The 57,671-nt window shown below is 62.9% G+C and carries 45 protein-coding genes, 1 tRNA gene and 1 pseudogene (2 of these 47 only partly in view); 32 read left to right on the forward strand and 15 right to left on the reverse strand.

The genetic code is table 11. The features are described 5' to 3' along the window. The 9 genes from P9230_RS08010 to P9230_RS08050 form a co-directional block, all read left to right on the forward strand. Positions 1-239 carry the 3' portion of an aminodeoxychorismate synthase component I gene (locus tag P9230_RS08010; RefSeq protein WP_095800471.1) on the forward strand. The gene continues 907 nt to the left of window position 1, outside the view, so only the last 239 of its 1,146 coding nucleotides appear in the window; its start codon lies off the left edge, out of view; it ends in the stop codon at positions 237-239. After that, positions 188-850 (forward strand): aminotransferase class IV family protein, encoded by a 663-nt coding sequence (locus tag P9230_RS08015; protein ID WP_278118238.1) that lies wholly within the window; start codon positions 188-190, stop codon positions 848-850. Before P9230_RS08010 ends, P9230_RS08015 begins: the two co-directional genes overlap by 52 nt. Positions 851-890: 40 nt before the next feature. After that, positions 891-1,826 (forward strand): DUF3445 domain-containing protein, encoded by a 936-nt coding sequence (locus P9230_RS08020; RefSeq protein WP_095823420.1) that lies wholly within the window; start codon positions 891-893, stop codon positions 1,824-1,826. Between the two features lie 125 nt (positions 1,827-1,951). After that, on the forward strand, positions 1,952-3,397 hold the full coding sequence (locus tag P9230_RS08025) for a homospermidine synthase (RefSeq protein WP_095823421.1): 1,446 nt from the start codon (positions 1,952-1,954) through the stop codon (positions 3,395-3,397). Between the two features lie 186 nt (positions 3,398-3,583). Further along, positions 3,584-3,955, forward strand: coding sequence for a hypothetical protein (locus P9230_RS08030; protein ID WP_278118240.1), 372 nt, complete (start codon positions 3,584-3,586; stop codon positions 3,953-3,955). Positions 3,956-4,144: 189 nt separating this feature from the next. Next, entirely contained in the window at positions 4,145-6,244 is a 2,100-nt protein-coding gene (locus P9230_RS08035; RefSeq protein ID WP_278118242.1) for a 5'-nucleotidase C-terminal domain-containing protein, read from the forward strand. Between the two features lie 147 nt (positions 6,245-6,391). After that, positions 6,392-7,456: a ferrochelatase gene (gene hemH, locus P9230_RS08040; protein WP_278118244.1), complete on the forward strand. Its 1,065-nt coding sequence runs from the start codon at positions 6,392-6,394 to the stop codon at positions 7,454-7,456. 134 nt (positions 7,457-7,590) lie between these two features. Further along, complete coding sequence (locus P9230_RS08045) at positions 7,591-8,541, forward strand: SPFH domain-containing protein (RefSeq protein ID WP_278118246.1); 951 nt, start codon at positions 7,591-7,593, stop codon at positions 8,539-8,541. A 28-nt stretch (positions 8,542-8,569) separates the two neighbouring features. Next, on the forward strand, positions 8,570-9,034 hold the full coding sequence (locus tag P9230_RS08050) for an NfeD family protein (RefSeq protein ID WP_067325928.1): 465 nt from the start codon (positions 8,570-8,572) through the stop codon (positions 9,032-9,034). A gap of 66 nt (positions 9,035-9,100) precedes the next feature. Here the strand turns inward: P9230_RS08050 and P9230_RS08055 are convergent, their stop codons facing one another. Next, positions 9,101-10,102 (reverse strand): KpsF/GutQ family sugar-phosphate isomerase, encoded by a 1,002-nt coding sequence (locus P9230_RS08055; RefSeq protein WP_278118361.1) that lies wholly within the window; start codon positions 10,100-10,102, stop codon positions 9,101-9,103. A gap of 161 nt (positions 10,103-10,263) precedes the next feature. Here P9230_RS08055 and P9230_RS08060 point away from each other — a divergent pair, with 161 nt between their 5' ends. Continuing rightward, entirely contained in the window at positions 10,264-12,048 is a 1,785-nt protein-coding gene (locus tag P9230_RS08060; RefSeq protein ID WP_278118363.1) for an outer membrane beta-barrel protein, read from the forward strand. Positions 12,049-12,117: 69 nt separating this feature from the next. Here the strand turns inward: P9230_RS08060 and galU are convergent, their stop codons facing one another. Beyond that, entirely contained in the window at positions 12,118-13,023 is a 906-nt protein-coding gene (galU, locus tag P9230_RS08065) for a UTP--glucose-1-phosphate uridylyltransferase GalU (protein WP_067325925.1), read from the reverse strand. Between the two features lie 225 nt (positions 13,024-13,248). On the opposite strand from galU, the gene P9230_RS08070 reads away from it, so the two are divergent. After that, on the forward strand, positions 13,249-14,469 hold the full coding sequence (locus P9230_RS08070) for a lytic murein transglycosylase (RefSeq protein ID WP_067325921.1): 1,221 nt from the start codon (positions 13,249-13,251) through the stop codon (positions 14,467-14,469). 115 nt (positions 14,470-14,584) lie between these two features. After that, the gene (locus P9230_RS08075; protein ID WP_278118249.1) at positions 14,585-15,799 is read left to right on the forward strand and encodes a DUF459 domain-containing protein; all 1,215 of its coding nucleotides are present in this window, start codon (positions 14,585-14,587) and stop codon (positions 15,797-15,799) included. Between the two features lie 38 nt (positions 15,800-15,837). On the opposite strand, the gene P9230_RS08080 is transcribed toward P9230_RS08075, so the two are convergent. Together P9230_RS08080 and gltB are read right to left on the reverse strand one after the other, a co-directional pair. Further along, entirely contained in the window at positions 15,838-17,292 is a 1,455-nt protein-coding gene (locus P9230_RS08080) for a glutamate synthase subunit beta (RefSeq protein WP_095826717.1), read from the reverse strand. Positions 17,293-17,442: 150 nt separating this feature from the next. Then, entirely contained in the window at positions 17,443-22,161 is a 4,719-nt protein-coding gene (gltB, locus tag P9230_RS08085) for a glutamate synthase large subunit (RefSeq protein WP_278118251.1), read from the reverse strand. Between the two features lie 489 nt (positions 22,162-22,650). Here gltB and P9230_RS08090 point away from each other — a divergent pair, with 489 nt between their 5' ends. Continuing rightward, positions 22,651-23,703 carry a low specificity L-threonine aldolase gene (locus P9230_RS08090; RefSeq protein WP_278118253.1) on the forward strand — a complete coding sequence of 351 codons (1,053 nt, stop codon included), beginning with the start codon at positions 22,651-22,653 and terminating at the stop codon, positions 23,701-23,703. Positions 23,704-23,883: 180 nt separating this feature from the next. Here P9230_RS08090 and P9230_RS08095 read toward each other — a convergent pair whose 3' ends face one another. Further along, the gene (locus P9230_RS08095; RefSeq protein ID WP_067002526.1) at positions 23,884-24,351 is read right to left on the reverse strand and encodes an Hsp20 family protein; all 468 of its coding nucleotides are present in this window, start codon (positions 24,349-24,351) and stop codon (positions 23,884-23,886) included. Positions 24,352-24,813: 462 nt separating this feature from the next. Between P9230_RS08095 and P9230_RS08100 the strand changes: the two genes are divergently transcribed. Continuing rightward, positions 24,814-25,770: an alpha/beta hydrolase gene (locus P9230_RS08100; protein WP_278087104.1), complete on the forward strand. Its 957-nt coding sequence runs from the start codon at positions 24,814-24,816 to the stop codon at positions 25,768-25,770. Between the two features lie 20 nt (positions 25,771-25,790). Here P9230_RS08100 and hisN read toward each other — a convergent pair whose 3' ends face one another. Together hisN and P9230_RS08110 are read right to left on the reverse strand one after the other, a co-directional pair. Then, positions 25,791-26,564 carry a histidinol-phosphatase gene (gene hisN / locus P9230_RS08105; RefSeq protein ID WP_278118256.1) on the reverse strand — a complete coding sequence of 258 codons (774 nt, stop codon included), beginning with the start codon at positions 26,562-26,564 and terminating at the stop codon, positions 25,791-25,793. Between the two features lie 304 nt (positions 26,565-26,868). Further along, positions 26,869-27,810, reverse strand: coding sequence for an N-formylglutamate amidohydrolase (locus P9230_RS08110; protein WP_067002532.1), 942 nt, complete (start codon positions 27,808-27,810; stop codon positions 26,869-26,871). A 165-nt stretch (positions 27,811-27,975) separates the two neighbouring features. Here P9230_RS08110 and P9230_RS08115 point away from each other — a divergent pair, with 165 nt between their 5' ends. The 3 genes from P9230_RS08115 to P9230_RS08125 all read left to right on the forward strand — a co-directional run bounded on the left by P9230_RS08115 (position 27,976) and on the right by P9230_RS08125 (position 30,307). After that, on the forward strand, positions 27,976-28,338 hold the full coding sequence (locus P9230_RS08115; RefSeq protein ID WP_006199474.1) for a response regulator: 363 nt from the start codon (positions 27,976-27,978) through the stop codon (positions 28,336-28,338). A gap of 215 nt (positions 28,339-28,553) precedes the next feature. Beyond that, positions 28,554-28,628: transfer RNA gene (locus tag P9230_RS08120), tRNA-Val, on the forward strand. Positions 28,629-28,693: 65 nt separating this feature from the next. Further along, positions 28,694-30,307, forward strand: coding sequence for a site-specific integrase (locus P9230_RS08125; RefSeq protein WP_278118258.1), 1,614 nt, complete (start codon positions 28,694-28,696; stop codon positions 30,305-30,307). Here P9230_RS08125 and P9230_RS08130 read toward each other — a convergent pair. Then, positions 30,304-30,540, reverse strand: a complete 237-nt coding sequence (locus P9230_RS08130) for a helix-turn-helix transcriptional regulator (RefSeq protein ID WP_278118261.1) — start codon at positions 30,538-30,540, stop codon at positions 30,304-30,306. The two genes, P9230_RS08125 and P9230_RS08130, sit on opposite strands and share 4 nt — an antisense overlap. Before the next feature lie 115 nt (positions 30,541-30,655). Here P9230_RS08130 and P9230_RS08135 point away from each other — a divergent pair, with 115 nt between their 5' ends. Then, the gene (locus P9230_RS08135; protein ID WP_278118264.1) at positions 30,656-31,567 is read left to right on the forward strand and encodes a hypothetical protein; all 912 of its coding nucleotides are present in this window, start codon (positions 30,656-30,658) and stop codon (positions 31,565-31,567) included. Here P9230_RS08135 and P9230_RS08140 read toward each other — a convergent pair. From P9230_RS08140 to P9230_RS08150, 3 genes are all read right to left on the reverse strand, one after another. Continuing rightward, positions 31,504-34,164 (reverse strand): hypothetical protein, encoded by a 2,661-nt coding sequence (locus P9230_RS08140; RefSeq protein ID WP_278118266.1) that lies wholly within the window; start codon positions 34,162-34,164, stop codon positions 31,504-31,506. The two genes, P9230_RS08135 and P9230_RS08140, sit on opposite strands and share 64 nt — an antisense overlap. Before the next feature lie 362 nt (positions 34,165-34,526). After that, positions 34,527-34,727 (reverse strand): hypothetical protein, encoded by a 201-nt coding sequence (locus P9230_RS08145; RefSeq protein WP_278118268.1) that lies wholly within the window; start codon positions 34,725-34,727, stop codon positions 34,527-34,529. Positions 34,728-35,732: 1,005 nt separating this feature from the next. Then, the gene (locus P9230_RS08150; protein ID WP_278118270.1) at positions 35,733-36,887 is read right to left on the reverse strand and encodes a dihydrodipicolinate synthase family protein; all 1,155 of its coding nucleotides are present in this window, start codon (positions 36,885-36,887) and stop codon (positions 35,733-35,735) included. Between the two features lie 230 nt (positions 36,888-37,117). On the opposite strand from P9230_RS08150, the gene P9230_RS08155 reads away from it, so the two are divergent. From P9230_RS08155 to P9230_RS08220, 14 genes and pseudogenes are all read left to right on the forward strand, one after another. Then, positions 37,118-38,170, forward strand: a complete 1,053-nt coding sequence (locus P9230_RS08155; protein ID WP_278118272.1) for a LacI family DNA-binding transcriptional regulator — start codon at positions 37,118-37,120, stop codon at positions 38,168-38,170. Then, positions 38,167-39,183 (forward strand): Gfo/Idh/MocA family oxidoreductase, encoded by a 1,017-nt coding sequence (locus P9230_RS08160; RefSeq protein WP_278118273.1) that lies wholly within the window; start codon positions 38,167-38,169, stop codon positions 39,181-39,183. Before P9230_RS08155 ends, P9230_RS08160 begins: the two co-directional genes overlap by 4 nt. Further along, positions 39,180-40,781, forward strand: a complete 1,602-nt coding sequence (locus P9230_RS08165) for an acyl CoA:acetate/3-ketoacid CoA transferase (protein WP_278118275.1) — start codon at positions 39,180-39,182, stop codon at positions 40,779-40,781. Before P9230_RS08160 ends, P9230_RS08165 begins: the two co-directional genes overlap by 4 nt. Next, positions 40,774-41,550, forward strand: coding sequence for an enoyl-CoA hydratase/isomerase family protein (locus P9230_RS08170; protein ID WP_278118277.1), 777 nt, complete (start codon positions 40,774-40,776; stop codon positions 41,548-41,550). Before P9230_RS08165 ends, P9230_RS08170 begins: the two co-directional genes overlap by 8 nt. 10 nt (positions 41,551-41,560) lie before the next feature. Continuing rightward, positions 41,561-43,072: an aldehyde dehydrogenase family protein gene (locus P9230_RS08175; RefSeq protein WP_278118279.1), complete on the forward strand. Its 1,512-nt coding sequence runs from the start codon at positions 41,561-41,563 to the stop codon at positions 43,070-43,072. Between the two features lie 59 nt (positions 43,073-43,131). Next, entirely contained in the window at positions 43,132-44,385 is a 1,254-nt protein-coding gene (locus tag P9230_RS08180) for an ABC transporter substrate-binding protein (protein WP_067002546.1), read from the forward strand. A 185-nt stretch (positions 44,386-44,570) separates the two neighbouring features. Next, positions 44,571-45,530, forward strand: a complete 960-nt coding sequence (locus P9230_RS08185; protein ID WP_067002547.1) for a sugar ABC transporter permease — start codon at positions 44,571-44,573, stop codon at positions 45,528-45,530. Further along, positions 45,527-46,471, forward strand: coding sequence for a carbohydrate ABC transporter permease (locus P9230_RS08190; RefSeq protein WP_095800490.1), 945 nt, complete (start codon positions 45,527-45,529; stop codon positions 46,469-46,471). Before P9230_RS08185 ends, P9230_RS08190 begins: the two co-directional genes overlap by 4 nt. Before the next feature lie 23 nt (positions 46,472-46,494). Next, complete coding sequence (locus P9230_RS08195) at positions 46,495-47,610, forward strand: ABC transporter ATP-binding protein (RefSeq protein WP_278118282.1); 1,116 nt, start codon at positions 46,495-46,497, stop codon at positions 47,608-47,610. A gap of 107 nt (positions 47,611-47,717) precedes the next feature. Further along, positions 47,718-49,220: a GMC family oxidoreductase gene (locus tag P9230_RS08200; RefSeq protein WP_278118284.1), complete on the forward strand. Its 1,503-nt coding sequence runs from the start codon at positions 47,718-47,720 to the stop codon at positions 49,218-49,220. Next, on the forward strand, positions 49,217-49,978 hold the full coding sequence (locus tag P9230_RS08205) for a 3-ketoacyl-ACP reductase (RefSeq protein WP_278118286.1): 762 nt from the start codon (positions 49,217-49,219) through the stop codon (positions 49,976-49,978). Before P9230_RS08200 ends, P9230_RS08205 begins: the two co-directional genes overlap by 4 nt. Positions 49,979-49,990: 12 nt before the next feature. Further along, positions 49,991-51,619 (forward strand): GMC family oxidoreductase N-terminal domain-containing protein, encoded by a 1,629-nt coding sequence (locus P9230_RS08210; RefSeq protein WP_278118288.1) that lies wholly within the window; start codon positions 49,991-49,993, stop codon positions 51,617-51,619. Positions 51,620-51,629: 10 nt separating this feature from the next. Continuing rightward, a pseudogene (locus tag P9230_RS08215) lies at positions 51,630-51,946 on the forward strand (Dabb family protein). Positions 51,947-52,020: 74 nt separating this feature from the next. Further along, the gene (locus P9230_RS08220; RefSeq protein WP_082953939.1) at positions 52,021-53,274 is read left to right on the forward strand and encodes an MFS transporter; all 1,254 of its coding nucleotides are present in this window, start codon (positions 52,021-52,023) and stop codon (positions 53,272-53,274) included. On the opposite strand, the gene P9230_RS08225 is transcribed toward P9230_RS08220, so the two are convergent. The 4 genes from P9230_RS08225 to P9230_RS08240 form a co-directional block, all read right to left on the reverse strand. Beyond that, positions 53,261-54,106: an EamA family transporter gene (locus P9230_RS08225; protein ID WP_067002559.1), complete on the reverse strand. Its 846-nt coding sequence runs from the start codon at positions 54,104-54,106 to the stop codon at positions 53,261-53,263. The genes P9230_RS08220 and P9230_RS08225 overlap by 14 nt on opposite strands. 7 nt (positions 54,107-54,113) lie before the next feature. Then, complete coding sequence (locus P9230_RS08230) at positions 54,114-55,031, reverse strand: endonuclease/exonuclease/phosphatase family protein (RefSeq protein WP_095823435.1); 918 nt, start codon at positions 55,029-55,031, stop codon at positions 54,114-54,116. 112 nt (positions 55,032-55,143) lie between these two features. After that, entirely contained in the window at positions 55,144-56,694 is a 1,551-nt protein-coding gene (locus P9230_RS08235) for a sodium:proton antiporter (protein WP_067002561.1), read from the reverse strand. A gap of 151 nt (positions 56,695-56,845) precedes the next feature. Beyond that, a protein-coding gene (locus tag P9230_RS08240) for an ABC transporter ATP-binding protein (RefSeq protein WP_095778821.1) crosses the window boundary here: on the reverse strand, positions 56,846-57,671 show its 3' portion. It continues 239 nt past the right edge of the window; only the last 826 of its 1,065 coding nucleotides appear in the window; its start codon lies beyond the right edge, outside the window — the gene reads right to left on this strand; its stop codon occupies positions 56,846-56,848.

Genomic DNA, 57,671 nt, shown 5'->3' on the forward strand with positions numbered 1-57,671 from the left:
TACTGCACGATCTGGAGGGCGTGCCGCGCGACGTCTATTGCGGCGCCATCGGCTGGGTCGCGCCCGGCGGCACGATGCGGTTCTCGGTGGCGATCCGCACCATCTCGCTCTTTGCCGACGGCGAGGCTGTCTACAATGTCGGCGGCGGCGTGGTCTTCGATTCCACCGCCGAGGAGGAGTACCGGGAGTGTCTTCTGAAAGCGCGCTTCGCGACGGGAACCGTCCCGACTTCGAGCTGATCGAGACCATGCGTTGGGAGCCGGGGTCCGGCTTCCTGCGCTTCGAGCGCCACCTTGCGCGGCTTTATGCCTCGGCCGCGGAGCTCGGCTTTGCCTGCGATCCGCATCGGATCGGCGAAGTGCTGACGAGCGCGGTCGGGGGACAGCAGGGCATCCTGCGTACCCGCCTCGCCCTGCAGCGCAATGGCGAGGCGACCGCATCCGTGCAGCCCTATGAGCCGCTCGTCGCCGACAAGGTCTGGCGGCTGCAAATGGCCCGGGTCAGGCTTGATTCCGCCGACATGCTGCTGCGCCACAAGACCAGCCGGCGACATCTGTACACGCGTGCCCGCGCCGAATATCTCGTCACCCAGGCCGACGAGGTGCTGCTGGCCAATGAGCGCGGAGAAATCTGCGAAGGCACGATCACCAATCTGTTCGCCGATTTCGGCGGCGGGGTGCTGGTGACGCCCCGGCTTGATTGCGGCCTGCTGCCTGGAGTATTGCGCGGCGAGCTTCTGGACGAAGGCCGCGCCGCGGAAGCGATCTACACCTTCGACGATCTGAAGTCGGCGCAGGCGATCTTCGTCGGCAACTCACTGCGCGGATTGATCCCGGCGCAACTCGGCTGATTGAGGCTGGGAGACATCAACTGGATAGCACCAGGCACGCATGACCATTCGCCAACCGACCCATACGCCCTATGACGGGTCCTCAAAGCTCTTCACCATCGGCCTGAAGCCGCTCGAGCTCAACCGCTGGATCGAGGTCGATCATTTCCTTCTGCCCCATCTCGCCGAGAAGCGGCGGCTTTACGCGGAGATCCCGGAAAAGATTTTTGTCGAGGAGGAAGAGACTCGCGATGCACAGCAAGAAGTGTTCGACCTTCTCGCCGGCTATCTTCCGGCAAAACATCCCGAGACCCACCGAGGTGCCGGCTCGGATGTCGAGGTCGTGGGCCTCGAAAGCGCGAGCAACGCGCTGCCGCCCGAATTGAACAAGGCGCCTCTCGCCCACGCGTCCCTGCTGGTGCAGGAAGACCTGATTATCATGCGCCGCGGCGATAACGGCTGGCGGCTCGCCGCCGGCTCGCTCTGCTTTCCGTCATCCTGGTCGCTCCAGGAGAAATTCGGCAAGCCGCTGCAACAGATCCACGCGCCCGTGCCCGGCTTCGGCCCCGGCACGCGGCCTGCCGACCTCATCAACCGCATGTTCGACGGCCTGCAGGGCCAAGCGGTCGAGCGCTTCAACTGGTCGATCCAGGCGGGCGACGCGCTCTATCATCCGCTTTCCAACGGGGAGCGCATCGACCGTGCCACGAACCGTCCGACGCGTTTTTCGGATGGTGACATCAACGCCCATGCCTTCATTCGCGTCGAGCGTCAGACCTTGCGCAAGCTGCCGGTGTCGCGCGACATCCTTTTCACCATTCGCATCCATCTCGACCCGCTGGCGGTGCTTGCCCGTCACCCCGACAAGGTCGCGCTTGCGGCCTCCTTCGCCGACCAGCTGAATGCTCTCGATCAGGCGCAGCTCGACTACAAGGGTTTGAGCGCGGACCGCGACCGGCTGGTTTCGTACCTCGCCGGCATGGCCATGGTGGCTTAACCAAACCGCCAGGCCGGTTTGGCCGTCGGTTGGCGGTTTTCGCTGGTTTGTGGCAATGATCTGTGATGTAGGGCTACCGGCGAAAAATGCCGGACTTTCCCATGTTTGAAGGAGTATACGAAAAAATGGCGAATGAGAACTGGCCCGTTTACGGTGAAATCACCGGCCCTGTCGTGATGATCGGCTTCGGCTCGATCGGGCGGGGAACGCTGCCGCTGATCGAACGCCATTTCAAGTTCGACAAGTCGCGCATGGTGGTCATCGACCCGCGCGACAGCGACCGCATGCTGCTCGACGAGCGCGGCATCGCCTTCGTTCAGGACGCGGTGACCAGGAAGAACTACAAGAAGCTTCTGACCCCGCTTCTCACCAATGGCAGCGGTCAGGGCATGTGCGTCAACCTGTCGGTCGACACCTCCTCGCTCGAGTTGATGAAGCTCTGCCGCAAGCTCGGCGTGCTCTATATCGATACGGTGGTCGAGCCGTGGCTCGGCTTCTATTTCGACGACAAGGCCGACAATGCCTCGCGCACCAATTACGCGCTGCGCGAGAGCGTGCGCCAGGAGAAGGAGAAGGCTCCCGGCGGCACTACGGCGATCTCCTGCTGCGGCGCCAATCCTGGCATGGTCTCCTGGTTCGTCAAGCAGGCACTGGTCAACCTCGCCAACGATCTCGGGCTCGAGTTTGTGGTCCCGCCGGAGCACGACCGCGAGGGCTGGGCGAAGCTGATGAAGAAGGCCGGAGTCAAGGGCATCCACATCGCCGAGCGCGATACCCAGCGCACCAAGAAGCCGAAGCCGATGGACGTATTCTGGAACACCTGGTCGGTCGAGGGCTTCATCTCGGAAGGCCTGCAGCCGGCCGAGCTCGGCTGGGGCACGCATGAGACCTGGACGCCGAAGAACGGCAAGAAGCACAAGCACGGCTCGCAAGCGGCGATCTATCTGGAGCAGGCGGGCGCCAACACGCGCGTGCGCTCCTGGTGCCCGACGCCCGGCCCGCAATATGGCTTCCTGGTGACCCACAACGAGGCGATCTCGATCGCCGACTTCTTCACCGTGCGCGGCAAGAAGGGCAAGGTTCAGTATCGCCCGACCTGCCATTATGCCTATCACCCCTGCAACGATGCCGTGCTGTCGCTGCACGAGATGTTCGGCGCCGCCGGCAAGGCGCAACCGGTGCATCACGTGCTCGACGAGAACGAGCTGGTCGACGGCGTCGACGAGCTCGGCGTGCTGCTCTACGGCCATGCCAAGAACGCCTATTGGTACGGCTCACAGCTGTCGCTGGCCGAGGCGCGCAAGCTGGCGCCTTACCAGAACGCCACCGGCCTGCAGGTCACCTCGGCGGTGCTCGCCGGCATGGTCTGGGCGTTGGAAAATCCGATGGCCGGCATCGTGGAGGCCGACGAGATGGACTACCGGCGCTGCCTGGAAGTGCAGCTTCCCTATCTCGGGCCGGTCAGGGGCTACTACACCGACTGGACGCCGCTTGATAATCGCCCGGGGCTTTTCCCCGAGGATCTGGACAAGGACGATCCGTGGCAGTTCCGCAACATCCTGGTGCGATAGCAGCCAAGCCTACCCGCGTCTCCACCTTGCAATCGCCCGGAAATCGGGCGATTGAAGACGGGCGGCCTAGAGAAACGGGCGTTCCTTCGGACGCACAAAGTACTCTAGCACTTTGAATGCACGCATCGTGCTTTTCCGAAGATCGGAGATCGGTTTTCGGGCCGACGCGAGAGGAGAGGATTCTAAATGACCATTGCGCGCAAATTGCTTTCGGCAGGCGCCGCGGCAAGCCTTCTGGCCGCGGCCGCCTGCACCACCACCGGCCCTTCGGAGCCGATCGCAGCGGCGCCCAAGGGCGTCGAGGGCAACTGGATCGACGCCAAGGGCACCGGCCTCTCGACTTTCGCGGCCGGCAGCTTCACCACCGTCGCGACCGATACCGGCCAGAAGCTGTCCGAGGGCAGCTACATCATGACCGGCGCGACCTCGGTCGAGATCCACGGCACCTCGCTGATCCGCCAGACGCCGGTTAGCTTCAACTGCCTGATGGTCTCTACCAGCCAGCTCAACTGCACCAGCTCCAGTGGTCAGAATTTCGTGCTGACGCGCCGGGCCTGAGCTCAGGCAGAGATCGACTTTGTTGAGGATGGCGGCGCGAGCCGCCGTCCTTTTTTGTGCCGGCAAACCTCCTCCCGATTCCGCTTGCATCGGCCAAAACGCGATGTGAACATGACCCGAAGCTGACTGTTACCTTCCAGCTAAGCGAGGGCTTTAAGCACTTCAAGTCAGCTCATCCGGGAGACGAGAATGAAGAAATTTGCCGCCATTGCCGCCCTTTCCGCATCAGCACTTGGCCTCTCGGCCGGAGCGTCTTTTGCCGACTACACGCTGAACATCCTGCATTTCAACGATTGGCATAGCCGCATCGAAGGCAACAACAAATACGAGTCGACATGTTCCGCGGAGGAGGAGACCAAAGGCGAGTGCATTGGCGGCGCTGGCCGGCTGGTCACTGCGATCGCGCAGGAGCGCAAGAAGCTCGAAGGTCAGAACGTGCTGCTGCTCAATGCAGGCGACAGCTTCCAGGGATCGCTGTTCTACATCACCTACAAGGGAGCAGCGGAGGAGGAATTCCTCAATCAGCTCAAGCCCGACGCGGTGACGCTGGGCAATCATGAGTTCGACGACGGCGAAAGCGCGCTTGTGCCTTATCTCGACAAGGCGAAGTTCCCGGTGGTCAGCGCCAACGTCGTGCCCAACGACAAGTCCGGCGCCCACGGCAAGATCAAGCCGTCCATCGTGGTCGAGGTCGGCGGCCAGAAGATCGGCATCGTCGGCGCCGTCACCAACGACACGCCGGAACTGGCCTCGCCCGGCCCCAACATTGCCATCGCGGACGACGTCAAGTCGATCACCGCCGAGGTCGAGAAACTGAAGGCGCAGGGCATCAACAAGATCATCGCCGTCACCCATATCGGCTACAACCGCGAGCGCGACGTCATCGCGAAAATCCCCGGCGTCGACGTGGTGGTCGGCGGCCACAGCCACACGCTTTTGTCGAACACCGATCCGAAGGCGGCAGGCCCCTACCCGACGATGGTCGACAACCCCGACGGCTACAAGGTGCCGGTGGTGCAGGCGGCGTCCTATTCGAAATATCTCGGTGAATTCAAGGTCGTGTTCGACGACAACGGCGTCGTCAAGTCGGCCAGCGGCGACCCGATCTTTCTCGACAAGTCGATCACGCCCGATCCGGCGGTGCTCGCCCGCATCAAGGAGCTTGGCGCGCCCATCGAGGCGCTGAAGAACAAGGAAGTGGCGGAGACCACCAAGCCGATCGATGGCAGTCGTGAAAGCTGCCGCACCCGCGAATGCGAAATGGGCAATCTCGTCTCCGACGCCGTCCTCGATCGGGTCAAGGGCCAGGGCGTCGAGATCGTAATCTCGAATGGCGGCGGACTGCGGGCCTCGATCGACCAGGGCACCGTGACCATGGGCGTAGTGCTGACGGTGCTGCCTTTCCAGAACACGCTGGCGACCTTCAAGATCTCCGGCAAGGATCTGGTCGCCGGTCTCGAAAGCGGCGTCAGCCAGGTCGAGGACGGCGCCGGCCGCTTCCCGCAGGTGGCCGGCTTGAAATATGCCTTCGACAAGTCGGTCGCGCCCAATGCCGGCCGCGTCAAATCGGTCGAGGTGATGGAGAACGGCGCCTGGGTGCCGATCAATCCGGACAAGCAGTATCTCGTCGCCACCAACAACTACGTCCGCCAGGGCGGCGACGGCTACAAGGTCTTCGCCGAAAAGGCTACGGACGCCTATGACTACGGCCCGGGCCTGGAGCAGGTGGTGGCCGACTATCTCGGCGCGCACCGCCCCTATACACCGAAGCTCGACGGCCGCATCACCGAGATCGGCGCCATGACAGCGGCCGCGGAGCCGGCAAAACCTGCCGAGACCGCCACGACGCCGCCTGCCGCCCAACCCGCGAAACCGGCCGAGACGGCGCCGGCGGCCACCGAGCCTGCCATGCCGGCTTTGCCGTCCAGTTCCGGCGACATCTCCGGGACGCCGCCGGCCGTTCCGGCCGAGACGGCACCGGCAACGTCGGAGACAGCAAAACCTGCCGAGACTGCGCCGGCGACCGCCGCCCCTGCGACCGAATCCGCCAAGCCGGCCGAAACAGCGCCCGCCGAGGCCAAGCCGGCCGCGACCGGCCCGGAGGCCAGCCCGGAGGCCAGCCCGGAGACCAGCCATGTGATCGCCGCGGGCGACACGTATTGGGATCTGGCCAAGAAAAACTATGGCGACGGCAGCAAATGGAAGCTGATCTCCGAGGCAAACAAGGACTACAGGCCGCGCCGTCTGCCGCTCGGAGCAACGCTGACAATTCCGCCGGCCGCAAAGTAACCTTTCGCCGGAAATTCATGGCACCCGTCCGGAAGACCGGACGGGTGTTCCGGTTTCAGACGCAAACGCGGTAAGGTGCGTCCAGACGCAGCATTCCAAAACCGGCATGGCATCGCTAGTTTCCGCGCCGACAACAGGAGACCGTCGATGACGCTTGCCAATCCTGCCGATGCGAACGCCGCCAAGACCGCCGGTCCGGCGCCGGCGGGTGCCGCGCCGGCGAAGGCGGGCAAGATCGGCATCATGCTGATCAATCTCGGCACGCCCGACGGCACCGATTTCAAGCCGATGTGGCGCTATCTCAGAGAATTTCTCTCCGATCCGCGCGTCATCGAGCTCAACAAGGCGATCTGGTATCCGATCCTCTACGGGCTGGTTCTCACAGCGCGGCCGACAAAGTCCGGCGCCAACTACGCCAGGATCTGGAACCGGGAGAAGAACGAGTCGCCGCTGCGCACCTTCACCCGCTCGCAGGCGGAGAAGCTCGCCATTGCGCTTGCTGATCTGCCAACCGTCGTGGTCGACTGGGCCATGCGCTACGGCAATCCCTCGACCGGCAGCGTCGTCCGCCGGCTGGTCGAGCAGGGCTGCGAGCGCATCCTCACTTTTCCGCTCTATCCGCAATATTCGGCGACGACCACGGCGACGGCGAACGACCAGCTGTTCCGGGCGCTGATGAAGATCAGGCGAGCGCCGGCGATCCGCAGCGTGCCGCCCTATTATGACGAGCCGGTCTATATCGACGCCCTCGCCCGCTCGATCGAGCAAAACCTGGCGACGCTCGATTTCGTGCCGGAGGTGGTGATCACCTCCTACCACGGCATCCCAAAACCCTATTCCGACAAGGGTGATCCTTACCAGGCGCATTGCCTCGAGACGACGCGGCTGCTCAGGGCAAGGCTCGGCTGGGACGAGAAGAAGCTCATCACCACCTTCCAGTCGCGCTTCGGCGCCCAGGAATGGCTGCAGCCCTACACCGACGTCACTGTCGAGAAGCTGGCGAAGGACGGCGTCAAATCGATCGCGGTCGTCAATCCGGGTTTTTCCGTCGACTGTATCGAGACGCTGGACGAGATCGGCCGCGAGGCCGCCGAGACATTCCACCATGCCGGCGGCAAGAACTTCGCCCACATCCCCTGCCTCAACGACAGCGCCGAGGGCATGGCGGTGATCGAGGCGCTGGTGCGGCGGGAACTGTCAGGCTGGGTCTGACGTCCAATAATAGGCGTCGAAACCGGTTCGCAACAGCCTTCGCTAACCAATATTCGCGATCACCTAATTGTAACGCTTCGGAAACACACTTAAGTGATTCCGCGAGGTCGCCGCCTTTTTGAGGGAGAAACGAAATGGGGTTTAGCGGTTTCGATATTGCCATCATTGTTCTTGTATTCCTCGTCATCATCCTTCTTTTCAAAGGCATCAGAACGGTGCCGCAGGGCTACAACTACACGGTGGAGCGTTTCGGCCGCTACACCAAGACGCTGACGCCCGGCCTGAACATCATCAACCCGATCTTCGAGCGCGTAGGCGCCAAGATGAACATGATGGAGCAGGTGCTCGATGTCCCGACGCAGGAGATCATCACCCGCGACAATGCAATCGTCGGCGTCGACGGCGTCGCCTTCTACCAGGTGCTGAATGCCCCGCAGGCCGCCTATCAGGTCTCCGGGCTGCAGAACGCCATCCTCAACCTCACCATGACCAACATCCGTACCGTCATGGGCTCGATGGATCTCGACGAACTGCTGTCCAACCGCGATGCGATCAACGAACGGCTGCTGCGCGTCGTCGATGAGGCCGCGCACCCGTGGGGCATCAAGATCACCCGCGTCGAGATCAAGGACATCAACCCGCCGGCCAATCTGGTGGATTCGATGAGCCGCCAGATGATCGCCGAGCGCGACAAGCGCGCCCAGATCCTGGCCGCCGAAGGCATGAAGCAGTCGCAGATCCTCGAGGCCGAAGGCCGCAGGGAAGCCGCTTTCCGCGATGCCGAGGCGCGCGAGCGTTCCGCCGAGGCGGAGGCCAAGGCGACCCATGTGGTGTCGGAAGCCATCGCCAAGGGCGACGTGCAGGCGATCAACTACTTCATCGCGCAGAAATACACCGAGGCGCTGGCCAGGATCGGCTCGTCCAGCAACAACAAGATCGTGCTCATGCCGTTCGAAGCCTCATCGCTGATCGGTTCGCTCGGCGGCATCGGCGAGATCGCCCGCGAAGTGTTCAAGGCCGACGGCCCTTCCGGCCCGCAACGTCAGGGGGCGCGCACGCCGCTCGTGCGACCGTCGGACAATTGAGTCACGCCATCTGGGTGGGAGAACGTCAATGATCGATCGCATCGTCTCGGAACTCGGGCCGTGGAACTGGATGGTCCTCGGCTTCGTGCTGCTGGTGATGGAAATCGTGGCGCCCGGCGTGTTCATGCTGTGGATCGGCATCGCCGCGCTGATCATCGGCGCGGTATCGCTGCTGATTTGGGACGCTGCCTTCTGGACCTGGCAGCTCCAGGTGCTCGCCTTCCTCGTGCTCTCTCTGGTCTCAGCCTTCGTCGGCAAGAAGCTGGTGGGCGATCGTGCCGTCAATGCGGACCAGCCGCTGCTCAACCGCCGCGGCGCTCAGATGGTCGGCCGCACGGCGACATTGGCCGAGCCCATCAAGAATGGCCGCGGCCGCATCCGCCTCGGCGACACGCTGTGGCGTGTCTCCGGCCCGGACCTGCCCGTCGGCACCCAGGTGCGTGTGACCGGCGCCGCCGACACCGATCTGGAGCTGACGGTGGAGGCCGTCTGAGTTTGCGGGTTTCCTATTCTGAAGCCGTTTGGGAATCAGGCCTGCGTGTCCTGAGTCTCGCCCATCTCAGGCGGCGCCGATGCGCAGCAGATCGTGCAGATGCACCAGCCCCACGGGGCGATCGGCCTCGACCACCATCAGGCTGGTGATGGCCGACGTATTGATCGTCTGCAGCGCCGTCGCCACCAGCGTGTCGGGGGCAGCCGTCTTCGGCTTCTTTGTCATCACCTCATCGACGTTCATCGACAGAAGATCATCGGCAATGTGGCGGCGGATGTCGCCATCGGTGATGATGCCGATCAGCGCACCGTCGGCGCCGGTGATCGCCACGCAGCCAAAACCCTTGCGCGACAGTTCGACGATCGCTTCGCGCATTCCCGTGCCCGACGGCACCAGCGGCAGCCGCTCGCCGACATGCATGATCTCGCGCAGTTGCATCAGATTGGCGCCGAGCTGACCGCCGGGATGGAAGGTGCGGAAATGGTCCGGCGTGAAGCCGCGCGCCTCGAGCAGCGCGATCGCCAGCGCGTCGCCCATGACCAGCTGCAGCAGCGCCGATGTCGTCGGCGCCAGCCCGTGGGGACAGGCCTCCGGCGCGGCCGGCAGCAACAGCACGACGTCGGCGGCGCGCGCCAGCGCCGAATTCTCGCCCGAGCTGATGGCGATCAGTGGGATCGAAAAGCGTCTGGAATAGGCGACGATGCCCATCAGTTCCTTGCTCTCGCCCGACCAAGACATGGCGATGATGGCGTCGTCCCCGGCGATCATGCCGAGATCCCCGTGATTGGCCTCGGCCGGATGGACGAAGAAGGCAGGCGTGCCGGTCGAGGCGAGCGTCGCCGCGATCTTTGAGCCGATATGCCCGCTCTTGCCGACGCCGGTGACGATGACGCGGCCCTCGATACGCGCGATGGCATCCACTGCGGCAGCGAACGGTTCGGACAAGCCGTTGCCGAGAGCGGCTGCAAGCGCGGCCATGCCGGCCTGCTCCGTCGCCACCGTTCTCAGCGCCGATTCAATCGCTGCCTGCCTGTCCGGCTGCTTTCTTTCTGAGGACCCCGCGTGCATGGCAGATGCCATTAGCGCCATGTCGCCCGCCTGTCCAACGGAATTCCCGTCTCGCGTGCGTCGCGGACAAGGGCCCTTGGCCTGTTTCAACCCTCCGTTAACCATCCGCATTTACGGTCCGGTAAGTATGGCGCGCCTGCGCCGCGCAAGCAGTGGTGATGATGTTCGGGGGCGAGCCAGATACGAAAAAGGGCCGGAAGTGCATTGCCGTTGCAGCGCTTTTGCTGACGGCAAGCATTGTCGCCTTGCTGCGCACCGTGCCGGCATTTTCGCAAGAAACCGAGTTGCGCGGCGAGGTCTCCGAATCGGCAATCCTGGCCGACCAGCAACGCAAGGCCGGACAATTGCGCCCGCAGGGATCGCTGGATCAAGCGGTTCCGGCGACCCAGATGGCTGAGGACCAGACGCCCGCCAACCCTTATGAGCCGGCAAGCCCAGGCGCGGTGCCCGACGACGACCAGACCGGGGGCGCGGAGGGCAGCATCTTCAACCAGCCGCGAGCCACCGACGACCCCTTCGCCGACAATCAAACAATGGCCGCGCCACGCCGGCCTTCGACTGCCAGGCAGGGCGCGGCGGGTGCCAAGGGGAAAAGCGATGCCAAGGCGGCTGACAAGAAAAACGCCAAGAAGAAGCCTGGCCAGACGACCGACAGCACGGCCAAGGCCGCCACCCGCGATCAGGCCGAAACGGCGGCCACCGAGGATGACGGCGCGAACCGCCGCGCCGTCACTATCGACAGCGTCGACCGGCTCGATCCCGGCACGGAGCGCACAGGATCGATCGAGGGCCAGAAAGTGAAGCTGGAGGACGATGCCTTCGCCGCCCCCGGCATCAAGGTCGGGACCTTTGTCTTCCGTCCGACACTCGAGCAAGGCCTCACCGCGACTTCCAATGCCGATGCCAGCGCCGGCGGCAGGTCGGCTGTGCTGTCCGAAACCGCGCTGCGTTTCTCCGCCACCTCCGACTGGCGCGAGAATTCGGCCGTCGTCGACGGCTACGGCCTTTTTCGCAACACGCTTTCGGGCCAGAAGATCAACGATGCGCAGGGCCGGATCGAAGGCCAGCTCACTGTCGACCTCGACAATGAACTGCGTGCCATCGCCAAGCTCGGGTATGAAGCGGTGCCGGAATCGGCGTCCTCGCCGGATGCGATTGCCGGCGTCACCTCACAGCCGCGGCGGCAGACGGTCGACGGCAGCCTCGGCATCGAGAAGGATGTCGGCAAGATGCGCTACGCGCTGACCGGCGCGGTCTCGCATGACTTCTACGGCGACGCCAAGCTCTCGGACGGCACCGTCTTGTCGCTGAAGGATCGCGACTCGACACTGTACTCTGCGACCTTGCGTACCGGCTATCAGGTCTCACCGGCCATGACGCCATTCGTTGAAGTGGAAGCCGGCCGGCGGATCTACGATCTGCGCCTCGACAGCAACGGTTTCGAGCGCTCCTCGACGCGGCTCAGCGCGCGCGCCGGCGTCGAGCTCGACATGCGCGAGAAGCTCTCCGGCGAGTTCTCCGTCGGATGGCTGCGCGAAGGCATCGACGACGACCGTCTGCCGGCGATTGCGGGGCCCTACGTCAACGCCGACCTCAGATGGTCGCCCGAGCGCGGCACCATCATCGGGCTGACCGGAAGAACCACGGTCGAGACCACGACCATCGCTAACGAGAGCGGCGACCTCCTCTATTCGGGCCGGCTCACCGGCGAGCGGCAGGTCCGCGCCAACCTGACGGCGAATACAGCGCTCGGGCTCGACTGGCGCGACTACACCGGCTCCGATGGCCACGATCTGGTCCTGAGCGCCGAGGCCGGCCTGACCTGGTGGCTGAACCGCTATGCCGGCCTCACCACAAGAATCAGGACGGAGAAGCTCACCAGCAACCTTCCCGGTCGCGATTATGTCGCCAACAGCGTCTATCTCGGCCTGAAGGTGCAGCGCTGACGCTTCGTCATCCTCGCGCCAGCGACGCGGACGCGGAGATCCGAAGGATCAACGCCGCTTAGCCAGCACCTAGGAAGCGGCGCCGACCCGCTCCGCCGGCCGCACCTCATCCAGCAGCGTGCGGATGACCCCAGCCATGCTCGCATTCATGTCGCTGCGCCAGAGCGCGAAGGCGACATTGGCCTCGACGAAGCCTTCCGGCGAGCCGCAGTCGAAGGTGCGCCCCTTATAGTGATAGCCGTAGAAGGGCTGCTGCTTCTCCAGCTTCAGCATCGCATCCGTCAGCTGGATCTCGTTGCCGGCGCCGCGCTCCTGGCTTTCGAGGATGCCGAAAATCTCCGGTTGCAGGATGTAGCGCCCGTTGATGAAGAGATTGGAGGGCGCCGTGCCAGCCTTCGGCTTCTCCACCATGCCGGTGATGCGGAAACCGTGATGGGTGTCCTCGCCACGGCCGACGATGCCGTATTTATGGGCCTCGGCCGGGTCGCATTCCTGTACGGCGATGATGTTGTTCCCGGTCTCGGCATAGAGTTCGACCATATCCTTCATGCAGCTTTTTTCCGACTGCATGATCATGTCGGGCAAAAGCAGCGCGAACGGTTCGTCACCGACCAGTTCACGCGCGCACCAGACGGCATGGCCAAGGCCCATCGGCACCTGCTGGCGGGTGAAGCTGGTCTGGCCAGGCGCTGGCTGCAGCCGCTGCAGGCGGGCGAGCTGGTCGTCCTTGCCGCGCTGGGCGAGCGTATCGTAGAGCTCGAACTGGACGTCGAAGTGATCCTCGATGACCGCCTTGTTGCGCCCGGTCACGAAAATGAAATGCTCGATGCCGGCGTCGCGCGCCTCGTCGACCACATATTGAATGACCGGCCGGTCGACGACCGTCAGCATCTCCTTCGGGATGGCCTTGGTGGCCGGAAGAAACCGTGTGCCGAGACCGGCGACCGGGAAAACTGCCTTGCGAACTCGCTTCATGCTCCACCCATACGTTTAAGCCCATTATCTGCGCGGCCATCCGCTCTGCAATCCCCCCGAACATTTTCGCGCCGGAATGTTGAATTACCCGAGCGGCTGGCCTGAAAATCGAAAATTAAAGCACCGACCTCTCTTTTCGTTCCTAATGGCCACCTATGGTAAACTAAATACTAACCGGCTTCGGCGTTGAATGATCCTTCCTAATTTTGATGAAGGAGGAAAAGGATGTCCGTTCGCAACAGCGCAAGGCGCCTGACGGCATTTGTGACGGCCGCGGGCCTCACGCTTGCCTTGCTGATGCCCGCCGGACCCGCTTTCGCCGATGCGGGTTTCCGCCAGTGGGTCGCGGACTTCCGTGCCACCGCGGTTTCGGGCGGCGTTTCCGGCGCAGTCTACGACAAGGCCATGAGGGGCATCGAGCCCGACCCGGTCGTGCTGGAAAAGGCCCGCACCCAGCCGGAATTCACCGCCCCCGCCTGGGATTATTTCGACAACCGCGTGCATGACCAGTCGGTGACCAACGGTCAGGCAATGGCGCGCAAATGGAAGCCATGGCTGGATCGGATCGAGGCGCGGTTCGGCGTCGATCGCCATATCCTTCTCGCCATCTGGTCGATGGAATCGAACTATGGCGAGATCCTCAAGCGCGACGACATCATGCGCAATGTCATCCGTTCGCTGGCGACCCTAGCCTATGGCGACCCGAAGCGGTCGAAATATGCCCGAACCCAGCTGATCGCGGCGCTGAAGATCCTGCAGACCGGCGACATCGACGAAAGCCATCTCATGGGTTCCTGGGCGGGCGCGATGGGTCAGACGCAGTTCATCCCGACCAGCTATCAGCACTACGCGGTGGACATGGACGGCAATGGCCGGCGCGACATCTGGAATTCGATACCCGACGCGTTGGCGACTGCCGCCAACCTGCTCAGGAAGAACGGCTGGCAGGCCGGCAAGACCTGGGGCTATGAAGTGACCTTGCCGCCGGGCAAGCTGCCCGCCGGATCGAAGACGCTGGCGCAGTGGCAGGCTCTCGGGGTCGCCAGGGCCAACGGCAAGCCGTTCAGGAACCTGAGCGACAAGGCGACGCTCAAGGTGCCGGACGGCAGGGGCGGACCGGCCTTCCTGATGATCAGGAATTTCTCGGTCATCAAGGCTTACAACAATGCCGACAAATATGCTTTGGCCGTCGGCCTGCTCGCCGACGAAATCGCCGGTGGCACCGGGCTTGTGCAGGACTGGCAGCGGCCTTTCACCAAGCTCAGCTTTGAGCAACGGCAGGAACTGCAGAAGCGGCTTTCCGAGCACGGTTATTATGACGGCAAGTTCGACGGCAAGATCGGCGAGGGGTCGAAAGCCGCCATCATGGCCTACCAGGCGAAGGTAGGCTTGAGCCAGGATGGCTATCCGAGCCTGGAAGTGCTGAAATGGCTCCGGAAGCAATAGAGCCGCCCATGGCGTCAAGCATCCTTTCAAAAGCGGAAAGGATGCTGTAGCGCTGCGGCCTGCGCATGACTTGCCGGCTTTTTACGTTGTCATGCGCCAAGGATGGAGACTTTCATTGGTTACGGTCGCGCGTGTCTGGCTGATCGTTCGCCGCCTGCCGATTCTCGTCCTGGCCATCGCTGTGCTTGCCGTCGCCGGCTCGAGCGCCTTTCATTCCCCGGCTTTCGCGCAGGAAGACGGAAACCGCGGCTGGTCGCTGCGCGATCTTCTTTTCCCGCGCCGCAGCGAGCGCATTGAACCCCCTGCCAATGTCCAGCCGGTGAGGCCGAAGCCGAAGGCCAGAAAACCCAAGCCGCGCCCGCCGGCCGAGCCGGAGGCGCCGGTCGTCGAAAAGGCGCCGGATGCGCGCGTCGTGCTGGTGGTCGGCGATTTCCTGGCGGGCGGGCTCGCCGAGGGTCTGGACGTCGCCTTTGCCGACAATCCGGCGGTCAGGATCGTTTCGCGCAGCAACGGCTCGTCGGGCTTCGTGCGTGACGATTTCTACAATTGGCCGGTCGAGATCAAGTCTCTGATCGAGACGGAGAAGCCGTCCGTGGTGGTGGTCATGCTTGGCTCCAACGACCGCCAACAGATGCGCGTCGGCGACGTCCGCGAGCAGCCGCGCTCCGAGAACTGGACCAAGGAATACGAGCACCGCACCGATGCGCTGGGCAAGGCCATTCAGGATGCAAAGGTGCCGTTCCTGTGGGTCGGCATGCCGGCGTTCGGGGCGGCAAAAATGACCTCGGACATGCTCGCCTTCAACGACATCTATCATTCAGCCGCACAGACCCATGGCGGCGAGTTCGTCGATGTCTGGGACGGCTTCGTCGACGAGAACGGCGCCTTCGTCACCTCCGGTCCGGACATCAACGGCCAGCCGGTGCGCCTGCGCTCCGACGACGGCATCAACGTGACCAAGGCCGGCAAGCGCAAGCTTGCCTTCTACACCGAAAAGCCGCTGGCCAAGATCCTCGGGCTGGCGGCACCCGGAAGCGTCACCACGGTTTCCGCGCCGGCGGGCGCTCCGGTCGAGGCGTCGAAGCCTGCCGCGGCCCCTGTCATCGTCGACCGCACCGCGCCGATGCTGCTCAGCGACCCCGCGCTCGACGGCGGGACCGAGCTGCTGGGTGCCGCACCGCCAGCCAAGGCCGATCCGAATCTTCCAGCCGAAAAGCTGACCGTCGAGGGCAAGGCGCCCGTCGCCTCGCCCGGCCGAGCCGACGATTTTTCCTGGCCGCCGAAGACGCCGACCGCTTCATCGGAGACCTCGACAGCGGTGCGTCGGTAGGGCCGCAACGGAAGAGCACATCGTGGCTGCAGGTAGACTCAGCGGGGGAGTACGCTAGACCCCATCAGCGCCTCGTCGATCGCGCGCGCTGCCTGGCGGCCTTCGCGGATCGCCCACACCACCAGCGACTGGCCGCGACGGACGTCGCCCGCGGCATAGAGCCTGTCTATGCTGGTTCTGTAGTCGCGGTCGTCGGCCTCGACGTTCCGCGAGCGGCGGCTGTCGGTGACCACCTTTATCTCGCCGTCCAGCTCCTTCATGACCCCATCATTCGCCGGACCGGCAAAGCCGATGGCGATGAAGGCGAGATCGGCGCGGATGACGAACTCGGTGCCGGCGATCGGCTTGCGCTTCTCATCGACCTCGCAGCAGCGGACGCCGGTCAGCTGTCCGTCCTCGCCGATGAATTCGAGGGTCGCCACCTGGAATTCGCGCTCCGCGCCCTCGGCCTGCGAGGAAGACGTGCGCATCTTCGTCGCCCAGTAAGGCCAAACGGCGAGCTTGTCTTCCTTCTCCGGCGGCTGCGGACGGATGTCGAGCTGCGTCACGCGCACCGCGCCTTGCCGGAAGGCGGTGCCGATGCAGTCGGACGCGGTGTCGCCGCCGCCGACGACGACGACATGCTGGCCGCCGGCGATGATCGGATGTGACGGCCAGGCCACCGATTGGATCGGCTCGCCGCCGACGCGGCGGTTCTGCTGCACGAGATACGGCATGGCATCATAGACACCGCTGAGATCGTCGCCCGGAATGTTGGCCGGGCGCGGCGTTTCCGAGCCGCCGCAATAGAGCACGGCGTCGTGCTCGGCGAGGAGCTCGGCAACCGGCTTGTCGACGCCGACATTGACGCCGCAATGGAAACTCACGCCCTCGCCCTGCATCTGCTCGATGCGGCGATCGATGTAATGCTTCTCGATCTTGAAGTCGGGAATGCCGTAGCGCATCAGCCCGCCCGGCCGGCTCTCGCGCTCATAGACATGCACATCGTGGCCGGCGCGGCCGAGCTGCTGGGCGGCGGCCATGCCGGCCGGCCCGGAGCCGATGACGGCAACCCGCTTGCCGGTCTTCTTTTCCGGCGGGTAGGGCCGGATGTGGCCGGTTTCATAGGCCTTGTCGGCGATCGCCTGCTCGACCGTCTTGATGGCGACCGGAATGTCCTCGAGGTTCAGCGTGCAGGCTTCCTCGCAAGGCGCCGGGCAGATGCGGCCGGTAAACTCCGGGAAATTGTTGGTCGAATGCAGGTTGCGGATCGCGCTGTCCCAGTCGCCATTGTAGACGAGGTCGTTCCAGTCCGGGATCTGGTTGTGGATCGGGCAGCCGGTCGGCCCATGGCAAAACGGGATGCCGCAATCCATGCAGCGCGCGGCCTGTTTCTCGACCTCCTTGTCCGACATCGGCAGCGTGAATTCGCGGAAATGCCGGATGCGATCCGAGGCAGGCTGGTACTTCTGCACCTGCCGGTCGATTTCGAGAAACCCTGTTACCTTGCCCATAGTCCAGTCCCTGCTGTCCGAAGGCGCGCTCGCAAGTCTAGCTTGTCGGCGCACCCGTTAACCTCATAAGGACGCCGTGGCAACCTTGGTCCGAGGTCAGGATTGTTGGTGAGGATGCCGGCCGGGCGTCTCCTCGGCCGTGCCCAAAGCCTATTCCGCCGCCACGCTCATGCGCATGCGCTCCATCTCGATCAGCGCGCGGCGATACTCGACCGGCATGATTTTCCGGAATTTCGGCCGGAAGCTTGCCCAATTGTCGAGGATCTCGCGGCCGCGCACCGAGCCCGTGTAATGGACGTGGTTCGAGATCAGCTGATAGAGCCGCTCCTCGTCATGGCTTGTCATGTCTCCGGAGACGTCGACGCGTCCCTTATGGTCGAGGTCGCCGCCATGATGGAGCAGCTTCTCCATCAGGTCGTCCTCTTCCGGAACGGGCTCCAGCTCGACCATCGCCATGTTGCAGCGTTCGGCGAAATCGCCCTTCTCGTCGAGCACATAGGCGACGCCGCCCGACATGCCGGCGGCGAAGTTGCGGCCCGTTTTGCCGATGACCACGACGATGCCGCCGGTCATGTATTCGCAGCCATGGTCGCCGACGCCTTCGACGACGGCAACGACGCCGGAATTGCGCACCGCGAAGCGCTCGCCGGCGACCCCGGCGAAATAGGCCTCGCCCTCGGTCGCGCCGTAGAGCACCGTGTTGCCGACGATGATCGAGTCGGCCGCGACGATCTTGGCCTCTTCCGGCGGCCGGATGACGATGCGGCCGCCCGACAGGCCTTTGCCGACATAATCGTTGCCGGCGCCGACCAGCTCGAAGGAAACGCCGCGCGCGAGAAACGCACCGAAAGACTGGCCGGCCGTGCCGGTGAGCTTGACCTGGATCGTGTCCTCGCGCAGGCCTTTGTGCTTGAAGCGCTTGGCGACTTCGCCCGACAGCATCGCGCCGGCAGAGCGGTCGACATTGCGGATTGGTAGCTCGATGCTGACCGGCTGCTTGGCTTCCAGCGCCGGCTTTGCCAGCTCGATCAGCTTGCGGTCGAGCACGTCGTCGATCGGATGCTTCTGCCGCTCGGTCCAGTGCAGCGCCTCAGGCGGCGCCTCCGGCTTGAAGAACATCTTCGAGAAGTCGAGCCCGCGCGCCTTCCAGTGCTGGATCACGTCGCGCTTCTCCAGAAGGTCGGTGTCGCCGATGATCTGGTCGAGATGGGTGAAGCCCATTTCCGCAAGCAGCGCGCGCACCTCCTCCGCCACGTAGAAGAAGAAGTTGATGACATGCTCCGGCGTGCCCTTGAAGCGCTTGCGCAGCACCGGGTCCTGCGTCGCCACCCCGACCGGGCAGGTGTTCAGGTGGCACTTGCGCATCATGATGCAGCCGGCCGCAATCAGCGGCGCGGTCGAGAAGCCGAACTCGTCGGCGCCGAGCAGCGCGCCGATGATGACGTCACGGCCGGTGCGCAACCCGCCGTCGACCTGCAGCGCCACGCGGGAGCGCAGGCCGTTGAGCACCAGGGTCTGATGCGTCTCGGCGAGGCCCATTTCCCACGGGCTGCCGGCATGCTTGAGTGAGGTCAGCGGCGAAGCGCCGGTGCCGCCGTCGTAGCCGGAGATGGTGATGTGATCGGCGCGCGCCTTGGCGACGCCCGCCGCAACCGTGCCGACGCCGACCTCCGAGACCAGCTTGACCGACACATCGGCCGCCGGGTTGACGTTCTTCAGGTCGTAGATCAGCTGCGCCAGATCCTCGATCGAATAGATGTCGTGATGCGGCGGCGGCGAGATCAGGCCGACGCCGGGGGTCGAATGCCTGACCTTGGCGATGGTGGCGTCGACCTTGTGTCCGGGCAACTGACCGCCCTCGCCGGGCTTGGCGCCTTGGGCCACCTTGATCTGCATGACATCGGAATTGACCAGATATTCCGCCGTCACGCCGAACCGCCCCGACGCGACCTGCTTGATCGCCGAGCGTTCCGGATTCTTGCCGCCGCCGGGCAGCGGCAGATAGCGGTCGGCCTCTTCGCCGCCCTCGCCGGTGTTCGACTTGCCGCCGATGGCGTTCATCGCGCGCGCCAGCGTGGTGTGCGCTTCCCGGGAGATCGAACCGAAGGACATCGCCCCGGTCGAGAAGCGCTTGACGATCTCGGCCGCCGGCATGACGTCTTCGATCGCGACCTTCTTGCGGCCGGTCTCTTCCGCCAGCTTGATCTCGAACAGGCCGCGGATGGTCTGCGCTCTAGCTGTCGCGCTGTCGATCTGCGCCGAATACTCCTTGAACGTGTCCCAGGAGCCCTGGCGCACGGCATGCTGCAGGCTGGCGACCGCATCCGGCGACCACATATGCGCCTCGCCGCGCATGCGGAACATGTATTCGCCGCCGACCTCGAGATTGCTGCGCAGCACCGGGTCGTTGCCGAAGGCATCGGTATGGCGGCTGAGAGTCTCGGTCGCGATCTCGTCCAGCCCGACGCCTTCGATCAGCGTCGCGGTGCCGGTGAAATACTTCTCGACGAAGTCCGACTTGAGCCCGATGGCGTCGAAGATCTGCGCACCGCAATAGGACTGGTAAGTCGAGATGCCCATCTTGGACATCACTTTGAGGATGCCCTTGCCGATCGACTTGATGTAGCGGGAGACGACCTCGTATGCGTCGACCTCCTCCGGCAGTTCGCCGCGCCTGTGCATGTCGAGCAGCGTGTCGAAGGCGAGATAGGGGTTGATCGCCTCGGCGCCATAGCCGGCCAGGCAGCAGAAATGATGCACCTCGCGGGGCTCGCCGGATTCGACGACCAGTCCGACCGCGGTGCGCAGGCCCTTGCGGATCAGGTGATGGTGCACCGCCGCCGTCGCCAGCAAAACCGGAATGGCGATGCGGTCCGGCCCGACCTGGCGGTCGGACAGGATGATGATGTTGTAGCCGCCCGCGACCGCCGCCTCGGCGCGCTCGCAGAGCCGGTCGATGGCGCCTTGCATGCCGGCAGCGCCCTCGTTCGAACCGTAGGTGATGTCGATCGTCTTGGTGTCGAAGCGGTCCTCGGTGTGTCCGATGGAGCGGATCTTCTCGAGATCGCCGTTGGTGAGAATCGGCTGGCGCACTTCAAGCCGCTTGCGGCGCGATGTGCCGATCAGGTCGAAGATGTTCGGCCGCGGCCCGATGAAGGACACCAGGCTCATCACCAGTTCCTCACGGATCGGGTCGATCGGCGGATTGGTGACCTGAGCGAAGTTCTGCTTGAAATAGGTGTAGAGCAGCTTCGACTTGTCCGACATCGCCGAGATCGGCGTGTCGGTGCCCATCGAGCCGACCGCTTCCTGGCCGGTAGTGGCCATCGGTGCCATTAGAAGCTTCGTGTCTTCCTGTGTGTAGCCGAAGGCCTGCTGGCGATCGAGCAGGCTGACATCCTTGCGCAGCGCCCGCGGCTCGACCGGCTTCAGCTCTTCAAGAATCAACTGCGTGTTGGCGAGCCAGGTCTTGTAAGGGTGCCTGGTCGCGATCTCCGACTTGATCTCCTCGTCGGAGATGATGCGGCCCTTGGCCAGATCGATCAAAAGCATGCGGCCGGGCTGCAGCCGCCACTTCTGCACGATCTTTTCCTCCGGCACCGGCAGCACGCCGGCTTCCGAAGCCATGATGACGAGGTCGTCGTCGGTGACGATGTAGCGAGCCGGACGCAGGCCGTTGCGATCGAGCGTCGCGCCGATCTGCCGCCCGTCGGTGAAGACGACCGCCGCCGGCCCGTCCCACGGCTCCATCAGCGCGGCGTGGTATTCGTAAAACGCCTTGCGGTCGGAATCCATGAGCTTGTTGCCGGCCCAGGCTTCCGGGATCAGCATCATCATGGCGTGGCTTAAGCTATAGCCGCCCTGAAACAGGAATTCGAGCGCATTGTCGAAGCACGCCGTGTCGGACTGGCCTTCATAGGATATCGGCCACAGCTTCGAGATGTTGTTGCCGAACAGCTCGGAATCGACCGAGGCCTGACGCGCCGCCATCCAGTTGTTGTTGCCGCGCACCGTGTTGATCTCGCCGTTATGCGCGACCATGCGATAGGGATGCGCCAGCTTCCATGACGGGAAGGTGTTGGTCGAGAAGCGCTGGTGGACGAGGATCAGCGCCGTGTCGAAGCGCGGATCCTTGAGGTCCTTGTAATAGGCGCCGACTTGGTAGGCGAGGAACATGCCCTTGTAGACGATGGTGCGCGCCGACAGCGACACGCAATAGGCGCCGACATCCTTGTTGTCGTTCTCGGCATAGATGCGGCCCGAGATCACCTTGCGCAGCAGGTAGAGCCTCGCCTCGTATTCCTCGTCGTCCGGAATCTCGGCCGTGCGGCCGATGAACACCTGGCGATGGAACGGCTCCGAGGCGACAATCTCCGGCGCCTTCGACAGCGACGAATTATCGACCGGCACGTCGCGGAAGCCGATCAGCGGCAGCCCTTCGGACTGGGCCGATTCGGCGATGATGTCCTCTATATGGGCGCGAAGTGCTGCGTCCTGCGGCATGAACCAGTGGCCGACGCCATATTGGCCGGCCGGCGGCAGTTCGACGCCGTTTGCGGCCATCTCATCGCGGAAGAACCGATCCGGAATCTGCACCAGCACGCCGGCGCCGTCGCCGACCAGCGGATCGGCGCCGACAGCGCCGCGATGGGTGAGGTTTTCCAGCATCGCCAGACCGTCCTCGACGATCTGGTGCGACTTTACGCCCTTCATGTTGGCGATGAAGCCGACGCCGCAGGCGTCATGCTCGTTGCGCGGATCGTAGAGGCCCTGCGCGATCAAACCATTGGCGGTGGCACCAGTTTTGACGGCTGCCGCTTTCGTCTGCGCGGCCTGGCCGTTGATCGCAGATGGCGTCAGTTCCGTCATGTCCTGTCCTCCGTTCCGCACCCTTGGCGGTGATTTCCCTCGGGGCGCTGGTTTGCCTTGGGAAGCACGATGCTTCCCTTCGTCCTTGCTGCACGTCTCGCGAAATTCTTGCCGAACCATGCGGCCATACGCCCGGTTCGCATCCGGTATCGTACAGGCCAGAGCGGAGCCGTCTACCCGCCGCTCGCGACAATGGCCGGAATGGCAGCGATGATATGCCAGTCCAGCCTGTTTTGTGCGACAAAATAAGACAGCACTACTGTCCTAAATTTTTTATGGCAGAAATCCCGCACCTGCACAAGACCGATTCACAAAATTCTCGGGCGTGCCGCGACACAAAATTTCGCGAAGGGATCAAAAAACGCAACCTCTAGTCAGTCGTTACGGCCCGGCTGGCTTCACCGTTTTGCGAAAGATTGGCCCTTGCGCTTCGCGCGCCAAAGCAGTCAAGTCGCGCCGCTTTCTGCCAATCACAATACGGACCTCTCGATGTTCTTTGCATCCGACAACTGGGCGGGCGTTCATCCCGACATTTCGGCGAACCTCTCCCGCCACGCGGCCGGCATCGCGACCGCGTATGGCGACGGCGACTTGGACCGCACCGTCTACCATCGCTTCAGCGAGATCTTCGAGCGCGATGTTCAAGTGTTCTTCGTCGCCACCGGCACCGCGGCCAACGCCCTTTCGATGGCGGCGTTGAACCGTATCGGCGGCATCGCCCTTTGTCATTCCGAAGCGCATATGAATGTCGACGAGTTCGGAGCGATGGGCTTCTACACCGGCGGCGCTCGTACGACGCCGGTTGCGGGTCCCCTGGGGCGCCTCAACCCGCAGGCTCTCGACGACGCCATCAGGCGTTATTCACAGGATCTTGCGCCGGCCGGCCAGCCGATGGCCGTGACGATCACCCAGGCGACCGAGGTGGGCACCGTCTACACCGTCGACGACGTCAAGGCGATCGCCGAGGTCAGCCGCAGGCACAAGCTGCCACTGCATATGGATGGCGCGCGCTTTGCCAATGCGATTGCCGCGACCGACGTCACGCCGGCGGAAATGACCTGGAGGAGCGGCGTCGACCTGATCTCCTTCGGCGGCACCAAGAACGGTTGCTGGATGGCCGACGCGGTGGTGATCTTCAACCCGGAAGTCGGCCGGGATCTGCGCCTGCTTCGCCAGCGCGCCGGACAGACCTTTTCCAAGGCGCGCTTCATCTCGGCGCAATTCGAAGCCTATTTCACCGACGACCTTTGGCTGAGGATGGCGCGGCATGCCAATGCGATGGCGGCACATCTCGCCGAGACGATCGAGGACGCGCCGGCGGGCAGGCTCGCCTGGCTGCCGCAGGCCAACGAAGTGTTCGCAATCTTCGACCGCGCTCTTGCCGAAAAGCTGCAGACCGCCGGCGCCAAATTCTATGAATGGGGCGTGCCGCAGGGTTTCGAAGGCCATCTCGGCGACAAGGAAGCAATCTACCGTTTCGTCGCCAGCTTCGCCACCACCACGCAAGAGATCGACCGTCTCGGCCAACTCCTCTCGCAATGATCAGGCGAGCAAAGGCCCCAGCGACAGTTCGAGGCCAAGCAGGATCAAAAACGCCAGAAAACATCGGCGAAATGTCGCCGCGTTGATTTTCTGGCGCAGGATTAATGTCACAAACAAGCGGCGCCCTTCGGCGCCGCTTTCGTCTCGGGAGGGAGACGTTTCTTACATGGAGCCCGCGGCTTACGCGGCGGCCTTGGCCTCGATCTGCTTGGCCTTGTCCGAAGACGAGGTGATCGCGATCTTGCGCGGCTTCAGCTCTTCCGGAATGTTGCGCTTGAGGTCGACGAAGAGCAGGCCGTTCTTCAGCGTGGCGCCCTCGACCTCAACGTGGTCGGCGAGCTGGAAGCGACGCTCGAAGGCGCGCGAAGCGATGCCGCGATAGAGCAGCTCCGAACCCTCGCCATTGTTCTCTTCCTTGCGCTCACCCTTGACGGTGAGCACATTGCGGTGCGCCTCGATCGAGATCTCGTCTTCCGAGAAGCCGGCAACCGCCATCGAGATGCGATAGGCGTTCTCGCCGGTGCGCTCGATGTTATAGGGCGGATAGGTCTGCGCGCTCTCGGGCTGGCCGAGCGTATCGAGCATGGTGAACAGCCGGTCGAAACCGACGGTCGAACGATAAAGCGGGGAAAAATCAACGTGACGCATGATGTGTTCTCCTGTTGAGCAACATGGTTTGCGTTTGACCCGGTACGAAACCCTCGAAAGGCGCTCCGGATAGGCCAGCAGCCCCGACATCGGCGGCCGCAACCTCCATTTGGGAAGCGGAAAAGCCCATTTCAAGAACTTCGCGCACCAACTTTCACTTCGATTTTTTCGCTCGATGAACGCCAGATGAACCGAGGCTTCGGCATCCGTTCAGCCGGGGCTCGCTAGGCTGCAGTCAACAATACGGACATGCGGCGCCTCGATCGGTGCGCCGCGACGAGGCCGACCGGGTGTAACGTCCCTTCCTCCCGGATCGACAGAGGCCGGAAGCGCGCCGCAGGTGCTTCCGGCCTTCCCGTTCAGGAAAGCGCGTATCCCGGACCTTTGCTTTTGGCGCATGGGCGTCTATCACCGTGGCGACGCCAGGCCCGCTCGGGCAAGAAGCAATCAACGAAGCGCCGAATGACGGACCTTTTCTATCTGACTGAGGGCAATCCGCCGCCGCAGAACGCTGCCGGCGGCTTCTTCACCACCCGCGACGGCAGGAAGATCCGCTACGGCGTTTTCGCCGCCGTCGCCCGCCCGCTCCAGGGCACGGTGGTGCTGCTGACCGGCCGCAACGAGTGCATCGAGAAATATTTCGAGACCATCCGCGATCTCGCCGACCGCGGATTCGGCGTCGCCACCCTCGACTGGCGCGGCCAGGGCGATTCCAGCCGCCTGCTGCGCGACCGGCAGCGCGGCTATGTCCGCAGCTTCCGTGACTACACCCGTGATCTCGAGCAGTTCTTCGAGGAGATCGTGCTGCCCGATTGCCGCGGTCCCTATTACATCCTCGCCCATTCGACGGGAGCAGTGATCGCGCTGCTTGCCTCGCCGTCGATGGTCAACCGGGTGCGGCGCATGGTGCTGATCGCGCCTTTCCTGGCCGTGCCCGACTTGCGGGTTTCGATCGCCACCATAAGGCGCGTCTGCGCGGTGTTCTGCGCGCTGGGCCTCGGCCGCCTCTATGCCGCCTGGGGGCCGCGCCCGAAATTGCCGACGCCCTTCGAAATGAACAAGGTGACGTCCGACCCGGAGCGCTACCGGCGCAATACCGACATTTACAGGGCCTGGCCCCACCTTGGACTCGGTGGTCCGACCATCCGCTGGCTGAAGGCCGCAGCCGCAGCCGCGGAAGCGGTCAGCGACCCCGATTTCATGGCAAGGATACAGGTACCGACGCTGATCGTCGCCGCCGGCGCCGATCAGGTGGTCTCTACCAAGGCGGTCGAATCCTATGCCAGACGGCTTCGCGTCGGCTCTTTGTTGATGATCGACGGCGCGCATCATGAGATCCTGCAAGAGAGGGATCTCTTTCGCGAGCAGCTCCTGGCGGCCTTCGATGCTTTTGTTCCGGGAACCGGCGACGCTGCCTGATCACGGAACGACGCCGCGGATCAGCCGCGCAGCGCCGCCATTGCCGCGGCGTGCAATTCCGGCGTCGCCGCCGCCAATATGTCGCCGCCGTTTTCCGCCGGCCCGCCTTCGAAGGTGGTGACGACGCCGCCCGCCTTCTCGATGATCGGGATCAGCGCCACGATGTCGTAGGGTTTCAAACCCGGATCGGCGACGATATCGACGCTGCCCGCCGCCACCATGGCGAAGGCGTAGCAGTCGGTGCCGTAGCGGGCGAGCTGCACCTGTTTCTCGAACGCGTCATAGCGGTTGCGCGCCGCGCCCTTGAACAGCGCCGGCGTGGTGGTGAACAGGGTCGCTTGCGAAAGCTGCGTCGTCTTGCGCGTCGCGAGCTTGCGCGGGCCACCCGGGCCTTCGTAATGCGAGCCGGAGGCATTGGCATAGAACAGCTCGCCGGTGAAGGGCTGCGACATCAGGCCGGCGACGGCATCGCCGTCGATCGTCAGTCCGACCAGCGTTCCCCAGACCGGCAGGCCGGAAATGAAGGCGCGTGTGCCGTCGATCGGGTCGATGACCCAGACATGCCGGCTCGAAATGTTCTCGCTGCCATGCTCTTCGCCGAGGATGCCGTGATCGGGATACTCCGCCGAGATAAGCGCCCGGATCGCCCGCTCGGCCTCGCGATCGGCTTCCGTCACCGGATCGAAGCTCTCCGCCAGCTTGGTGGCGACTGCGGCCTGGCTGCGGAAGCGAGGCAAGGTCTCGGCGGCGGCGGCACGCGCGATGCGCCGCATGAAGTCGATGCTGATATCCAACCCACTCTCCCCGTTGCGGCAACCATCCGGCAGCTGCTGTCTTCTTGTCGGACCGGAGCGTGCAACCGGGTCAGGCGCCCTCGCCTGTTGCCTCAAAGTCACATGTCAGGCGCCGAAACCGGATTTGCACATCATATTGAATTAAAAAAGCCTGAAGTCGATTGACATTTGTGCATCGCACAATACTTTTGTTCTCGGACAGCTTATCCTGTCCATGCCCTCCTTGGGCGTTTCCTCCCTAGACTTCGACCGTGTCGTGAAAACGATGCGGTCTTTTTTTGAGCCGCGGATCGCAGCGCTGCCGTCATTCGGCGGCGAGCGGCAGGTCGAGGAAATGATGGCCGGGCATCGAAATCAGTTCGGCCGAAAACCGCGTCAGGTCGTCGGCTAAAGCGTCGAAGCCGGCCGATTTCTGGAATGTCCGCTCGTTCATGTAGAGCCCGCGATTGACCTCGATCTGCAGCGCATGGAGATGACGCGCCGGCCGCCCGTAATGCTCGGTTATGAAGCCGCCGGCATAAGGCTTGTTATGCGCGACAGCGTAGCCCATTCCGGTGAGCAGGCCGATCGCCCTCTCGGTTAGAGCCGCGCTGGCGGAAATGCCGAAACGATCGCCGATGATGAAGTCCGGCCGCGCGCCATTGTCGCCGACCCGGACGCTGGCCGGCATCGAATGGCAGTCGATCAGCACGGCATAGCCGAACCTGGCGTGGGTCCTGGTCAATAGCCGCTTCAGCGTCTCGTGGTAGGGCTTGTAGACGGCCTCTATGCGTCCCACGGCCTCGGAGAGCGGCAGACGCCCGGGATAGATATCGAGCCCTTCCCCCACCAGCTTCGGCACGGTGCCCAGCCCGCCCGCCACGCGGGCAGAGCGGATGTTGCAGAAGGACGGCACCGGCTCCGCGAACATGCGCGGATCGAGTTCCCACGGTTCGCGATTGACGTCGAGATAGGCGCGCGGGAAATTTGCCGCCAGCATGGGCGCGCCGAGCGCGACGGCGCCGCCGAACAGCTCATCGACATAGCAATCCTCCGACCGGCGTATGGCGTTGCGGTCGAGCCGCACCATGGCCAGGAAGCGCTCGGGATAATGGCGGCCGCTATGCGGCGAGTTGAACAGGAAAGCTACGCGTTGCTCGGCGCCCGACCGGATTTCGAAGGGTGGTGTGACCGAAAAATCCTCGGCTGCCGTCTTCAATTTGAACGAACCAGGACGAAGCACTGCATCATGATGCGAAACTGCCATCTTGCGCCCGGTATGTCCAGCATTTCAGCCCCGCGAAACGCACAGTCGAAGTGGTCGCGACAAGGCCAACGTTCACTTGATGTTTACCGTCTCCTCCTCATATACAGGATGGTTAACGGGCTTGCCCGGCGGCAGGCTTGGGGCGGGTGATTCGGACGGGATACGATGGCACGCATTCTTCTGGCGGAAGACGACGACGATATGCGCCGGTTCCTCGTCAAGGCGCTGGAACGCGCCGGCTACCAGGTGAGCGATTTCGACAACGGCGCCAGCGCCTATGAGCGGCTGCGCGAGGAGCCTTTTTCGCTGCTTCTGACCGACATCGTCATGCCGGAGATGGACGGCATCGAGCTTGCCCGCCGCGCCACTGAGATCGATCCGGATCTCAAGGTCATGTTCATCACCGGCTTCGCTGCCGTCGCGCTCAATCCGGATTCCAAGGCGCCCAAGGACGCCAAGGTGCTGTCGAAGCCGTTCCATCTGCGCGATCTCGTCAACGAGGTCGAGAAGATGCTTCAGGCCGCCTAAAGGGTTTTTCCGGCCGGCGCATGTCGTCCAAAACGGCGCAGCGGCTGGGAAAACGACATCCACAAAACAAAGATCTAAGCGCGTCACTCGAACCCGTTTCGACGCGACGCGCTTTAGGCATCGGCGCTTCCGCCGCTGCGGCGAAACCGAGCTTTCTTTTCTCGTTCCTGCTATTGACGCGCCGGACCAAAAATGGTGTATGCGCGGCTTCGGATGGGCGTGTAGCTCAGCGGGAGAGCACTGCATTGACATTGCAGGGGTCACAAGTTCAATCCTTGTCACGCCCACCATCCTCTTGAAAATCAATGGGTTAAGCTGAGAATTCGCTGGTGAGGCATCCAGGGGATGCACCAGAATGCGCAATCCGACCTATCTCGAAATTTCCCGTCACCGGGTTTTCTATTTCCGCTGGCCCCTAATCAAGCCCTGTGCTGCCGGCAGCGGAACGGCAACAAGCCTTAAAATTTCGCTGGGTACGAGGGTAGGCTCGGAAGCCTTGTCTCTGGCTCGACACCTAAGCTATGTCGGTCAAGCCCTCATGAAACAGTGGTCAGCATCCGGCATGCGCTATGACGAAATACGTGCATCTCTTAGGAAGCACTTCCAAGAGTTGTTAGCCCGCCGCAAAAGCGAGATGGCTGCGCAAGGGCGACTCTCAGTCATGCACGTAGGCGCCCTGCAGAACGGGGTTGGGTTTGCGGAAGAAGCCATCGCAACCGGCGCTGATATCTTGCCGCACATTAGCGATGACGCGCTAGCCATCGAATTTGCCGAAAAGTACTGCCTGCCTCTAGCTCCAGGCTCGAATGCTTTCGAGACATTCAAAGTGGAAATGCGAAAGGCATACAGGGCTTTCTGTGCAGAGGTTTTGGCTCACGACCAGTCCTTTGAGAGCTACGATTTCGACGAAACCGCCATTCCGTCCGCCTCAACGTTTGCAAAACCCGCATCAGGGCCTAGGCACACCCTTGCCGATGCCGCAGCCGAGTTCATGGCGGAGCTGCACAGAAGTGACGCCTGGGTCAAGCGAACTGAGGATCAGAAGCGACAACACCTCGAACTCTTGAGTGAGATTCTCCCAGGGATCCATATTGATCAGGTGACATCTGTGGATCTTCAGCGCGTAAAACAGGTTCTCCTAAACTATCCTCGTAATAGGAATAAGGTTGAAGCTACCAAAAACTTGTCCATCGACGAACTGTTGCAGCTACACGGGCACGATAAGCTGAGTGTTCGTACTATAAACTCGTATCTCCAAACCTATGCCGGGCTGTTCTCGTGGGCCAAGAGAAACAGATATGTCTCTGAAAATCTGTTTGACGGCGCGAGCGTCAAAGAGAGCAAGAAGCAAGCGGAAGCGGCACAGAGAGAAGCGTTTTCGCAGACTCAGACAGATCTGATCTTAAGCGAGCTACTGAACAATCACAGGGGTTTGATCAACAAGGACTATCAGAAATGGGGACCTTTGATCGGACTGTACACAGGTGCAAGGCTTAACGAGATTTGCCAGATTGAACTCTCAGATATCAAGGAGGATGCAGGAATCTGGTATTTCGATATCAATGACGAGGGCGACAAAAAGCACCTAAAGAACACAGCGTCCCGCAGGATCGTACCCATTCACGACCAGCTCCTTGCACTCGGATTTTTGGAATACGCGGAAGGGCTGAGAGCGCGTGGTCAGAAGCGACTGTTTCCTGAATTTTCGCTGAGTGCAAAAGAAGGCTACGGACGGGCACTCGGACGATGGTTCAATGATCGCTTTCTCGTTCAGCTCGGCATCAAATCAAAGGAGCTGGTGTTCCACAGTTTCAGGCACGGGATGGTGACGAGACTGATCCAGGCTGGCGTCGAAGAAAACTTGGTCAAGGCCATTGTCGGCCACACGAGACAGGGTGTCACGCAACAGCACTATTTCAAGGAAGGCTATACGCTCGAACAGATGCAGAAAGCACTGCGCGAGTTCTAGCTATCCATCACCTGTTTGACGAGCGCTAGAACGTCCAGATCGATGATCTCGGCCAGTTCTAGAAGCTCCACAAGGTCAACCCTGCGTTGGCCGCTCTCAATGTTGGCTATAAAAGGCTGATGTCGTCCAAAAGCCTTGGCGACTTGTGCCTGAGACAGGCCCTTAGAGCGACGCTGCTCAGCCAGTGCCGCCGCTATCATCAGATGACGTTTTGAGTGCAGCGACTTCGGCATAGCCCGTTGACGACAAGTTCAACAGGCGGGTAATCCGAAATTCAGATTATCCAAAAATTGGATATTTGGGTCAAATAAGTGCTGCGATTTTAGGGAAACTGACAGGGGGTTACGGATGGAAATTTTGCTGGTGCTGATCGTGCTCGGAGCAGCAGTGTTATATTTCTTCAGAGGCAATGCCCGGAGAGGTGCCGAGACCGTAAGAGCGTCGATATTCCTGACTGGCTTGGAGACTGGGAGCTCGGTCGCGGAGGCCAACACGGTGGCAAGTTTGGATGCGGAAAACCTGCCAGCCTCCGCAATACGTGACGCGATAGAACGAGTGCGGCTAAGATACGGCGGCAAGCAATTGCCAATGATTGCGCAGGCGTATCGCAAGGGTATGAAGCCCAAGCTCGCCTTCTGGAATCAGATTTTAATAGACATTTTTTATTCAACCGTTCCAGAGCGCATCGTCGCGCAAGCCGCCCCACTGACCATTGATGACGTGATAGACCGTGGTCGTTTATATCGATCATTAAACAAACACATGGAAACATTGGAGGTTGAAACTGACACGCCTCTTGGGTTTCGTATGTCCAAATTCTTATCGTTTGGTGCAGATATGGCCAGACAGGCCGCCGATATTCCTACGTCTACTGATGAAATGGACCCAGGACCTGAAAGCGCTGCTACTGTTTTGGTTGTACAGCAGGGCATCCATACTCTCATGACGCTGGAAATGGGGTCAGACGCCGTTAAAACATCAAGTTACAAGGCTGAATGGGCAAAGGTATTTGAATTCACGATGTGGCAGACCTTTCGTTACGACGGCCGAGACCCAAAAGACGAGCGAGGTCGACAAATTCTTGAGTTAGGTCGTCGCATGACAAAGATAGCACAGTCAGAGAATGCAGTCCTACTCCAACATATTTTCGACGCTTGGGATTCTAGCCTCAGTGATCTCTCAGACGAATCCATAGATCAGATGGGTAGTGCTATGCGGGAAGCGGTCGACTGGTGCCAGCACCGGCTTAGACGTCCATAGTGCGGCGAGAACAATGGGCCATTTGACGCTGCCGGTTTGAACCGATGAGCCCTTAAGGCGATGGGTAAGCTGGCCGCGTGGCCGCCTACGAACTGAAAGGCACCGTTGCATCGTTGATACTCGCTACAGAATATGATGTTGGTGTCGCCTCCTGACAACAGCGGATAGTCCCCGCTCGTACGTGCCAACCGTGCCGCTGTCTCCGCGCGGCCGCTTGCCTTGGTGTAGTCGACGAACAGCGGATCCCCCGCATCTGCCAATGCTCTGATCATCCGTGCACGATCAGCTGCGCGCGGTGCCAGTGCGATATCCCTCTGCCGTGCAGCAAACCACTCCACTTGCTGCAGCTTCATCCGGTCCCAAGGTGGATTACCGACTATCGCATCGAAGCCACCCGTAAGCCCATCCTGTTCCCAGTTCGACCACACACCGGGGAATGCGACCTGCCAGTGCAGAAATCTTTCCTCAGCAATAAGCGTACGCGCTTCACGTAACAGGATTTGGAATGCATCCGTATCTCTACCAGATTTCGGTTCTTCTTTGCCCAAGAGGATGCCAACGGGGTCACCGAACTGCCCATCGAAGAAGTTCTGGATCAGGCGCTTTCGCTCTTTGCCCCGCATGTCGATCCAGTCGAGAGCATGGATAAATGACAACAGAGCATTCAAGGGTGCGGTCATCTCCCTGATCTGATCGAAGATGTCTTGTGAGCGGTGTGCCTCTGCTATTTCCGCGTCTGTAAGACCTTCAACAATCTGCATTTGCGACGCTGACTGCAAAGCCGCCCTGATGGGTTCGTGCAGAACCAACGGCGAGCCGTAGGCGGTCGCCTTCTCAATCCCGGCTTTGATCCATGACCCAAACAGACTGTCCCCGGCTCGTAGATGATGGTCGAGAAAGCTCAGTGGCGCGCCAACAGTGAACGTATGTAGCCAAAGCGCGACCTTGGCCAGTTCCACCGCCATAGGGTTCTTGTCCACCCCGTAGACGCACCGCTTCAGCACCATGCGCCGAATTATGTGCCTGTCATCGAGCTGATCCTCGTTAACGGTCCAGCCGCCGCGCTCGGCGTTGTCCAGGATCACATTCCGTACGGCTTCGATACGATCGGCCAACGGCGAATGATAGTCTCCCCAAACAACTACCGCTTCAGCTTCCGCCATGGCTTCGATAACGTGATCGGCCAGCTTGTCGACTAGACTTACGAGAAAGTGGCCCGAGCCCATGGCCGGGTCGCACACCTTCAATTCCAACAGCTTCAAAGCGGGGTCTAGACGGGTCAGAGAGCCACGCCGGTTCGACGCCGCTGGTTGGCTACCCAACTCGTCGGCCTGCGCTCTGAAGGCCTCTGTGTGCCGCGAGACGAGGGGGCGAAGGGTTTCTTCAAGGATCAGCCCTACAAGATCATCAGGGGTGTAATAGCTCCCGGACCCCTTCCGCGCGAAAATATTGGGCCGAACCTGAACCTCGCCGTCCTGCCGTACGACTTCATGTTCCAACAGCCGTTCATAGATCGAACCAAGTTGCTGCACACTTAGGTCGCGGTAGTTGATGTAGTGCCGCTGACCATCAGACTGAATGAACGACAGGACGTCGATGACATTCGCGATCATCGCATCGCCCAACCTGATACTGGCTAGCAGCGGAGTTCGATCACGGTTGAACAGACCACCATTGTACGGTGGAAGCCCGATCGAAGCGTCCCCGGAATCGATGGCTCTGCACAGATCGTCAAGCGTCGTCCAGTACCGGGCTGCAGTTGCGGAGAACACATCACCCGAATCCTTGCGCCGCTTCACATCTAGACGAACCTTCTCGCGCAAGCTGTAGTCATCGTACCGAGCCTCCCGCACAGGCAGCAAGTCACGGTCTTCAGCGTACAGAATGAACAGAAGGCGGTAGAGCAGGATCAGTGCCGCTTCACGGACTTCTTGAAGGTCGGCAGTTGGGGCAGCTTCGGCAATGCCTTTGGCCAGCGTCGGGAAAACGAAGCCAAACACAAGATCGGAGAGGTCCTTCGCAACGCGCTCTTCATAGAATTTGCCTTCGGCAAGCGCACGATCATGGAACGATCGTTGATCGCTACCGACAATGAATGCCTGCCTGCGGAACGCGAGCACGAACACTTTGAACCAGTGATCCTGCTCAGCGGTCGTTAAGGCGAGCAGACCCCCATCGAAGCCGGGTAGGCCGAGTATGGACCCTAGGTCGATTTCAAAGAAATCTTCGGCTATGGATTGCGCCCCCGAATAGTACAGTCGCCAGCGCAGACCATTGGTCAGTATGCCCCAGCGAAGGATGCCATTAGTCAGGTCATCTACCCGGCGCAGATAGCGCAGCATCTGGGTTGATGGAGCTGTAACTTCGTCTCGCTTTTCGGAACGCCGATCGAGCGGTCGAAGCCAGCGCTTGCTTTCGACCAGTGCAGCTCCGAACTCATAACGCCGCCATTCCTCCGGGTGGGCATTGGCCCTGGTTTTGGCAGCAGCGTCGACGAAAAGCACAGCGTCTGGCACATCCTGCCGACCGCCTGCGGTGAGGTTCTGCTGGGTCAGAAACTGATCCCAACCAAGCGCCCTGAGAATGGGCCAAATCAAGTCATTTTCGGTCGTGGCTTCGTTCGGAGTCTGGCTCGTGGGAACCGTGCATACAGCCCAATGATCGAAGTGCGGAGTGACCTTAGTTCTTGGTCAGTGAGCGCCTGCCAGTCGTGCAGATCAGCTATCGAGCTTTCTACAAAGTCATTCGTGAATAGGCTTCCATGATAGGCACTGGACACCAAACCGCATTCCCCCGACAAGCCACCGGTCTGACCTGTGATAGATCACAGCGCGCTGGGTTCAAAGGGAAACTTCGCTCTCTCGCCCAGCGTCCACCTAAGATGACAATGTGCATGACGCGGACGTCATTGCCTATTGCATCCGGGAGGCGCTTCTGGCCTCTGGGTTGCGGGCCGGCATCAGTCGGTTTCGTTCATTACTGCCTTCATGTAGGCCCTCGGATCATCGCCAATACCTACGCCCTTATCGACAGCCGCTACTACGTGCGCGATGTCCCCAACTGCCTCTGTTTTGGTCCGCTCACCTGCCTTATAGCGGTCGAGCACCAAGCCAATGAACTTATCCAGAAGGGCATAGTCTCGGCTCGTCAGCTGCGGCATATCGATCCATTCTCCTGATGCTACCGCTCGCATATAGGCGAGACCGCCTATGTGGGCAATCGTATAGCCTTAACGGGAATTCCAAAACTGAGACCATACCCGCGATTGCCATAAAGCGGCTGTCCTAGTATGCAGTGAGACATTGAAGGGAGGCATTTCGCCTCCCGGCTTTGCCAGAATGCCCGGCAGCATTGGGCTTCAAGGCGATGGTGGACAGCCTTGTCACGCCCACCATCCTTTCAATAACTTAGCTAACCCAATGTGCCGATTGGCACAGAAACTCCGGGTCGAAGATTTCCAACCGCGACCCCGGAACCAAATCGGACGCGTTCCGTTGCACGCCAAATGGGGACGGCTGCAATGGCCGAAGACGAGTTGGAAGGTTTATATAGATCCCATCAAATTGCGCGCCGAGCGGTATCGGCTTCGAGCCGAAGTCGACGCCGAACGGCAACAAGCGCGACGGATCCGCAGCGAACTGCAGTCGGCCCGAGAGCGAGCCTGGATATTCCGGCAAGGCCCAGAAGATCTCTAACGCACCGTGCAACTGATCTGACGCCCGCAAGTTAACCTTCATGGTCGGCAACTAGCAAAGGACGCCGGCGGCTGAGAGACAGCGACCGCGTTCCCGTCTGAACCAAGACCCGAGACGCGTCGTGCGAGACCGAATTCCCGACAATCCACGCCCGCGCCCTCTTCAAGCCGAGAGCGACAGGAAGCTCCTCGCCCAAACGAGAGATGTGATCAATCGTTCGAGGCAGAAGCTCATCGACAGAACCGCAGATCGATCCGCACCGGTTGAAGCGGATTTCTCGCAAAGTCACTGGGATCTAGACTAGACCTCGGCCTGCGGGAACATGCGCTGCTGCCGATCGGTCGGCCTAATGATGGTCGACGACGGCGGTGCCAACCCCTTCCAGCTGAATTTCGGCTGCTGCCGGTCCAAGCCCGATATCCAGGTTACGCTTTTCGCCAGCGGCAGGGGAAGCGAGAGGCATATCCCTCTCAGACGCCCGAGACGGCGCAAAGTGCTTTCATCCTGGCGACGGCGAGGTGAGGATCGGCCAGCAATCCCGCCTGATCGGCGAGGCGGAAAACATCGGCGTAGTGGCAGACGCCGCGTGCCGACTGCATGCCGCCGACCATGGTGAAATGATCCTGGTGGCCATTCAGCCAGGCCATGAAGACGATGCCTGCCTTGTAATATTCCGTCGGGGCTTCAAAGATCTTGCGCGACAGCGGCACGGTCGGCGCCATCAGCGCGTCATAGCCGGCCCGGTCGCCCTCGGCGAGCCTGGCCAACGCGGGGTTGGCCACCGGGGCGATGGCATCGAAGATGCCGAGCAGCGCATGCGAGTGCCTCTTGCCGTCGCCCGCGATCAGCTCCGGATAGTTGAAATCGTCACCCGTGAACATCACCACGCCTTCAGGCAGGCGGTCGCGCAGCAGCACCTCCTTGCCTGCGTCGAGCAGCGATATCTTTATGCCTTCGACCTTGTCTGCGTGCCGCTCGATGATGGCGACCACGGTGTCCAGGGCGGTATCGAAATCATTGCTGCCCCAATAGCCCTTGAGCGCAGGATCGAACATGTCGCCCAGCCAGTGCAGGATCACCTTGCCGGAGGCTTGGCTGAGGATGTGGTCGTAGACGCGGGCATAGTCGTCCGGGCCTTTGGCCACGGCCGCCAGCGCGCGGCTTGCCATCATGATCGCCTTGCCGCCCTCGCCTTCGATGAAGGCGAACTGCTCCTCATAGGCTCGGATCACATCGTCCAGCGACTTTGCCGCGGCCGGCGCCAGATGGTCGGTGCCGGCGCCGGAAGCGAGATCGGCGCCTTTCACCGTGCGCGCCTCGGCGATCGAGCGCCGGATCAGTTCTTTCGCGCTCGCCCAGTCGAAACCCATGCCGCGCTGCGAGGTGTCCATCGCCTCGGCGATGCGGAAGCCGAGCCGCCACAGATGATGACGGAATGCCATGGTCTTGTCCCAGTCGACCGCCGGCCGCGACCAGGGATCGGTCATGGCGAAGGGGTTGGCGACGACATGGGCGGCGGCATAGGCGAGGCGCGGGAAATCCGCGCCGATGTTGGGCTGCGCCGGTTGGCCGACCAGCCGGTAGCCGACACGATCGCCATTCTTCGCAGGCAGGATGATGTCCATCGAAATCTCCCTTTGTGGCAGCCTATAGATGGAACGTTCCAATAAATCAAGAACCTTTATGATCCCTGCGACTGAAGCGATCCGACGCAGCGCTGCGGCCCTAAGCCCATACATTTTCTGGCCATCGATCAATTTTTCGAAATCGACATGATTCCCAGTTGACTCTGGTTTGACGCAATGTTTAGAACGTTCCAATAAATTTTAGCGCCGGACGCGGAGGAAGCACGGATATGGCCAGCCGGGCCAAGGCGACGATTCTGGACATCGCCCGCGAGGCCGGCGTGTCCAAATCGACGGTATCGCTCGTGCTGCAAGGCAGCGGGCTGATCCGGCCTGAGACCGCGCTCAAGGTCCGCAAGGCGATCGAGGATGTCGGCTATGTCTACAACCGCGGCGCCGCCAACCTGCGCAAGGCGCATTCCAACGTCATCGGCATGGTGATCAACGATCTCACCAACCCCTTCTTCGCCGAGCTGGCGGTTGGCATGGAGCGCGTCTTTCAGGCCGCAGGCATCGTGCCCTTCATCGCCAACACCGCGGAAAATCCGGTCCGCCAGGAAGAAGTGCTGAAGTCGCTGCTGGAACAGGGCGTCGCCGGTCTGATCGTCTCGCCGGCGCGCGGCACCACGCCCGGCGCCTTCCGCCGCATCGAGGCTGCCGGCGTGCCGGTCGTCTTCGCCATGCGCCGCCTGCCCGAGAGCCGCATCCCGGCAATCGCGCCCGACAACCATCGCGGCGCCTATCTCGCCACCCAGCATCTGATCGGCAAAGGCCACCGCCGGCTGGCTTTCTTCGGCGGTTCGTCCGACCTCGTTGTCTATCACGACAGGCTCGGCGGCTTCATCGAGGCCTGCGAGGCGCTTGGCATCCCGGCCGCCAACCGAACGATCGTCGAAGGCGAGACCAGCCGCAGAGCCGGCATGGCCTGCCTGGAGACCGCGCTTGCGGCAGCCGAGCCGCCGACAGCCGCGCTTTGCTTCAACGACGCCGTCGCTTTCGGCGTCATGCTCGCGCTGCGCAAGCGCGGCCTGGAGGCCGGGGCCGACTTCGCCGTGGTCGGTTTCGACGACGTGGCCGAAGCCGAGCACTACATGCCGGCGCTGACCAGCGTCGCCGTCGACACCCCAGGCCTCGGCGAGCGCGCCGCGCACGTCATGCTGAAGATGATCCAGTCGCGCACGACGCGCGCCGAGGACCATATCGGCGCGGTCAGCCTCGTCGTCAGGGAAAGCTGCGGCCCGAGCCGCAGCGCGCACGGCACTGGAATGGGAGACGCGGCATGAGCGTGAGATGGGGCCTGATCGGCGCGAGCACAATCGCCAGGCAGTTCATGATCAACGCCATTCGCGCGCAGGCCGACGGCGAGGTTGCCGCCGTGATGAGCTCCAGCGCAGAGCGGGCTCAAGGCTACGCCAAGGAAAGCGGCATTCCTAAAGCCGTCTCGACGCTCGATGCGCTGCTTGGCTCGGACATTGATGCCGTCTACATCTCGACCACCAATGAGCTGCATCTCGAACAGGGGCTGGCCGCCATCAAGGCCGGCAAGCATGTGCTCTGCGAAAAGCCGCTGGCGCTGACCAGCGCCGATGCGCGCAAGATGGTGGCGGTGGCCAGGAAAGCCGGCATCGTGTTCGGCACCAACCATCATCTGCGCAATGCCGGCGCGCACCGCGCGATGCGCGAGGCAATCGCAACCGGCCGTATCGGCAAACCGATCGCCGCGCGTGTCTTCCATTCCGTCTATCTGCCTGAAAGCCTGCAGGGCTGGCGCATCACCAGGCCTGAAGCCGGGGGCGGCGTGGTGCTCGACATCACGGTGCATGATGCAGACACGCTGCGCTTCGTGCTCGGCGACGATCCGGTCGAGATCTCGGCCTTCACACAGTCGGCCGGCATGGCCGGCGGCGGGCTGGAGGACGGCGCGATGTGCATCTGGCGCTTCAAGTCCGGCGTCATTGCGCAATCGCATGAAGGCTTCACGACCAAGTTCGCCGGCATCGGTTTCGAAGCGCATGGGTCGGAGGGCTCGCTGATCGCCACCGATGTGATGACGCAGAAGCCGGTCGGCTCGGTGCTGCTGCGCACTGCAAATGGCGAGGAAGAGCTGAGCTTCGATCGCGAGGACCTCTACACCCGCTCGCTGCGCCAGTTCCATGCCGCGATCCGCGGCGAAGGCCAGCCTTCGGCCACCGGCGAGGACGGCATTTGGTCGCTGGCATCCGCCGAAGCAGCACTGCAATCATCGAAGACCGGCAAGGCCGTGATCATCGATCCGCAACTCGGGAGCATCGCGTGAGCAAGCTCGTCACGGCAGCGCATGCCGCCAGCCTGATCAAGGACGGCATGGTTGTCTCGGTGTCGTCCTCGAGCGGCCTCGGCTGCCCCGACGCCGTGCTCGCCGCGATCGGCGAGCGCTTCGATGCGGAAGGGCATCCGAGAGCGATCACCACGCTGCACCCGATCGCCGCTGGCGACATGTACGGCATCAAGGGCATCGACCATCTCGCCAAGCCTGGCCTGCTCAAACGCACGCTCTGCGGCTCGTATCCGTCAGGCCCCTCCTCCGCCGAGCCGCCGCGGATCTGGCAGATGATCGGCGACGACTCGGTCGCGGCTTACAACGTGCCCTCCGGCATCCTCTTCGACATGCATCGCGAGGCGGCCGCCATGCGTCCCGGCGTGCTGACCAAGGTCGGCCTCGACACTTTCGCCGACCCTCGCCACCAGGGCTGCGCCATGAACGCCGCCGCCAGCGAGCCGATCGTCTCGGTGCAGCAGTTCGACGGCGAGGAGTGGCTCTATTTCCGCGCCATCGTCCCCAACGTCTCGATCATCCGCGCCACCTCCGCCGACGAGCGCGGCAACCTCACCTACGAGCATGAGGGCGCCTATCTCGGCGGTCTCGAACAGGCATTGGCTGCCCGCAACAATGGCGGCATCGTCATTGCGCAGGTTAAGCGCATCGTCGAGAACGGAACCCTCAAGCCGCACGATGTGCGCGTGCCCGGCGTCTTGGTCGACCATATCGTGGTCGCGCCCGATCAGCTGCAGACGACGCAGACGGCTTACGACCCGGCGATCTCGGGCGAGATCTTCCGGCCGCTCTCCACCTTCCGCACCCCGGAGATGAACATCCAGAAGGTGATCGCGCGCCGCGTCGCCATGGAGTTGCGCGACGGCATGGCCGTCAATATCGGCTTCGGCATCTCCGCCAACGTGCCGCGCATTCTTCTCGAGGAAGGCCAGCACGGCAAGGTCACCTGGGTGATCGAGCAGGGCGCGGTCGGCGGCGTGCCGCTGCTCGACTTCAAGTTCGGCTGCGCCTCGAATGCCGAGGCGATCATGCCCTCGCCGCACCAGTTCATCTATTTCCAGGCCGGCGGCTTTGACGCCTCGCTCCTGTCCTTCCTGCAGATCGACCGCCACGGCTCGGTCAACGTGTCGAAGCTTTCGGCGAGACCGCATGTGACGGCCGGCGCCGGCGGCTTCGTCGATATCACCGCGCGGGCGAAGAAGATCGTCTTCTCCGGCTTCTTCAATGCTGGCGCCAAGCTTTCGCTGGCGAACGGCGCCCTCCGCATCGACCAGGAAGGCAAGGTGAAAAAGATCGTCGAGGAGGTCGAGCACATCTCCTTCTCCGGCAAGCGCGCGGTCGCGCAAGGCCAGGACATCACCTATGTCACCGAACGCTGTGTGATGAAGCTGACCCAGGCCGGGCTGATGGTGACCGAGCTGGCGCCCGGCATCGATCTCGAACGCGATGTGCTGGCGCAGGCCGACACTCCGCTCTCCGTCGCAAACGACCTCAAGTTCACGCCGGCCTCGCTCTATCAAGATCGGCCGATCGGCCTGTCGCTCAACGGCGGCGCTTCGCTTGGAGGCGCGCATGGCTGAGCGCCTCGTCACCTTCGAGCAGGATGGCGTGATCGGTACCGTGACGCTCAGGCGGCCGGAAAAGTTCAACGCGCTCGACATTCCGATGCTGCGCGCGCTCGAAGCCGCACTCGACAAGGCCGAACTGGCCGAGGGTGTCCGTGTCGTGCTCATCAGCGGCGAAGGCAAGGGTTTCTGCGCCGGCGGCGACGTCGAGGCCTGGGCACAATTAAGCGCCGCCGATTTCCAGGTTCAATGGGTGCGCTACGGCCATCGTGTCTTCGACCGGCTGGCGCGGCTTCGGCAACCGACAATCGCCGTGCTGTCCGGCCATGCGCTGGGCGGCGGCTTCGAATTGGCCGCCGCCTGCGATTTTCGCGTCGCCGAAACCCAGATCAAGCTCGGCTTTCCCGAGACCTCGATCGGCGTCGTGCCCGGCTGGTCTGGTACGCAGCGCGCTGTGCGCCGCTTCGGTGCACAGATCGTGCGGCGCATGGCGCTTGGCGGCGAGATTTTTCTGGCGAACGAGGCGCTCGGCCTCGGCGTCGTCGACCGCGTCGTCGAAACCGGCAAGGCCTTGGATGAAGCAAAAGCCTGGGGAGAAAAGATCGCCGAGCGTGGTCCGCTCGCAACCGAGGCCGCTAAGCTGATGATCGGCATTGCCGAAGGCGAGGAAGACGCCGCCGCCACGGAAGCGCTGGCCAGCGGCTTCATTGCGCTCACCGGCGATCTCAAGGCCGGTGTCGGCGCCTTCAAGGCCAGGCACAAGCCGGACTTTTCGAGATCCTAGAGAAGATACGATGAACGCACCGCTTAACATTTCCATGCCGGTCGAAGCGTCTCAGGCGTTGAAGAGCTACAAGCTTCTGATCGACGGCAAACATGTCGATGCCCGGGACGGCCGCACGATCGAACGCAACAGCCCCGGCCACGGTTTTGCGGTTTCACGCTATGCGCAGGCGGGTGCTGCGGAAGTCGACGCTGCGGTGCAGGCAGCTCACAAGGCCTTCGAGGCCGGCGCATGGCCGCGCATGAAGGCGTCGGAACGCGCCGCGGTGCTGCTCAAAGCGGCCGATCTGATCGAGGGCCGACTGGAAGAGATTGCCAGGCTCGACGCGTTGGAATCCGGCAAGCCGATCGCGCAGGCGCGCGGCGAGATCGGCGGCGCCGTCGACATCTGGCGCTATGCCGCTTCGCTTGCTCGCACGCTCCATGGCGAGAGCTATGCCAATCTCGGCGATGACATGCTGGGCGTGGTCGTGCGCGAGCCGATCGGCGTCGTCTCGATCATCACGCCGTGGAATTTTCCCTTCCTGATCGTCGGCCAGAAACTGCCCTTCGCGCTCGCCGCCGGCTGCACTGCCGTGGTCAAGCCGAGCGAGATGACCTCGGCGTCGACCTTCGTGCTCGGCGATATCCTGCTGCAGGCCGGCCTGCCGACGGGTGTCGTCAACATCCTCGCTGGCCTGGGTAGCGATGTCGGCGCGCCAATGGTCAGCCATCCGCTGGTTGAGATGGTGTCCTTCACCGGCTCGACCCGCGTCGGCAAGATGACCATGGCGGCGGCGTCCAGTTCGCTGAAGAAGGTGTCGATGGAGCTCGGCGGCAAGAACGGCCAGATTGTCTTTCCCGACGCCGATCTCGAAGCAGCGGCGGATGCCGCAGTCTTCGGCGGCTTCTTCAACGCCGGCGAATGCTGCAATGCCGGCAGTCGGCTGATCGTGCATGAGGCGATCGCGGACGACTTTCTCGGCGCAGTCAAGGCGCTGGCCGAGAGGGTGAAAGTCGGCGATCCGCTTGACGACCGCACCAAGGTCGGCGCGATGATCTCGGCCGACCATATGGCGAAGGTAGCCGGATATGTGAAGGCGGCCAAAACCGGCGGCGGCAGCGTCTTCAGCGGCGGCGGACAGCTCGCCTCCAACGCCGGCCAGTATCTCGATCCGACCATCGTCCGCAACGTTACCGAGGACATGGAAATCGCGCGCGAGGAAGTCTTCGGGCCGGTGCTGTCCGTGCTCACTTTTGAAACGATTGAAAGGGCATTGCACATCGCCAACAACACGCCCTATGGTCTGTCTGCGGGAGTGTGGAGCGCCAGCATCGACACATGCATGTCGGTGGCGCGCGGTGTGCGTTCGGGGACGGTTTGGGTGAATACGTTCATGGAGGGTTATCCCGAACTGCCCTTCGGCGGCTACAAGCAATCCGGTCTCGGACGCGAACTCGGCAAACGCGCCGTCGAGGACTATACCGAGGAAAAGACAATCCAGTTTCATCGCGGCCAGCGCACCGGATGGTGGCTCGGCTGAGTTGGGAGACCCCGGCGGTCACCCCGCCGGTTATGTGAATGCAACAAGGGAGGTAGTACATGTTGCGCAAACTGCTTATCGGAACGGCTCTTGCGACGAGCTTTGCGTTCTCGGCGCATGCCGCGGACGTCAAGGAAGTGCAGATGCTGCATTGGTGGACGTCGGGCGGCGAAGCGGCTGCTCTGAACGTGCTGAAGCAGGATCTGGCCAAGGAAGGCTATGCCTGGAAGGACGTGCCGGTGGCCGGCGGCGGCGGCGACGCCGCCATGACCGCTCTGAAGGCGATGGTCGCGGCCGGCAACTATCCGACTGCCTCGCAGATGCTGGGCTACACCGTGCTCGACTATGCCGCTGCTGGCGTCATGGGCGACCTCACCGAGACCGCCAAGAAGGAAGGCTGGGACAAGAGCGTTCCGGCCGCCCTGCAGAAGTTCTCCGTCTATGACGGCAAGTGGGTCGCGGCTCCGGTCAACGTCCACTCGGTCAACTGGCTGTGGATCAACAAGGCCGTGATGGACAAGATCGGCGGCACCGAGCCGAAGACCTTCGACGACTTCATCGCCCTGCTCGACAAGGCCAAGGCCGCTGGCGTCATCCCGCTGGCGCTCGGCGGCCAGAACTGGCAGGAAGCGACCATGTTCGACTCCGTCGTGCTGTCGACCGGCGGACCGGAATTCTACAAGAAGGCGATGAACGACCTCGATGAGGAGTCGCTCAAGTCCGACACGATGAAGAAGTCGTTCGACAACCTCGCCAAGCTCGTCACCTATGTCGACCCGAACTTCTCGGGCCGCGACTGGAACCTCGCCACCGCCATGGTCATCAAGGGCGATGCGCTAGTTCAGGTCATGGGCGACTGGGCCAAGGGCGAATTCCACGCCGCCAACAAGACGCCGGGCACGGACTTCCTCTGCTACCGCTTCCCGGGCACCGACGGCTCGGTGATCTACAACTCCGACATGTTCGGCATGTTCAACGTTCCGGACGACCGCAAGGCCGCCCAGGTCGCTCTGGCCACCGCCACCCTGTCGAAGAGCTTCCAGTCGGCTTTCAACGTCGTGAAGGGCTCGGTCCCCGCCCGCACCGACGTGCCGGACACCGACTTCGATGCTTGCGGCAAGAAGGGCATCGCCGACCTTAAGGCGGCTAACGAAGGCGGCAAGCTGTTCGGCTCGTTGGCCCAGGGCTACGGCGCGCCCCCGGCTGTCGCCAACGCCTACAAGGACGTCATCTCGAAGTTCGTCCATGGCCAGATCAAGACCTCGGACGAAGCCGTGACCGAATTGGTCAAGGCGATCGACGACGCCAAGTAAGGCGTTTTGCTGGAGCGATCCAGGAAAAGTGCATAGCGGTGTTCCGTTCGGAATTGCATAAACAAAACCACTCGAGTCTCCCCCGCTCCGGCGGGGGAGGTCTCCTGTCGAGACGATATACGGGATTGCTGCCTGGTGTGCGCCGCACGCTGGCTGGTCCCCAATAACCGGTACTGGATGAGCCGATGAGCACAGTCGCCGAAACCCAAATCAAGCTGACGCCGGAACATGACGCCCGTCCTGGCGCCTCCGTCCGCTCGCGATTGCAGGACCTGTTGCCGAAGATCGTCCTGGCGCCGAGCTTCGCGGCGACGATCGTCTTCGTCTATGGCTTCATCCTGTGGACGATCTATCTGTCGTTCACCAACTCCAAGACCTTCCCATCCTACGACATCACCGGCGCCCGCGCCTATCAGCGGCTGTGGCGCTGGACCTTCGAGAGCGACCCGCCGTCGAGCTGGTACACCTCGATCACCAACATGGGCATTTTCGGCTTCCTCTACATCCTGATCTGCCTGGCGCTCGGCCTGTTCCTGGCCATCCTGCTCGACCAGAAGATCCGCGGCGAAGGCATGCTGCGGCCGATCTATCTCTATCCGATGGCGCTCTCCTTCATCGTCACCGGCGTCGCCTGGAAATGGTTCCTCGACCCCGGCCTCGGTCTCGAGCAGACGCTACACCAATGGGGCTGGACGAGCTTCCATTTCGACTGGATCAAGAACAAGGATTTCGTCATCTACACGGTGGTGATCGCCGGCGTCTGGCAGGCTTCCGGCTTCATCATGGCGATGTTCCTGGCCGGGCTTCGCGGCATCGACGGTGAGATCATGAAGGCCGCGCAGATCGACGGCGCAACCACGTTCCAGCTCTACCGCCGCATCGTCATTCCGCTGCTCAGGCCGGTGTTCCTGTCGGCCTTCATCGTGCTCGCGCATCTGGCCATCAAGTCCTATGACCTTGTCGTGGCGCTGACCAGCGGCGGACCGGGCGGTTCGGCCTGGCTGCCCTCCAACTTCATGTATGAGTTCACCTTCAAGCGCAACGAGATGGCGGTGGGCTCGGCGAGCGCGGTGATCATGCTGATGACGCTGACCGCGATCATCGTGCCTTATCTCTATTCCGAGCTCAGGGAGAAGCCGCGATGAGCGCCGTCACCTCACCGGCCAGCCAGGCATCGAGCGGCGTCAGCGCCAGGACAATCAACCGCATCGTCATCTACGGACTGCTTGCGCTGTTCGCGCTGTTCTACCTGATGCCGCTCTTCGTCATGCTGGTCACCTCGTTCAAGACCATGGACGAGATCCAGAACGGCAACATGCTGGCGCTGCCGCAGTCGCCGACCATCGCGCCATGGTTCAAGGCCTGGGGCGAAACCTGCGTCGGTCTCACCTGCGCCGGGATCAAGGGCTACTTCTGGAACTCCATCAAGATGGTGGTGCCGGCGGTGCTGATCTCGACGCTGCTCGGCGCGCTCAACGGCTATGTGCTGACCAAATGGCGCTTCCGCGGCCATACGCTGGTCTTCGCGATGATGCTGTTCGCCTGCTTCATTCCGTTCCAGTCGGTGCTCTTGCCGATGGCGACCATCCTCGGCAGCATCGGCCGCTTCGGCGCCAGCCTGCAGAACGCGACGGGGTTCAACTTCGGCCTCGGCAACTCGACGGTCAACCTGGTCTTCGTCCATGTGGTCTACGGCCTCGGCTTCACCACCCTGTTCTTCCGCAACTATTACGAGGCCTTCCCGACCGAACTGGTGAAGGCGGCGCAGGTCGACGGCGCCTCCTTCTTCCAGATCTTCCGTCGCATCATGCTGCCCAACTCGATGCCGATCTTCGTCGTCACCGTCATCTACCAGTTCACCAACATCTGGAACGACTTCCTGTTCGCTTCCGCTTACGCCGGCACCGGCGACGTGATGCCGATGACGGTGGCGCTCAACAATGTCGTCAACACCTCGACCGGCGTCGTCGAATACAACGTCAACATGGCCGCGGCGATGATCGCCGCGCTCCCCACCCTGATCGTCTATGTCGTCGCCGGCCGCTATTTCGTGCGCGGGCTGATGGCCGGCGCGGTCAAGGGCTGACCCTATTTTCTGAAGGAACGACCATGGCTTTTCTGGAAATTGATGGGCTGAAGAAGCGCTTCGGGAATGTCGAGATCCTGAAGGGCATCGATGTCGAGCTCGAAAAGGGCGGCTTCCTTGTGCTGGTCGGCCCGTCCGGCTGCGGCAAGTCCACGCTGCTCAACACCATTGCAGGGCTGGAAACCATCACCGAGGGCCAGATCCGTGTCGACGGCCGCGCGATCAACGATCTGCATCCCTCGAAGCGCGACATCGCCATGGTTTTCCAGAGCTACGCGCTCTATCCGAACATGACCGTTGCCGGAAACATCGCCTTCGGCATGGAGATGCGCGGCGTGCCGGCGGCGGAGCGCCAGGCGGCAATCGACAAGGTGGCAAAGATCCTGCAGATCGGTCACCTGCTCAACCGCAAGCCCAGCCAGCTCTCCGGCGGCCAGCGCCAGCGCGTCGCCATGGGCCGGGCGCTGGTGCGCGACCCGAAACTCTTCCTGTTCGACGAGCCGCTTTCCAACCTCGACGCCAAGCTGCGCGTCGACATGCGCATCGAGATCAAGCGCCTGCACGCCACGACCGGCACCACGATCGTCTATGTCACCCACGACCAGATCGAGGCGATGACGCTGGCGACCAAGATCGCCGTGATGCGCGATGGCGAGGTACAGCAGTTCGGCACGCCGGCCGAAGTCTACAACAACCCCACCAATATCTTCGTCGCCGATTTCATGGGCTCGCCGGCGATGAACCTGATCCCGGCCAAGATCGGCGCCAATGGCGGCGGGCTCTCCGTCGTTCTCGATCGTGAGGCGCGCCAGCCGATCACGCTGTCGCTGCCCGGCGCGCCGACCGGCCTTGCGGCCTTCAAGGACAAGCCGGTCATCTTCGGCGTGCGGCCGGAAGCGCTGACCGATCCAGAAGGCGCCGAACGCAACGGATCCGAAATCGCCACCGCCGACTGCCACATCGAAGTGGTCGAGCCGGCGGGATCGGACACCTTCGCGGTCACCAATCTCGGCGGCAAGGGCGTGGTGGCGCGGCTGCGCGCCGACGCCAGGATCCAGCCCGGCACCAGCACGCCGCTGGCCTTCAATCTCAGCAAGGCGGTGTTCTTCGATCCGGCGACCGAGAAGCGCATTCTCTGATGCATGTCGCCCAAAAGTGGATCCGGTTTTCGGGGCAGCGACATGCGTCAAGACAAAGATCTAAAGCGCGTGGTCCCCGTCAGTTCAAACGCGACGCGCTTTAGACCATGACAAATCCGGATATCGTCATCATCGGCTCCGGCATCGGCGGCGCCACGATCGCCTCCGGCTTGGCCGGCAGCGGCGCCTCGATCCTGATCCTGGAGCGCGGTGAACCGCTGCCTGCGACGCCGCATGCGCGCTCGACGCGCTCGATCTTCGTCGACGGGCATTACCGGCCGAAGGAGATGTGGCGCGAGGCCGGCGGCGCCGCGTTCAACCCCGGCAATTACTATTATGTCGGCGGCAACTCGAAATTCTTCGGCGCGGTGCTGATCCGCTACCGCAAGGAGGATTTCTCCGAGCTGGAGCATTTCGGCGGTGTCTCGCCGGCCTGGCCGTTTTCCTATGACGAGTTCGAACCCTGGTATTCGAAGGCCGAGCAGCTTTTCCGCGTGCGCGGCGCGCTCGGCGAGGATCCGACCGAGCCGTTCCATTCGATTCCCTATGCCTTCAAGCCGGTGCCCGACGAACCTTCGATCGCGCGTGCCCGCGCCGAGCTCAAAGGCCTCGGCCTGCATCCTGCCTCGCTGCCGCTCGGCGTCGACATCGAAGCCTGGCTGAAGGAGGGCAAGACCGGCTGGGATGCTTTTCCGAACACCGGCCAAGGCAAGGTCGACGCCCAGACCGGGCCTCTGGCGGCGGCGCTCAATGACAAGAACATCAAGCTCGAAACCGGCGCCCATGTCGACTGGCTCGAGGCCTCGCCGGACGGCAAATCGATTGCCGCCATTCATTACACGCAGAACGGCGCGCAAAGGACGCTCTCGCCGAAGCTGGTCATCCTATCGGCCGGCGCGATCAACTCCGCCGTCATCCTGCTGCGCTCGCCCTCGACAAACGGCAAAGGCCTCGCCAACAGTTCCGACCAGGTCGGCCGCAATTTCATGAACCACAATTCGAGCGCGATGCTGGCGATCGACCCGCGCCGCCGCAACGACGCCGTCTACCAGAAGACGCTGATGCTCAACGACTATTATCTGTCGGGCGGCAACGGCGGCAAGCCGCTGGGCAATGTGCAACTGCTCGGCAAGATCGACGGCAACATGCTGCGGGCCAATGTGAAGCTGGCGCCAAGATTCGCGCTCGATTTCATGGCCGGCCACGCCGTCGACTGGTACCTGATGTGCGAGGACCTGCCCGATCCTGAAAGCCGCATCCTGGTCGACGGCAAGGAGATCGTCATGCAGTGGCGGCGCTCCAACATGCAGTCGCTGGAAGGCCTGACCAAGGTGATGCGCGAAAACTTCCGCGCCTGCGGTTACCCGATCGTGCTGTCGCGCCCGTTCGACAAGCGCACGCCCTCGCACCAGTGCGGCACGGTGCGCATGGGCAACGACCCGGCGACGGAGCCACTCGATACGTTCTGTCGTGCTTACGACCATAAGAACCTGTTCGTCGTGGACGCCGGCTTCCTGCCGACCTCGGCGGCGGTCAATCCGGCGCTGTCGATCGCAGCCCAGGCGCTGCGCGTGGCAGACCATATCCGCAAGACGGAGTTCGCGGCATGACCCGCCCGGCAGCCATCGTCACCGGCGGCGCGCGCGGCATTGGCCTTGCCTGCGCCGAGGCGCTGGCCGATGCCGGCTTCGATATTCTTGTTGCCGACCTTGCGGACAAGCCGGCCGATGGACTTGCCGAAAGCATCGCCGCGCGCGGCGCGAAGTTTGCCTATGCCAGCTGTGACATCGCTGATCTCGCCGGCCATCCAAAACTGGTCGCGGCGGCGGTGGACGCCTTCGGCAGCATCGATTGCCTCGTCAACAACGCCGGCATAGGCGCCGTCGTGCGCGGCGACCTTCTGGAATTGAAGCCTGATAATTTCGACCACGAGCTAAATATCAATCTGCGCGGCACGGTGTTCCTCAGCCAGGCCGTCGCCAAGGCGATGCTGGCGACACCCGCCAGCTTTGCGAGGTCGATCGTCACCATCACCTCGGTCAGCGCGACAATGGCCTCGCCGGAGCGCGCCGACTACTGCATCTCAAAGGCAGGGCTTTCGATGTGGGTGAAGAACCTGGCGCTGCGGCTCGCCGCGGAAAACATCGGCGTGTTCGAGGTGCGGCCGGGCATCATTCGCACCGACATGACGGCAGGCGTATCCGCCAAATATGACGCGCTGATAGACGGCGGGTTGGTGCCGGCCAAACGCTGGGGCGAGGCCGCCGATATCGGCGCTGTGGTGGCCGCACTTGCCAGCGGAAAATTCGGCTTTGCAACCGGATCGGTCATCGATGTCGACGGCGCGCTCTCCGTGCCTCGCCTGTGAGTGAGTGGAACCATGGCTGACTACATCATCGTTGGCGCCGGTCCGGCCGGTTGCGTGCTGGCCAACCGGCTGAGCGAGGAGCCGACCAATTCAGTCCTGCTGCTCGAAGCGGGCGGCAAGGATTGGCACCCGCTGATCCACATGCCGGCAGGCTTCGCCAAGATGACCAAGGGCATCGCTTCCTGGGGCTGGTCGACGGTGCCGCAGAAGCACATGAAGGACCGCGTCTTCTGGTACACCCAAGCCAAGGTTGTCGGCGGCGGCTCGTCGATCAACGCCCAGATCTACACGCGCGGCAACGCCCGCGACTATGACGCCTGGGAGAAGGAAGAGGGCTTGGCCGGCTGGGGCTATCGCGATGTGCTGCCCTATTTCAAGCGCGCCGAGAACAACCAGCGCTTCGCCAACGATTATCACGGCGATCAGGGGCCGCTCGGCGTTTCCAACCCGATCTCGCCGCTGCCGATCTGCGAGGCCTATTTCCGCGCCGGCCAGGAGATGGGAATCCCCTTCAATCCGGATTTCAACGGCGCCAGCCAGGAAGGCGTCGGCTATTACCAGCTCACCCAGAAGGACGCGCGGCGCTCCTCCGCCTCGGTCGCCTATCTGAAGCCTATCCGCGCCCGCAAGAACCTGACGGTCAGGACCGATGTACTCGTCACCCGCGTCGTAGTCGAGAAAGGCCGCGCCATCGGCGTCGAGATCGTCGACAAGCCGGGCGGAGAGAAGACGATCCTGCGCGCGGAACGCGAGGTGATCATCTCCTCCGGCGCCATCGGCTCGCCAAAGCTCTTGATGCAATCCGGCATTGGCCCGGCCGATCATCTGAAGTCGGTCGGCGTCACGCCGGTCCATGACCTGCCCGGTGTCGGCTCCAACATGCAGGACCATCTCGACCTGTTCGTGATCGCCGAATGCACCGGCGACCACACCTATGACAACTATGCCAAGCTGCACCGCACGATGTGGGCCGGCCTGCTATACGTGCTTTTGAAGAAGGGCCCCGTCGCCTCCAGCCTGTTCGAGACCGGCGGCTTCTGGTACGCCGATCCGACCGCCGCCTCGCCCGACATCCAGTTCCATCTCGGTCTCGGCTCCGGCATTGAGGCCGGGGTCGAAAAACTGAACAATCCCGGCGTGACGCTGAACTCCGCCTTCCTGCGCCCGCGCTCGCGTGGCACCGTGCGATTGAAGAGCGCCGATCCCGCCGATCATCCGCTGATCGACCCGAACTACTGGTCCGATTCCTACGATCGCGACATGTCGATCAAGGGACTGCGGCTGGCGCGCGAGATCATGCGGCAGAAGGCGCTGCAGCCTTTTGTGCTGCGCGAGGTGCTGCCCGGCCCTGCCCTGCAAAGCGACGCCGACCTCTTCGACTATGCCTGCCGCGCGTCCAAGACCGATCACCATCCCGTCGGCACCTGCCGCATGGGACATGATGCGTTGGCTGTGGTGACGCCCGATCTCAGGCTGCGCGGCATCGACGGCCTGCGGGTCTGCGACGCGTCGGTGATGCCGCGTGTCCCCTCCTCCAACACCAATGCGCCGACCATCATGGTCGGCGAGAAGGGCGCCGATCTGATCCTCGGACGCGAGCCGCTGCCGCCGGCCGTGTTCAAGGGCAATAAGGCGGCTTGAGGGGAGAACAATGATCCGCCACTGCGTCTTTGTCCGCTTCGGCGACGGCACCTCCGCCGCCGAGCGCGCCGCGATTCACGCCGATCTCGAAGCGCTGCGCCCGGCCATCGACGGCATGGGCAAGGTTCATTTCAGCGCCAAGGTCAGCCCGGAGCCGTTCGCGCGCGGTTTCGGCCATGGCTTTACCATCGATTTCCGCGATGCTGCCGCCCGCGACGCCTACTGGCGCACGAGGCGCATCAGCGCGCCGGCGCTCGCCTGGTAGCGGCGCTCGAAGGGGGCACCGACGGGCTGATGGTCCTCGACTTGGAGTTTACGGAAATGTGACCGCCGGTTGATCGGAAACCGGCAAATAACCCGTTCTTTTTTGCACTGCATGGAACATATCGTTCCTTTCGCGGATGCAAAGGAGCAGCGATTTGAGTCTCACCTCGGAGCAGAAGAAAACCGTACTCGCATCTTTCCTGGGCTGGACGCTCGACGCTTTTGATTTCTTCCTTCTGACATTCCTGCTCACCGATATCGCCGCTGAATTCCATACCGATGTCCCGGCGGTCTCCAAGGCGCTGTTCCTGACCTTGGCCACGCGATTCATCGGCGCGTTCCTGTTCGGCATGCTGGCCGACAGATATGGGCGCAAACCGCTGCTGATGCTCAACATCGTCAGCTACTCGGTGATCGGGGCGCTGGCGGCCTTCTCGCCCAATCTCGGCATCTTCCTGGCGCTTCGGGCGCTGTTCGGCATCGCGATGGGCGGCGAGTGGGGCCTTGGCAGCTCGCTCGCCATGGAATCCATTCCGCCCAGCGCCCGCGGCATGGTTTCGGGCATACTGCAATGCGGCTATCCGGCGGGATATCTGCTGGCGGCAGTTGTCTATGGGCTGCTCTACGGCCAGAAGATCGGCGATTTCACCTTCGGCTGGCGCGCCATGTTCCTGCTGAGCTTCGTGCCGGCGCTGATCGTGCTCTTCATCCGCTCGCACGTGCCTGAATCGCCCGCCTTCGTCTCAGGCCGGGCGCAGGCGCGGCCGGGTCTTCTCGTAACGCTGCAGAAGCACTGGGGCATCGCGCTCTATGCCGTGGTGCTGATGATGTTCTTCAACTTCTTCAGCCATGGCACGCAGGACCTCTACCCGACCTTCCTGAAGAAGCAGCACGGCTTCGATCCGCACACGGTGAGCTGGATCACCATCGTCGCCAATATCGGCGCCATTGTCGGCGGTCTGGCGTTCGGCGCGCTGTCGGAGAAGATCGGGCGCATAAACGCCATCACGCTCGCCTGCGTCATTGCCCTGCCGGCTATTCCGCTCTGGGCCTATACGACGACGCCCTTCATGCTGGCGCTCGGCGCCTTCATCATGCAGGTGGCGGTGCAAGGCGCCTGGGGCGTCATTCCGGTGCATCTCAACGAGCTATCGCCGGGCTCCGTGCGGGCGACCTTGCCTGGCTTCATCTACCAGGCCGGCAATCTGGCGGCCTCCTATGGCGGCCCGTATCAGGCCGGCATCGCCGAAGCGCGGGGAGGCAGCTATGGCTATGCGCTGGCATTGTTTGCCGGCGTGGTCGCCGTCTGCATCATCGTCGTGATCCGCTTCAGCCCCGAGAAGCGTGGCGAGGTCATGACCGTGATCGACCGGGAAGTCAGCCCAGTCTGAGCGCGACCACGCCCGCGACGATGCCCAGCGCCGCGGCGGCGCGCCATGCCGTCATCTTCTCGCCCAGCGCAAGCACCGAGATCAGCATGGCGAACAGGATCGAGGTCTCGCGCAGCGACGCCACCGAGGCGATCGGCGCCTTGGTCATCGCCCACATCACGATCCAGTAGGCGGCGCCGCTGAGCACGCCGGTGAAGAGGCCTGCCTTCCAGTCCCGCGCCAGCAGGGGCAGCGACTGTGGCCCGCGAAAGGCGATGCACAGCACCAGCGCCCAGAGCGCATCGCAGACGAACAGCCAGGCCGCATAGCTTTGCGCGGTTGCCGCCAGCCGCGCGCCGCTGCCGTCCGACAGCGTGTAGCTGGCAATGAAGATCGATGTGCCGAGCGCGAAGCTGACGGCGCGCAGATTGAACCGTTCAAGATGCACACCGCCGCGAAACGACATGACCAGCGTGCCTGCCGACAGAAGCACGATGCCGAAGATGGAGAGTGGCGCCGGTATCTCTCCGAGCAGAACGATGCCGCCGAGCGCGGAGAGCAGCGGCGCGGTACCGCGCGCCAGCGGATAGGTCTGAGCGAAATCGCCGGCCTTGTAAGCGCCGATCAGAAACGTCCGGTAGCCCATATGGAAGAAGACCGAGGCGAGGATGAATGGCCAGACCTCGGCTTTCGGCACTTCAACGAAAGGCAGCGCCAGCAGCGCCGCAGCCCCCATGCCGAGCGTCATCAAGGTGATCGACAGGAAGCGGTCGAGGTGCACCTTGACCAGCGCGTTCCAGATCGCGTGCATGGCGGCCGCCGACAGCACCGCGAGGAAGACGAAAAGCGTCATGCCCGCCTCACCCGCCTGCAAGCCTAGCGGCGATGCCTGGGGTTTCCAGATCGATATCGACCCTGAGCGGGAAATGGTCGGAGGCCACTTCGCCGATATCGGCGCTCACGGAACGCACCCGCCCGGCCAGCACGCCGCCAACGAAGCAATGATCGAGCCGGCGTTTCGCCAGCTTGCCCTCGATGATCTTTTCATGCGTGTGGAAGTCCGCCACCGGCTTGGCGGCGACGGCTGCGGCATCGACGAACCCGTCGATATAGACGGCGCCGCGATGATAGGGCGTGCTGCCGACGATGCGCCGGTATTCCGCACTTCCCGGCTCCATGTTGAAATCGCCGAGCCAGATCGCCGCCAGCGGGTTTTCCGGCTCCGGCTCGCCATTCGCCCAGTTGCGCTGCGGCTCGTCATCGGCGCCGCTCCAGGGACCGCCATCGGACGGCGCGCGGCGCTGTTCGGCGAGCAGATAGTCGATCTGCTCCAGCCGCTCTTCGGCCGCGATATGGGCAAGATGCAGCGAGAAGACCCGCACGGATCCCGCCGGCGTCCGGATCATGCACTCCAGTGCGGCGGTGCGCGTGTTGAGGGGCTTGAGCGTGCGGCGCAGCGGCAGCGCATGCAGCCGCGACCAGACGATCGGCAGCTTCGACAGAAGCATCGTGCCGAACTGCCTGCGGCGGTTGACGATGCGCCCATCACGCTTTTCGCTGGCGTCCATGTCGAAGGCCGGACCGTAGACCCAGTGATAGTCGGGCAGCAGCCTGGACAGGATTTTCGGCTGGTCGTCGCCGTTGCTGCGCTGCCAGTGCCGCTCCACTTCCTGCAGGGCGATGATGTCGGCACCGTCGACGAGGCGCGTGGCGCGCGCCAGATCGTAGCGGCCGTCGCTGCCGTAGCCGTACTGGATGTTGTAGCTGACCAGCTTCATCGATTAACCGGCTGAATATCCGGCCACGGCACTAGCGCCTCGGCCATCGCGTTGCAATGGACGCCATCGACATGCGGAATGGTCCAGTCATGACCGCCGACCCCGGCATCGTCTAGGTCGTGAGCGACTGGAACCGCCCCGCCGGCGATGCTGCCAGCTCGGACCAGTCGATTTCTTCTTCCAGACGGTGATAGGCTTCGTCGCCGATCGTACCGTCGCGGCGCAATTCTTCGAGCCTATCGCGCTGCCGCTTGATGGCATAGAGGCGCAGCCGGTCGTATTCGGTGGCCGCCTGCGCATCCTCAGGATTCTCGGCGATCTTTCGTTGGGCCTCGTACTGCTCGCGCACGACGTCCGCAGCGGCAGACGTCTTGCGGCTCAGGACGTCGAGCGCGGCTTCCATGATGGCAACGCGTGCCTGCGCCACTTCGCGATCTATCGTCGTATCCTCTTCGAAATTGAGCCAGCGCAGCAGCGGCTTCAAGCTCATGCCTTGCAGCACCAGCGTGCCGAGCACGACCGCGAAGGCGGCAAGCACGATCGGGTCCCGGCCAGGGAAATTGGCCGGCAGTGCAATGGCCACCACCAGGCTCACCAGCCCACGCATGCCGCACCAGCCGACAAGCAAGGCGCCCCCGAATGTCGGCGCATCCCGCCTTTGCTCTTTGCTGTCGAAGCGGGCGAACCGCCGTATGATCGCGACGTAGCCAAACACCCAGACGAGGCGTGCCACGATGACAACGGCCAGCACCGTTGCGGCGAAGACAAATTCATCGCCCTGCCCATCGCCGGAGAGCCTGCCGACGATCGACCGGGCCTGCAGGCCCATCAGCACGAAAGCCAGCACATTGAGCACGAACACTGCCGACTCCCAGACCGAGTAGGTGCTGACGCGGCGTCTGGCCGACATCTGGCGTGGCGCGGTGCGCGCGATGGTGATGGCATAGACGACGATGGTGATGATGGCGGAAAGGCCGATCCTGTCGGCGATGATCCAGACGGCAAAGGTTCCGGCAAACTGCACCACGGTGCTGCTTGCCGCATCCTCGATGCGCGTCAGCGTCAGCAGCGAGAGGCGGCCGAACAGATAGCCGGCGGCGACGCTGCCGACCGTCGACAGAAGGATCACCGGCACCGCATCGCTCAGCATGACCGAGCCGACCGCGGCCGAAACGGCGATGCGGTAGATCAGAAGCGCCGTGGCGTCGTTGAGCAGGCTCTCCCCTTGCAGGATGGCGTTGAGGCGGTGCGGCACCTTGAACTGGCCAAGCACGGCGCTCGCCGCCACGGCGTCCGGCGGCGCGACGATGGCGCCGAGCGCGATCGCCGCCGCGATCGGCAGACCGGCCATCTTCCAGCCGACGAAGGCGACGACCACGGTGGTGAAGACGACCGCGCCCAATGCCAGCAGCACCAGCGACAGCCGGTAGCGCTTCAGGTCGCGCAGCGACGTATCATAGGCGGCATCGAGAAGCACCGGCGCGATGAACAGGGCAAGCGCCAGTTCCGGATCGATCTCGATGGTCGGCGCACCTGGCAGAAAGGCGATCCCCACTCCGGCCAAGGCCAGCAGGGAGGGATAAGGTATCCCCAGCCATCGCGACAACGCCGTCAGCCCGACGGCGATCAGAAGCAGGATGAGGGTGAGCTCGAAAAGCGCCATGGCTCATCGTAGCGATGGAACCAGGCCTTTGGCACTGCAAAAAGCGATGGTGAATGGTGAATGGTGAACGGGCATCATCAGAGAGAATTCGAGCACGTAACGTGCTCTCTTCGCCGACTACCATTCACTTATTCACTATTCACTGTGCACCCTAGTGCAGCACCAGCATGTCGCCCGACGAGAAAGAGATGTCCGCCTTCTCGCCGACGACAGGCGGCGGCGTCGCCGAGTTGTTGAAGGTGTCGAGCGATACCGTGTTGCCGCCGATGCCGACGCGCACCCGGATGACCGAGCCGAGGAAATGCACCTCGGCGATCTCGCCCGAAAGGCTGGTGTCGTGGCCCGGCTGGCGTCCGAGCGAAATCGCTTCGGGCCGCAGCGCCAGCGACAGCGTGTCGCCGGACTTCGAGCCGTTGAGCTTTCCCTTCAGCGAGACTTCCTGCGTGTTGACCTGCACCTTGCCGGACGCGGCATCGGTGACCTTGCCTTCCAGGACGTTGAGCGTGCCGACGAAATTGGCAACGAATTTGGTCGCCGGCCGGTTGTAGATCTCGAACGGCGTGCCGACCTGCTCGGCCTTGCCGCCATACATGACCGCGATGCGGTCGGAGATCGACAGCGCCTCTTCCTGGTCGTGCGTCACGAAGATGGTGGTTATGCCGAGCTTCTTCTGGATCGAGCGGATTTCCTCTCGCAGCGAAATGCGCACTTTGGCGTCCAGCGCCGACAGCGGCTCGTCGAGCAGCAAAAGCTTCGGCTTCGGCGCAATGGCGCGCGCCAGCGCGATGCGCTGCTGCTGGCCGCCGGAGAGCTGGTAGGGATAGCGGTCGGCCATCTGCGGCAGCCTGATGATGTCGAGCATCTCCGCGACACGGGAATCGATGGCCGCCCTGGGCATGCCCGCCACCTTCAGTCCGAACCCGATATTCTGCGCTACAGTGAGGTTGGGAAACAGCGCATAGGCCTGGAACACCATG

This window comes from Mesorhizobium sp. WSM4887, assembly GCF_029625865.1.
Classification (GTDB): Bacteria; Pseudomonadota; Alphaproteobacteria; order Rhizobiales; family Rhizobiaceae; genus Mesorhizobium.

Bases quoted from the DNA above. Each gene is read 5' to 3' on its own strand.
- P9230_RS08020 (WP_095823420.1), top strand. From the start codon at position 891: ATGACCATTCGCCAACCGACCCATACGCCCTATGACGGGTCCTCAAAG.
- P9230_RS08025 (WP_095823421.1), top strand. From the start codon at position 1,952: ATGGCGAATGAGAACTGGCCCGTTTACGGTGAAATCACCGGCCCTGTC.
- P9230_RS08030 (WP_278118240.1), top strand. From the start codon at position 3,584: ATGACCATTGCGCGCAAATTGCTTTCGGCAGGCGCCGCGGCAAGCCTT.
- P9230_RS08035 (WP_278118242.1), top strand. From the start codon at position 4,145: ATGAAGAAATTTGCCGCCATTGCCGCCCTTTCCGCATCAGCACTTGGC.
- hemH (WP_278118244.1), top strand. From the start codon at position 6,392: ATGACGCTTGCCAATCCTGCCGATGCGAACGCCGCCAAGACCGCCGGT.
- P9230_RS08045 (WP_278118246.1), top strand. From the start codon at position 7,591: ATGGGGTTTAGCGGTTTCGATATTGCCATCATTGTTCTTGTATTCCTC.
- P9230_RS08050 (WP_067325928.1), top strand. From the start codon at position 8,570: ATGATCGATCGCATCGTCTCGGAACTCGGGCCGTGGAACTGGATGGTC.
- P9230_RS08055 (WP_278118361.1), bottom strand. From the start codon at position 10,102: ATGCACGCGGGGTCCTCAGAAAGAAAGCAGCCGGACAGGCAGGCAGCG.
- P9230_RS08060 (WP_278118363.1), top strand. From the start codon at position 10,264: ATGTTCGGGGGCGAGCCAGATACGAAAAAGGGCCGGAAGTGCATTGCC.
- galU (WP_067325925.1), bottom strand. From the start codon at position 13,023: ATGAAGCGAGTTCGCAAGGCAGTTTTCCCGGTCGCCGGTCTCGGCACA.
- P9230_RS08070 (WP_067325921.1), top strand. From the start codon at position 13,249: ATGTCCGTTCGCAACAGCGCAAGGCGCCTGACGGCATTTGTGACGGCC.
- P9230_RS08080 (WP_095826717.1), bottom strand. From the start codon at position 17,292: ATGGGCAAGGTAACAGGGTTTCTCGAAATCGACCGGCAGGTGCAGAAG.
- gltB (WP_278118251.1), bottom strand. From the start codon at position 22,161: ATGACGGAACTGACGCCATCTGCGATCAACGGCCAGGCCGCGCAGACG.
- P9230_RS08090 (WP_278118253.1), top strand. From the start codon at position 22,651: ATGTTCTTTGCATCCGACAACTGGGCGGGCGTTCATCCCGACATTTCG.
- P9230_RS08095 (WP_067002526.1), bottom strand. From the start codon at position 24,351: ATGCGTCACGTTGATTTTTCCCCGCTTTATCGTTCGACCGTCGGTTTC.
- P9230_RS08100 (WP_278087104.1), top strand. From the start codon at position 24,814: ATGACGGACCTTTTCTATCTGACTGAGGGCAATCCGCCGCCGCAGAAC.
- P9230_RS08110 (WP_067002532.1), bottom strand. From the start codon at position 27,810: ATGGCAGTTTCGCATCATGATGCAGTGCTTCGTCCTGGTTCGTTCAAA.
- P9230_RS08115 (WP_006199474.1), top strand. From the start codon at position 27,976: ATGGCACGCATTCTTCTGGCGGAAGACGACGACGATATGCGCCGGTTC.
- P9230_RS08125 (WP_278118258.1), top strand. From the start codon at position 28,694: ATGCGCAATCCGACCTATCTCGAAATTTCCCGTCACCGGGTTTTCTAT.
- P9230_RS08130 (WP_278118261.1), bottom strand. From the start codon at position 30,540: ATGCCGAAGTCGCTGCACTCAAAACGTCATCTGATGATAGCGGCGGCA.
- P9230_RS08135 (WP_278118264.1), top strand. From the start codon at position 30,656: ATGGAAATTTTGCTGGTGCTGATCGTGCTCGGAGCAGCAGTGTTATAT.
- P9230_RS08145 (WP_278118268.1), bottom strand. From the start codon at position 34,727: ATGCCGCAGCTGACGAGCCGAGACTATGCCCTTCTGGATAAGTTCATT.
- P9230_RS08150 (WP_278118270.1), bottom strand. From the start codon at position 36,887: ATGGACATCATCCTGCCTGCGAAGAATGGCGATCGTGTCGGCTACCGG.
- P9230_RS08155 (WP_278118272.1), top strand. From the start codon at position 37,118: ATGGCCAGCCGGGCCAAGGCGACGATTCTGGACATCGCCCGCGAGGCC.
- P9230_RS08160 (WP_278118273.1), top strand. From the start codon at position 38,167: ATGAGCGTGAGATGGGGCCTGATCGGCGCGAGCACAATCGCCAGGCAG.
- P9230_RS08170 (WP_278118277.1), top strand. From the start codon at position 40,774: ATGGCTGAGCGCCTCGTCACCTTCGAGCAGGATGGCGTGATCGGTACC.
- P9230_RS08175 (WP_278118279.1), top strand. From the start codon at position 41,561: ATGAACGCACCGCTTAACATTTCCATGCCGGTCGAAGCGTCTCAGGCG.
- P9230_RS08180 (WP_067002546.1), top strand. From the start codon at position 43,132: ATGTTGCGCAAACTGCTTATCGGAACGGCTCTTGCGACGAGCTTTGCG.
- P9230_RS08185 (WP_067002547.1), top strand. From the start codon at position 44,571: ATGAGCACAGTCGCCGAAACCCAAATCAAGCTGACGCCGGAACATGAC.
- P9230_RS08190 (WP_095800490.1), top strand. From the start codon at position 45,527: ATGAGCGCCGTCACCTCACCGGCCAGCCAGGCATCGAGCGGCGTCAGC.
- P9230_RS08195 (WP_278118282.1), top strand. From the start codon at position 46,495: ATGGCTTTTCTGGAAATTGATGGGCTGAAGAAGCGCTTCGGGAATGTC.
- P9230_RS08200 (WP_278118284.1), top strand. From the start codon at position 47,718: ATGACAAATCCGGATATCGTCATCATCGGCTCCGGCATCGGCGGCGCC.
- P9230_RS08205 (WP_278118286.1), top strand. From the start codon at position 49,217: ATGACCCGCCCGGCAGCCATCGTCACCGGCGGCGCGCGCGGCATTGGC.
- P9230_RS08210 (WP_278118288.1), top strand. From the start codon at position 49,991: ATGGCTGACTACATCATCGTTGGCGCCGGTCCGGCCGGTTGCGTGCTG.
- P9230_RS08220 (WP_082953939.1), top strand. From the start codon at position 52,021: ATGCAAAGGAGCAGCGATTTGAGTCTCACCTCGGAGCAGAAGAAAACC.
- P9230_RS08225 (WP_067002559.1), bottom strand. From the start codon at position 54,106: ATGACGCTTTTCGTCTTCCTCGCGGTGCTGTCGGCGGCCGCCATGCAC.
- P9230_RS08230 (WP_095823435.1), bottom strand. From the start codon at position 55,031: ATGAAGCTGGTCAGCTACAACATCCAGTACGGCTACGGCAGCGACGGC.
- P9230_RS08235 (WP_067002561.1), bottom strand. From the start codon at position 56,694: ATGGCGCTTTTCGAGCTCACCCTCATCCTGCTTCTGATCGCCGTCGGG.